This is a genomic window from Sphaerisporangium melleum (assembly GCF_014646695.1).
GTDB lineage: Bacteria > Actinomycetota > Actinomycetes > Streptosporangiales > Streptosporangiaceae > Sphaerisporangium > Sphaerisporangium melleum.
Genome location: NZ_BMNT01000018.1, coordinates 10,584 through 68,254, shown reverse-complemented (window position 1 = coordinate 68,254; position 57,671 = coordinate 10,584). Strand labels below are relative to the sequence as shown.

Genomic DNA, 57,671 nt, shown 5'->3' with positions numbered 1-57,671 from the left:
CCACTGGGCGAGGATGTTGCCGACGGCCAGCACCTGCCCGGTGTCGGGCACCACCAGCCTGACCAGGCCCGCGCGCATCTCCTGGCCGACGTTGCCCGGGGGCACCCGCACGCTGATGTGGTACTCGCGGGTCTCCCCGCCCCACGAGCCGGTGGGGTAGTCGCCGGTGAGCGCGTCGACGTCGGTGCGCCGCCCGGTGAGGTCCTCCAGCGACGGGGACACCTGCTTGACGAAGTTCAGCGTGGCCGCGCGCGGCGTCCACAGCCGCAGCGCGACGTCGGCCACGGTCTTGCCCATGGCGGCCTCGGTCATGGCGCGGAAGTCGGCCTCCAGCTCCTCGGGCCTTCGCACGTCCATGACGCTGCCGAGCAGGGTGGACCCGATGCGGCGCACCTCGGCGACCACCCAGTCGGTGCCGACGCCGCGGCAGTCGCAGACGAACTTCCCGGCGCAGTAGGCGAGGTTGGCGTCGAACTCGGGAGCGGGCTCGTGCTCGTTCTTACCGTCGGTGAGCAGGATGGCGTGCCTGATCGCGCCGGGGTGGCTCACCTGGTGGGCGCTGAACAGGTCGGCGGCCCGGCGCAGCCACCGGCCCATCGCCGTGCCGCCGTCGGCGCGCAGCCGGGCGACGGCGTCCTTGGCGGCCTCCCGGCTGCGCGGGTCGGCCGGGGCGAGCCGCCCGTCGCCGGGGAAGACGACCTCCGCCTGGTGGTCGCCCGCGATCACGGCGAAGTACACCCCGTCGCGCAGCGTGTCGATCGCGGCCTGCGCGGCCTTGCGCGCCTCGGCGATCTTGCCGTACGCCATGGACCCCGAAGTGTCGACGATGATCACCTCGGCCGCCTCCGTGGCGGTCGCCCGTTCCACCGGGCCGCTCGCCTCGACCGTGACGATCGCGTGGACCTCCTGGCTCCCCGCGGGCAGGTACTTGTTCTGGTCCACACGAATGGCGAAGTCAGTCACTTCTCTCCTTCGGGAATGCCACCGTCGTCTCCGCCCGCTCCCCCTGTCCGAACGGGATCACCGCGACGGTGATGTTGTCGTGTCCCCCCGCCTCGATGGCCAGCCGGACGAGCCGGCGCGCCGCCGCCAGTGGCGGGGCGCCCAGCGTCGTGGCGGCCAGCGCCTCGGGCTCGGGGTAGTAGTTCCACAGGCCGTCACTGCACAGCAGGACGGCGCCGGGGCCGTCGGTGGTGAAGCTGCGCACGTGCGGGACGACCTCTCCGGCGTCGGCGCCGAGCCAGGCGGTGAGCATGTGCGTGCCCGGGGTGGCGTCGTCGATGGTGAGCAGCGATGAGTGGTCGCCCAGCCAGTACGCGCGGCTGTCGCCCACCCAGCCGACCGTCACCCGCCGCCGCTCGACGACCGCCGACACCAGGGTGCAGGCGGGTGAGTCCTCGCCGGGGCGGGCGGCGGAGGCGACGGTGCTGGCCGCCAGCCGCACCGCGTCGCGGGTGGCGCTCTCGGGGCCCTCCCCCTCGGCGAGCCGCTTGGCGATGGTGGCCGCGGCGACGTCGGCCGCCGCCTGGGAGGCCTCGTCGGGACGGGGCGAGGTGGACACTCCGTCGCAGACGACGGCCACGATGGCGTCCTCACCGGCGGTGATCAGCGCCATGGCGTCCTCGTTGCGGCTGTGCCGCAGGCCGCGGTCGCTGACCCCGGCCATCGGGCCGAGCTCGATCTCCATGTGGTCGCGGCCGGTGGGCTGCAGCATGCCGCAGTTCTCGCAGTAGCCCTCGGAGCCGACGCTGTCGGACCCGCACGCCGTGCACGGGCTGGAGCGGCCGGCCGCCGCCGCGACGGCGAAGGCGGAGGGCGGGGCGGGGGCGGGCTCGACGAACGACATGTCGTGCCCGCACTGCTCGCAGAACGCCTCGCCGGCCAGGACGGTGGTCCCGCACACCGGGCAGGGGCGGCTCACCACAGCGTCCTCGGCCGCACGGCGTTGGCCCGGCCGATGAGCACGTGACGCTCCTCGGTGGAGCGGGCCGACCGGGCCAGGGAACGGTAGACCCGTTCCAGCTCGCCCCGCACGCCCTGCTCATCCAGCCGGACGCCGAGCAGCGTGCCGCCGCCCGCGCGGGCCTGGCCGGTGGCGAACCGGGCGAGCGCGCTCTCGAGCACCTCCGAGGCCAGGCCGTCGCGGTCACGGGCGTCCAGCCTCAGGCCGCCCAGCCGCTCGCCGGCGGCGACCAGCTCGGGCTCGGCCGGCGCCTGCCCGCGCACCCCCACGGCGACCGCGGCGACCTGCGCGGCCGTCCGGTGGATCGAGGTGGGCGGCACTTCGTCCAGCACCCGGATCGCCCCCTGCGGGTCGCCGGCGGCGAGCCGGATGCGGGCCAGGCCGAAACAGGCGCTGACGTAGGAGCGGTCGGTGCGCCAGATGGCGGCGTAGTGCCGTTCGGCGTCGGCGAGCGCGCCCAGGATCTCCAGGGCGAACGCGAAGGCCAGCCGCGGCGCCGCCTCGCCGGGCAGCCAGGCGTACATCCCGTCGAAGAACTGCGCGGCCGTGCCGGCGTCCCCGGCGGCCAGCGCGGCGACGCCGCGGTACCACCACAGCCGCCAGTCGCCGGGCAGCTCCTCGGCCACGGCCTTGTACAGGTCGTCGGGGACGGGCCTGGCCCGCTCGCTCAGCACCCGGATCAGGGCGAGCCCGGTCTCGGGGGTGGGCGGCATGCTCTCCAGCATCCCGGCGAGCTCGTCGGGGTCGCCCGCGGTGAGGCCGGCGAGCCGGCCCGCGGCCGGGTCGAGCGGGTCGACCAGCGGCGCGGGGAGCGACGAGGCGGCCTCGACCGGGTCGAGCGGGGCGAACGCCCGGCCGGTGGTGGCCGGGGCCAGATCGGTGCCCACGGCGCCGCGCTCGGGTCCGAAGACCTCCGACTGCGCCGGGTGCGGCCTGCCCTCCTCGGCGGCCCGCACCTCGCGCAGCACGCCGACGAGCTGGTCGGACATCTCGGCGGCGCTCAGGAAGCGGCGGCCGGGATCGGGGTCGGTCGCCCGGCGCAGCAGCCGCTGGAAGGACTCGTTGACCGACCCCATGTCGGGCAGCGGGGCGGCCGTGCCGCCGCTTGCCGGGCTGAACGGGAAGGCCAGCACGGCCAGGGTGCGGCCGACGGTGTACAGGTCCGAGGGGATGGAGGGGCCCCTGGCGGCGATCTCGGGCGCCTGGTAGCCGATGGTGCCGTAGATGGCGCTGTCGGGGTCGTCGACGCGCCGCACCGCGCCGAGGTCGATGAGCTTGAGCTGCTCCTCGACCTGGATGACGTTGGCGGGCTTGAGGTCGCAGTAGAGCATGCCGCGGTCGTGCAGGTAGCCGAACGCGCGCAGGATCTCCAGGCCGTAGGCGATGACCTGGGCCGGGGGGAGCGCCTCGCGGTTGCCGGTCTCGCGCAGCCGGCGGCGCAGCATGTCCTGCAGGGGCTCGCCGCCGACGTACTCCATGACGATGTAGCCGACCATCGTCCCGGTGCCCGGGTCGGGGTGGTTGACGAAGTTGAAGATCTTGACGATGTTCGGGTGGTCCATCGCCGTCAGGTAGCGCCGCTCGGCCTCCGCGGCGGCCAGCGCCTCCAGGTCGCCGGTGTCGAGCAGGCCCTTCATGACCACCCAGCGGCCGTCGAGGTTGCGGTCGGCGGCCAGGTAGATCCAGCCGAGCCCGCCGTGGGCCAGGCATCCCTTGACCTCGTACTGGCCGGCGACCAGGTCTCCGGGGTGCAGCTTGGGGGTGAAGGAGAAGCGCTGGCCGCAGTGCGGGCAGAACCCCTCGGGGCGGCCGGGGCGGCCGTCGCGCTGCCGGCCCACCGGCTTGCCGCAGTCGGGGTTGCCGCAGAACCGGCGGTCCTCCGGCACGACGGGGTCGGCGAGCACGACGGCGGACGGGTCGCGGTAGGGAACGGGGGGCACCTCGACCAGCCCCATGCCGAGCATGCCGCGGCGGGCCCGGCTGCTGCGGCGCGAGCCGCCGGTGGCCCCGGTGACGCCGGCCGACCCGGTGGGCATGGTGGCGGGTGGCATGCCGGCCGACGGGGCGCTCGCGCCGGACGGCGGCACCGCGCCGGAGGCCGGGGCGGCGGAGCCGGTGGCCGACGGCCAGGCGGTGCCGGAGCGGCCGGCGGCCGGGTGCGGCGCCGAGGGCCAGGCGGTGGCGGGGTGGCCGGAGGTGCCGAGGCCGGGCGGGCCGGGCGGAGCACCGTGCGGCGTCCAGTGCCCGCCGGGCGGAGGCGGCGCCCCGTTGGGTGGCGGTACGCCGGGGGCCGCAGGGCCCGCCGGGGGCGGCGCGGTGTACGGGCCGGCGGCCCCGGAGGGGGCGGCGTGCCGGCCGGACGGCGGGGAGTGCCCCTGGCCGGGGGCGGCGGCCGGCGGATGGGCCGCGGCGGGCGCGGGCGCCATGCCGCAGGTGTCGCAGTACCCCTCGACGATCGTCCCGGCACAGCCGGGTTGGGTGCATCCGGTCATCCGGCCGCTCCGATCCGCGTGATGGCCCGCTGGTATTCGGCGACCGCGACAGTGGCCCGCCGCAGGTCGCACGGCGCCGACCACAGCAGGTCGCGGGCCGTGCCGTACAGGTCGGCGAGGGCGATGTCCTCGGCGTGCCCGAGGCGCACCGCCTTGGCCTGGTAGGCCGACAGCCGGCCGCGCAGCTCGTCGCGGCGGCCGATCAGGCCGGTCATCGACTCGGTGACCCGCTGGGCGTGCGCCAGCGCCTCCTCCACGCCGCGCTCGAGCGAGGTGAGCCGTTCCACCAGCTCCAGCCAGCGGCCCCCGGCGGTGCCGAGCGCGGCCAGCCGGTCGCGCAGCGCGGGCGCCTGGCCGGGCATCTCGGGCAGCGCCGGGGAGTCGATCTTGGCGAGGACGAGGTCGCGGACGCGCAGCGCCTCCCGCTCGGCCTCGGCCACCGCCTCGATGCGCCCGGCGAGGCGGGCGGCCCGGTCGGCGTACTCCTCGCGTACCCGCGCCGCCTGCTCCAGGGCGGCGCGGCGGGCCTCGGCGGCGCGGGCCAGGGCCGCGATCTCTCCCGCCAGGCCGGCGGAGCCGAGGGGGTCGGTGGCGACCTGGGCGCGCAGGCGGCGCGCCTCGGCGTCGAGCCGGTCGAGCTCGGTGTCGGCGGCGCCCAGCGACTCGCGCAGCTCACCGGCCGCGCGGCGGGCCGCGTCGGCGCGGTCCAGGTCGGGGAGCAGCGCCGTCCACGCGGCGTCGACGGCTCCGGCGGTCTCGGCGATCTCCCGGTAGGTGCGGTCCATGCGGGCGAGGACGGTGTCGAGGGTGACCCACTCCCCGGCCGCCCGGAGCAGGGAGCGCTTCTCGACCGGCACGTCGTCCGGCTTGAGCTCGACCGAGGCGCCGGTGAGCAGGGCGGTGAGCAGGCCGAGGTCAGGGCGGGAGGCGGCCCTGGCCTCCGCCGCGAGGTCGAGCACGCGGCGGTAGGCGTCGAACAACCACCACAGGGTGACCAGGGAGGCCTGGGCCTGCTCCCAGCGGCGCCCGGTCTCGCCGGTGGGGGTCATGCCGGACAGCAGCCGGTTGCCGGGGTGGGCGTCGAGATCGAGCAGGTCACCGGCGATGCGGTCGCGTTCTTCCACGCGGCGCCGTAAGGCGTGGTCGACGCCCTCCAGGCTCATCGGCGGGCCGGTGGCCCCAGGCATGCCCAACGCTCCGCGCCTCCCCCGGTGCTGGGACGTTCTCGTCCGTCTCCATAGACATTCTTTCCATAATTCGCAGGACCGCGTGCGTTCGGCAGGGGACGTGGCGGCTCGTATTCGATCACATACCGGTTACACCAGGGTCACGGCAGCGTGGCACGGCCCGGACGGGATGGCGGTCGGCGGCCGTGCGGACCGGTCCGGCACGCCCCTGACCACGCCGAACCCGGCCTTCCGTGCGCTATGCCGACCCGGGCGGAGCCGGCGGGTGCCGGGGCGGCCGCTCCCGGCAGATGGTGCGGCCTCCCAGTGGCCACCGGCCGTGGTCACCGCTCCTGGCAGGAGGCCGGGTGGAAGGCGTAGCCGGTGGCGATGAGGGCGACGCAGACGGCGACGCCGAGCAGGATCCACCCGGGCGCCAGGTAGCGCAGCAGCACCGCGCCCGCGCAGGCGCCCACGAAGATCGCCAGTACCGAGGACAGGCGGCGCAGCGCGCGGGGATTGGCTCCGCCGCCCAGGGTGGACTCGGCGGCCAGGCCGGTGAGCGTCCTGGTCAGCACGGTGGTCGTCAGGTCGGGGACGGCGAGCATGCGCACGATGGCGTTCTGCAGTCCCATGCCGATGGCCACCACGGCGATGACCAGCGGGCGCCGTCCCTCGGCGTCCGGCGGGATCAGGGCCGCCACGCCCGCGGCCGCGGCGGCCGCAGCCGACTCGGCGGCCAGGGTCACAAGGACGCGGGAGCGGCGGGTGCGCGCGTGGACGGCGATCCGGCCGCCCATGACCGCCCCGGCCAGGAACGCCAGCAGCGAGGTGAGCGAGGCGGTGGCCGAGAAGCCGTCCGCGCCCGCGGTCGCGAGCCCGAGGATCACCACGTTGCCGGTCATGTTGGCGGTGAAGACGTGCCCGAGGGCCAGCAGGCTGACCGCGTCGACGCAGCCGCTGACCAGCGTGAGCGCCGCGAGTGCCACCGGCAGCGGGTCGGCCCCGCCCGTCACCGCCCGCCGCACCGATCCCCCTCCTCCGCACGCGCGCCTTTGGTGCTGTGACGGTAACCCGGCGTGGCGCCCCGGCCGGGGACGCGCACCGTCCATCCCCTCAGATCGGGGGATGAGGACCGGCCGGAGCGGGCGAAGGATGAGAAAGGTGGCGGGCCCGTGCCCGCCGGGAGACGGCGCGGAAAGGAGCACGATGATCGGCATCGACGTCCCGCTGTGGGCCGCGCGGCTTTGGGCCTGGCGGCACGGCCGGCTGTGGAACCGGCAGGAGTTGGCCGGCCGGCTCTTCGTGGCCGCCGGCGAGGAGGACCGCGAGCGCCTGCCCCGCGCGGCGGACCTCACCGCCGCGATCGGCGCCTTCGAGGCCGGCGAGCGGCGGCCGGGGCCGCTGGAGGGCGAGCTGCTGTGCCGGGTGTTCGGCGTCCAGGAAGCCGAGCTGTTCGGCCAGGAGAGCGGGGAGCCGGCCGGGACGGCGCTGTGGCATCGTCTCACCGGCGTCCCGTGGCTGCCGGGCCGGTTCACGCCCGAGGAGGAGGAGCGCACCGGCCGGGCGATCGAGGACCCGCGCCGGGCGGACGCGGCGACGGTGGCCTACCTGTCGGCCGTCGTCGGCGAGTGCGAGCGGCCCGACCGGCGCCCGGCCGAGCCGGCGGGGGCGCTCGCCGCCATGTTCGCCGTGGTCCAGCGGTTCCGCGGTGAGGCGGGGCGGAGCGCGCGCGCCGCGCTGCCGGCGCTGGCGGCGCGGGACGCCGAGGCGACCGGGCGCCTGCGGTACGAGGCCGGGGACCTGGCGGGGGCGCTGCGATGGTCCGAGCGGGCCCGCCGCGAGGCCGCGGAGGCCGGGGACGAGCTGCTGGTGGCGTGCGCCCTGGCCGGACGGGCGGGGCTGATCTGGCCGGGCAGCGACCCGCGCGAGGTGGTGGAGACGGCCCTGGCGGCGCGTGAGCACGCCGTCCCCTCGCCGCGGCTGGCGGCGGTGTCCCGGCTGCATGAGGCGCTCGGCCACGCGATGGCCGGGGAGGAGGACCTGTGCCACCGCCGGCTGGAGGAGTCGGCCGAGCCGCCCGGCGAGGAGCCCGAGGAGACCACGGGATTCGGGCCGGGCTACTCGCCGGCGCTGCACCAGCTGCTGGCCGCCGACTGCCTGCTCGACCTCGGCCACCCGGACGCCGCCATCGAGATCCTGGAACGTGAGCTTGGCGGACCGGGCGAACCAGGCGAAATCGGTGAAATCGGCACGTTCCCCGGGATCGGCGAAGTCCCGGCCGCGGGGGGCGGCCGGGACACGGCGTACGAACTGGCCCGGCTGGCGCATGCCTACGCCGAGGCCCACGAGGCCGAACGCTGCGCACGGGCGGCGCGCACCGCGCTGGACCTCGCCAGGAGGACCGGCGCGGCACGCGCCCTGCGGGAGCTTCGGGTCACGCGGGCAGTGACGTCCCGAGTTCCAGTGTCGAGGGCAGCTCCGCCCGGCTGGTGATGTCGAGCTTGCGGTAGGTACGGGTCAGGTGCTGCTCGACGGTGCTCACCGTGACGTACAGCTTGTCGGCGATCTCCCGGTTGGTGTACCCGGCCGCGGCCAGCACCGCGACCCGCCGCTCGGCGTCACTGAGGATCGCGGTGACGTCGGCCTGCTCGGCGGCTCCGTTCTGCGCCGGCGCGGCGCCGGCGTCGCCCTCCCGGCTGAGCGACCGGGTGAGCGGTTCGGCGTGGCATTCCTGGGCGACGGCGCGTGCCCGGCCGCCGATCATGCCGGCCCGGCGGTACTCGCCGAGCCCGTGGAACGCCTCGGTCAGGTCGGCCAGCACGCGGGCCAGCTCGTAGCGGTCACCGCCGGACTGCAGCAGGTCGCCCGCCTGGCGCAGCAGCATGGGACGGTGCCGCGGCTCGCTGGTCGCGGCCAGCAGCCGCATGGCGATGCCGTGGACGCGCGGGGCCGCGGTGCCGCACCGCCTGATCTGCTCCTCGGCGAGCCGGCGGGCCTGGTCGGGCCGTCCGAGGCGCAGGCACGCCTCGGCGGCCTCGGCCCGCCACGGGATGAGCCAGGGGACGTCCAGGTCCCAGCGGCCCATCAGCTCGCCGCACCGCTGGAAGTCCCTGAGCGCGAGCTGGGGATGGTCGGTGGCCAGGCTGTAGCGGCCGCGGGCGTGCAGGTAGTGCAGGCCCCATCGGGTCTGGAACATCGCCTCGGGCACCGGCTGGTCGAGCAGGTCGTTGACGACGTCGTACTTGCCCATCGCGGTGGAGGCGATCATCAGGCTGGACAGCGGCCCGCCGACGGCGACGCCCCAGCCGCTCATCGGGATGATGTCCAGGGCGAGCCGCCCGTGGAACTCCGCGCCCAGCATGTCGCCCTGGCGCAGGGCGACCTCGGCGCGGATCGCCGACAGCCGCGCCTGCCTGCTCGGGGCGTGGCGGGAGGACGCCTCGTCGATGAACATGTCACACCAGGGGGCGGCCTTGTCGGGCCGGCCGCCGTAGGTGAGGGCGAGCAGGGCGCTCTCCACGGTGTCCATGGACATCTCGTCCAGGCGGGACCCGCGCAGGATGCGCTCGACCACGGCGACGATCTCCTCGCGCGGGCCGCGGGTGAGCACGGCCGCCAGGGTGATCGCCGACTCCAGCCGGCGGTAGGCCGCGACCGACAGGATGGCGGCGCGGGACTGCTCACCGCTCACCTGCGGCAGGTGGGCGAGGAACGGGGTGTAGGAGCAGCGCAGCCAGGGCCGGGTGACGACCAGTTCGGTGATGGTGTCGGCGTCGAGCTTCTCGCCCGACTCCGCCGCCTCGGCGAGGTGTTTGAGCACCTCCTCGGCGTCGTCGAACCTGCCGTGCCACAGCAGGGCCTTGGCCAGGATCACCGCGTCGGCGCCCCGCAGCTGCCCGCGGTGCATGGCGTCGGTGAGCTCGGGGAAGTGGCCGGTGGGCGTACTGGGGTTGATCCGCCACTCGGCGCGCATCAGCGCGGTGGTGATGCGCACTCGCTGCTGCTCGTCGGTGCAGATGCGGCAGGCCAGCCGCAGGTAGGCGACCGCGGGTTCGACCCGGCCCTCGCGCAGGGCGTGGCGGGCGGCGTCCTCCAGGACGTCGACGGCCCAGGGCTCCTCCACCCGGACGGCGTGCAGGATATGGTCGGCGATCATGGTGGTGGAGCCGCCGGCGTCGTAGGCGAGCACGGCGGCGCGGTGGTGCAGCTCGGCCCGCTCCTTGGGGTCGAGCTCGGCCAGGACGGCCGAGCGGGCCACCTCGTGGCGGAACCGGCCCAGCGACAGCAGGCCGGCGGCCGACAGGGACTGCAGCTCCCGGCTGACGTACTCCTGCCCGGTGCCGAGGAGACGGTCGAGGGCGTCGGGCTGGCCGAGGACGGCGAGGGCGGATGCCACCTGGAGCATCTTGGGGTCGGCGCGGTGCAGGCAGGAGACCACGGCCTGGCCGTACCCCTCGCCGGGGACCAGCTCGGCCGGGGGACGCCCGGCGTTCCTGGCCTCGACCTGGTAGTCCTCGATCAGCCCGGAGACCAGCAGCGGGTTGCCGCCGCTGAGGCCGTACCACTCCGCGGCGAACCGCTCGGCGGCCTCCGTGCCGGCCTGCTCGGCGACCATGCTCATGACGCCGGCCTGCGACAGCGGGGACAGCTGGATACGACGGCAGTGCGGCTGGCGGAGCAGCTCGGTGGGGAAGGAGCTCTCGGCGTACCGGCCGTGGGTCGAGTGGCTGAAGACGGCGACGATGGACGCGAACCGCACCCGGCGCGACAGGTAGGCCAGGCACAGCAGAGATGCGCGGTCGGCGTGGTGGACGTCGTCCACCACGATCATCAGCGGGTAGCGTTCGGACAGTTCGAGCAGAACGGTGCACAGTGCGTGGACGATCTGGGCGTCGACCTGGTTGAGCGACTCGTTTCCGGTGGCCGAGGACGCGACGGTGCGCGCGCCCTCCTCAAGGAGTGCCATGGCGCGGTCGCGCTCCTCCATGACCAGTGGAGCGTCGTGGATGAGCTGGCCGATCACGCCGAGGGGAAGGTCCCGCTCGGCGAGCGAACCGGTCGCGGTGATCGGCAGCGCGCCGAGCTCGGCCGCCTGCTCGGCGAAGGAGTGCAGCAGACCGCTCTTTCCGGTCGCGACCGTCCCGCTGACCAGGGCGACCCGGCCTTTACCCATGATGGCGCTGGCCAGCAGTCCCTCCAAGGAGACCACGGCGTCCTGCCGTTCGATCAGGCTCATCGTGAGCCTCCCTCTCCGACGTCAACACATGTCGCCGCGTGGCGCCCTTCATTTGTCAGGACTTGTCCGAATTCGGTGTCATTTGCCACGCTAAGTCGGAGCGCCTTTCGCCTGTTATCGAGTCGCTATCGCGGCGACGTGGCCGCTTTACGGGCAGCGCGAGGTGCGGGAATCGCCGCGGGCGCGAGCGGACGCGCCCGCTCCTCCCGGCCGGGCACAAGAGCCGGCTCCGGCGTCACTCCGGCAACGGGCTCCTGCGGCGCCGCGGCCGTGACGGGCCGCCGGATCGGCGCGGCGGCCGGGTCCAGGCGGGCACGGCTCATCGCCGCGCGCACGGCGGCCAGGGCCGCCGCCTCCGGCTCCGCGGCGAGCCCCGCGCCCCACCTCGGCCCGCCGCCGGAGGTCCAGCACTCGGCGTACACCGCCACCTCGGCGCCGGCCTCCCGGGCCACCGGCACGTCCCGTGCGGTGTGGTGCACGGCGCGCACCTCGACCCCCCACCGGGCGAGCGCGTCGCGCACCGCCTGTACGCGGGCGGACCGGCCGCCGCCGAGGTCGAACCCGTCGCCGTCGAAGTGCAGTTCGGCGACCACCGGGTCACCGGCGAACACCAGTGGGAGGGGCAGGGCGGCGTACTCCAGGTACTCGCGCTCGAACAGCTCCATGACCCGTCCGGGCGCGATCTCGCCGCCCTCGGCGTCGGCGCGTGCCTGTACCACCCGCGCGAAGTCGGCCTGCAGCGGGCGTGGCAGGTTCATGCCGTGCCAGGCGCTCATGACGTAGGCCACGCCGCCCTTGCCGGACTGGCTGTTGATGCGGACCACCGCCTCATAGGTTCGGCCGACGTCGCGCGGGTCGATCGGCAGGTAGGGCATCTCCCACGGCAGGTCCCGCGGCGCGGCGCCGGTCTCGGCGGCGGCGCGCTCCAGCGCGTCGAAGCCCTTCTTGACGGCGTCCTGGTGTGACCCGGAGAACGAGGTGTAGACCAGGTCGCCGCCATAGGGGTGCCGCGGATGGACGGGCAGCCCGTTGCAGTGCTCCACGGTGCGCCGCACGTCGTCCAGGCCGGAGAAGTCGATGCCGGGGTCCACGCCCTGGGTGACCATGTTGAGTCCCAGCGTGACCAGGCAGACGTTGCCGGCCCGCTCCCCGTTGCCGAACAGGCATCCCTCGACGCGCTCGGCCCCGGCCAGCAGGGCCAGCTCGGCGGAGGCGACCCCGGTGCCGCGGTCGTTGTGCGGGTGCACCGACAGGCACACGTGCCGGCGGCGGCTCAGGTGGCGGTCCAGCCACTCGATCTGGTCGGCGAAGACGTTGGGCGTCGAGCGCTCGACGGTCGTGGGGAAGTTGAGAATGATCTCCCGCCCCTCCCCCGGGCCCCACACGTCCATCACCGCCTCGCAGACCTCCAGCGAGAAGTCGAGCTCGGTGTCGTTGAACAGCTCGGGCGAGTACTGCAAGCCGAGGTCGCAGTCGCCCAGCAGCTTGTCGGCGTACTTCACGACCAGCCGGGTGCCCTGCACGGCGAGGTCCTTGCACTCGTCGCGGTCCATCCCGAACACCACCCGGCGGAACAGCGGCGAGGTGGCGTTGTACAGGTGCACGGTGGCGCTCCGCGCGCCCTCCAGGCTCTCGACGGTGCGCCTGATCAGCTCGTCGCGCGCCTGCACCAGCACCGAGATGCGCACGTCGTCGGGGATCCGGTCGCCCTCGATGAGCGCGCGCACGAACGCGTGGTCGTCCTGGCTGGCGACCGGGAACCCGACCTCGATCTCCCGGTATCCCATGCGGACCAGCAGGTCGAACATCGCCATCTTGCGCTCGGGCGTCATCGGGGCGGCGAGCGACTGGTTGCCGTCGCGCAGGTCGGTGGACAGCCAGCGCGGCGCGGAGGTGATGGCGTTGCCGGGCCAGCGCCGGCCGGGCAGGTCCACGGCCGGGAACGGGCGGTAGCGGCCGGCCCGCGCGGCGCCCCCGCCGCCGGGTGCGGACGCCGTGTTCGCTGTGGTCATCTTCGTGACTCCCATCTCCCCCCTGGCCGCTGTTGCCACCGCGCGCCGCTCTGCAGGGAGGAGACCGTGAACGGGCACGGCCGGAATGCGCTCGTTCACGCGATCCGGAAATGGGTGGAGTACGAGTACGGCGACAGCATCACCTGGATCTGGTAGGAGTCCGTCTCGTCCTGCATACGAAAAGTCACGATGATTTCCGGATATGCGGCGCTGACTCCGAGACCGACGAAGTAGTAATCGCTGTCGAAGACGATGCGATAAAGCCCGCGCTCGAGCTTCTTGTCGCGCCACTCGCTTATCCGGCCCTCGCTGTCGGTCTCGGCGTCGGCCAGGTCATGCCATCCGCCGAGGCCGTCGCGCTCCAGGCGGGCACGTACACCGGCGGCCGATCGGCCGTAGACGCTGTCCAACGCCTGCGCGGTAATACTCATCTCCAGCACACCCATCTGCCGTGCCCGCCGCAACGGACAGCTCCCAGCACCGTGTGGCGCGCCGGTCATGCCTGCCGTCCCGCCGGCCCGCACGGGCCCGGGCTCGCTGCCCGGAAGGGGGTGTCGTCACCGGCCCGGCGTGCACGGCGGGACGGCGGACGCCGACGGCACCGGCCAGTCCCCTGCCTTGACGGTAAGAATGCCGAAGGGTGCTATCGGTGGGCTTTCCACCCGCTATCGACCGCCGGTCCCCGGACGCTCCGCGAGCGCGTCCGCCCAGCTCAGCCCGCTATTCGCGGCGGCTCGATCGGGCCTTGCGAGCCCGCGCGGCGCGGGCCGGCCAAGCCGGGAACGCCGCGCCCGCCCATCTGTGACCTGCCCGGATGGCGGATGAGAAGCGAGCCGATAAGGAGTGGATGGCGAAGATTCCTACGTTGACGGTGCTCAGGCGGTGATCCGCCGGTGAACACCGCATCCGCGACACGCAGCAGAGGTCACACCCATGCCGATGGCACCGGCTCGGGAGCGGCCGACGCGGTGGTGCGGGGCGACCCGCCGTGGGGCCGAGCGGCCGCAAGCCCGTGACCGCTCCCCGGCGGCGATGAAACGCGTGCGTCCACATCCGGTCACGCCTCGCGTTGAGACGTTCATATTACCGCCCTGTAAAAGACCCCATAGCGGGACAGACGACCACTTACCGTATCACCAAGGCCCCCCAGTCGGGTTGCACAGACGAACGAACACCGTGCGTGCGAGAAGTATGCGTAGCCGCTCTATAGCTCCGAATCACTTATAGTTGTACGATCCAGACATAAGTGACATTGCTATTAGTAACCAATCTGCGGCCGAACGTACATGCCAGGCCCGGCCATAAGCCGCTCGGGGGCGATGTCCACGCAAGAGCGGAACTCCTGGCGTCACGCGTCTGTATACCTCTCGCATCGGAGGGTGATCGAGCTTCCGGATGGGCCGCGAGTCTTGTTGCGAGGAGATGCAGTGCAATTCGGGATTCTTGGGGCGCTCGAGGCGACCGCCGCCGACCGGCGACTCGATCTGGGCGGCATCCGGCAGCAGATCGTGCTGGCCACCCTGCTCCTCGACGCCAACCGCGTGGTCACGATCGGCCGGCTCATGGAGGCCATCTACGGCGACGAGCCGCCGACCACCGCCCGATCCCAGGTCCAGATCTGCATATCCGCCCTGCGGCGGCTGTTCGCGGCCAACGGCAGCCCCGACATCATCTCCACCCAGTCGCTGGGGTACTGCATCAGGGTCGCCGCCGACCAGATCGACGTCCAGCGCTTCGACAGCCTGGTCCAGCGCGCCCGCCGCGCCCGCGAGTCCCGCAACCTCAACGAGGCGATCCGGTACTACCGCGAGGCTCTGGCGCTGTGGCGGGGGCCCGCCCTGGACGGCATCGAGAGCACCCTCGTGCAGACCTCGGCCAGCCGGCTGGCCGAGGACCGCATCAGCGCCAACGAGGACTGCATCCAGCTGGAGCTCGACCTCGGCCGCCACCACGAACTGGTGGGCGAGCTGACCGAGCTCACCGAGGAGCACCCGCTGCGCGAGCGGCTGCGCGGCCTGCTGATGACCGCCCTCTACCGCTCCGGACGCCAGGCGGAGGCGTTGCAGGTCTACCGCAACGCCCGCCGGACGATGATCGAGGAGCTGGGCATCGAGCCCAACGAGCGCCTGCAGCAGCTCGAACACGCGATCCTCACCTCCGACGAGAGCCTCGCCGCGCCGCCTCCGCCGCCCGCGCGCGCCGAGGTGCGCCCGCCCCCGGTCTCGGCCGCGCCGCCCGCCGCCGGGATGCTGCCGACCGACATCGCCGACTTCACCGGCCGCACCGCGCAGATCGAGGACATCCGCCGGCGCCTGGTGCTCGCCGCGGAGGACCGCTCGCGGTTCGCCGTCCCGATCATCGTGATCGTCGGCAAGCCGGGCGTGGGCAAGACGACCATCGCGGTGCACGCCTCGCACGCCGTCGGAGAGCGCTTCCCGCACGGGCAGCTCTTCGCCGACCTGCACGGCGCTGCCTCCCGTCCCACCAGCCCCATGCAGGTGCTGGAACGCTTCCTGCGCGTGCTCGGCGTGGCGGGCACCGCCATCCCGGACGGCATGGAGGAGCGGGCCGAGATGTACCGCGCGCTGCTCGCCGACCGCAAGATGCTGATCGTGCTCGACGACGCGGGCAGCGAGAGCCAGGTGCTGCCGCTGCTCCCCGGCAGCCCCTCGTCCGCGGTGATCATGACCGCGCGCACCCGGCTCGCCGGCCTCGCGGGCGCCGTCCACGTCGACGTGAACACCTTCGACTCCGGCCAGTCGGTCGACCTGCTCTCCCACATCGCCGGCACCGAGCGGGTGCAGTCGGAGATCGAGGCCGCCGAGGCGCTGGCCGACATGTGCGGGCACCTGCCGCTCGCGCTGCGGATCGCCGGCGCCCGCCTGTCGGCCCGCCCGCACTGGAGCATCGAGCAGCTGGTCAGCCGCCTGGCCGACGAGACCCGCCGCCTCGACGAGCTCAAGCACGGCGACATGGCGATCAGGGCCAGCATCTCGCTGACCTACGACAGCGTCAGCGAGGACGCCCGGCGGCTGTTCCGCCGGCTGACCATCCTGGACTCGCAGATCTTCTCGGCCTGGGTGAGCGCCGCCCTGCTGGACCAGCCGCTCCCCGTGGCGCAGGACCTGCTGGACGACCTGGCCGACGCCCAGCTCATCGAGACCACCGGCATCGGGTACGGCGTGCACAGCCAGTACCGCTTCCACGACCTGATCAGGGTGTTCGCCCGCGAGCGCCTGGCCGCCGAGGAGACCCCCGCCGAGCGCAACGCGGCGCTGGAACGGGTGCTCGGCGGGCTGCTGTTCCTCGCCGAGGCGGCCCACCGCCGCGAGTACGGCGGCGACTACGTGCAGATCCACAGCGACGCCCGGCGCTATCCGCTGCCGGACCCGCTGGTCACCCAGCTCGTCGCCTCGCCGCTGCAGTGGTACGAGCGCGAGCGCTCGATGCTGGTGTCCGGCATCCGGCAGGCGGCCCAGGCCGGCCTTGTGCCGCTGTGCTGGGACCTCGCGATCAGCTCGGTGACGTTGTTCGAGTCGCGCGTCTACCTCGACGACTGGCGGGAGACCCACCAGGTGGCGCTGGCGGCGGCCCGGCAGGCGATCGACATGCGCGGGCAGGCCGCGATGCTGTACTCGCGCGGCTCGCTCTACATCACCGAGCAGCGGTTCGGCGACGCGCGCTGTGACTTCGAGGCGGCGTTGCAGCTGTTCGAGGACGTCGGCGACCACCAGGGCACGGCGCTGGTCATCAGGAACATCGGCTTCCTGGACCGGCTGAGCGGGCGCTTCGCCGACGCCGAGGCGCACTACCGGCGCGCACTGGAGATCTTCCACGCCAACGGCGACCAGGTCGCCTCGGCGTACGTGCTGCACAACCTGGCCCAGCTGCGGCTGGAGTTCGACGACCTGCCCGGCGCCCAGCGGATGCTGTCGGAGGCACTGGAGCTCAGCCGCAGGAGCGGCAGCAGGCGGGTGGAGGCGCAGGTCCTGCACCGCATCGGCCACACCTACCTGCAGTCGGACCGGCCGGCGCGCGCGGTGGAGGTGTTCGAGGAGGCGCTGGCCGCGGTGCGCAACATCGGCGACCCCACCGGCGAGGCGTACGCCCTGCACGGTCTCGGGGTGGCGCGCATGCGGCGCGGTGAACTGGCGGAGTGCGAGAGCGCGCTCACCCGGGCGCTGATGCTGGCGAGCACCTCCAGCGAGCACCTGGTCGAGGCGCGGGTGCAACTCGGGCTCGGCGAACTGGCCATGACCCGCCACGACGCCACCCAGGCGGTCGTCTACCTGGAGCAGGCCCTGTCACTGTTCCGCCAGATGAACATGCCGCTGCAGGAGGCCCGCACGCTGATGCGGCTGAGCGACGCCCAGCAGGCGGCCGGCGACGAGGACGCCGCCCACGACTCACTGCACCAGGCGCTCATCCTGACCGACAAGATGGACGCCCCCGTCGCCGAGCAGATGCGCGCCCAGCTCAACCAGCGCCTCAGCGACTCCCGCTGACCGCACGAGGCGCCGGGCGCGCCGGCGGTCAGGGCCGTCACCACGGTTGGAGGTCGTGGCCGGTCACAGGACGCAGGCGGTGGAGGCGGAGGGCGAGCTGGATCTCCAGGGCACGCTCGGGGGACTGCCAGCCGTCGCCGAGGAGCCGGCCGACCCGGTCCAGGCGCTGGGTGACGGTGTTGACGTGGATGTGCAGCCGTTCGGCGGTGCGCGCGAGGCTGGATCCGGTGCCGAAATAGGTCTCCAGCGTCTTGACCAGGGCGGTACCGCGGCGCCGGTCGTAGGCCAGCACCGGCCCGATGGCCGTCTCCAGGAAGGCGCCGACGTCGCGGTCGCGGCCGATCAGCAGGCCGACGAAACCGAGCTCGTCGCAGCCGGCGCCCTCTCCTGCCCTGCCGAGGGCGAGCAGCGCCTCGGCGCAGCGCCGGGCCTCGCGGTAGGCGCCGGCGACGGCGGCCGGGCCGCGCACCGGGCCCGCCCCGCCGGCGGTGACCGCGGTGCCGAGCGAGGCGCCGAGCTCCTTGGCGACGCGCCGGGCGGCGGCCGAGGGGTCCAGCCCGGGCAGCAGCAGGATGGTCTCCTCGCCGCGGACGGCGACCAGCCCGTGCCGGGAGGCGGCGTCGGAGGACGCCCAGAAGGCCGTGCGCTGCGCCGTCAGCGGCTCCTGCTCGCGGTGGCGGGCGGCCACCAGCACGTGCGGGGCGTCCAGGTCGACGCCGAGCAGCCTCGCCCGGCCGTGCAGGGCGTCGGAGTGCACGGCGCGGCCGGTGAGCAGGTCGTCCAGCAGCTCGCCGCGCACCCTGCCCTCGGCCGCGGCGGCGGTGCGGCGGAACAGCAGCAGCAGCGCGGTGACCAGGGCGGCCCGTTCGAGGATGCGCTGGTCGGCGTCGGAGACCGCCTCGGGGGCGCGCAGCACGAGCGTGCCGAGGTTCTCGGCGCCGGAGGCCACCGAGGTGACCCACAGGTCGCCGCGCCGGACGGTGCGGGCGAGCCGGCGGGAGGCGGCGGCCGCGGCGCCCACCTCGGTCTCGTCCAGGTCGCCGGCCGAGCCGACCTCGGCCAGGCGCCGCCCGTCGGAGTCGAGCACGACGATGGCGCCGCCGAGGATGTCGGTGACCACGGCGGCGACGTCCTCCACCCCGCCGCCGCGGACGACGAGCCCGGTCATGCGGTCATGGGCCTGGGCGGCCCGTTCGACCGAGGCGCTGCGGGCCTGCAGCAGCCGGTTGGCGGCGCTCAGCTCGCCGAGCGCGGTGCGGGTCTCCTCCAGCAGGCGGGCGTTGTCCAGGGCGACGGCGGCGTGCGCGGCGAGCGAGGCGAGCAGCGCCACCTCCTCCTGGGCGAAGGGCCGGGCGCTGCGGTTGGCGGCGAACAGCACGCCGATGATCTGGGCGCCGAGCCGCATCGGGACGCCGAGGATGGCGACCAGCGCCTCCTCCTTGACGGCGGCGTCGATGTGGCCCGCGTGCCGGAACCGCCCGTCGGAGAAGTAGTCGGCGCTGGCGTACGGAGTGCCGGTCTGGGCGACCAGCCCGCCGAGCCCGGCCCCCATGGGCAGGCGCAGCGCCCGGAACGCCGCCGAGACCGAGCCGTCGGTGACCCGCATGTAGGTGTCACCGCGGTCGGGGTCGTGCAGGGTCATGTAGGAGATGTCGGCGTGCAGCAGCCTGCGGGCGCGGCGCACGATGGCCTCCAGCACCGCGCCGACGTCGCGCAGCCCTGCCAGGTCGCCGGCCGTCTCGAACAGCGCCGACAGCTCGGCCTCGCGGCGGGCCCGGTGCTCCAGCAGCGCCCGTACGCGCAGCGCGGCGAGCTTGGCCTGGTCGAGCTCGGCGAGCAGTTCGGGGGCGGCGCCGGCGGCGCGCGCCTCGACCAGGGGCGCCTCGAACTCCACCGGAGAGGCCTCCCGGGCGAGCAGGTCGAGGAAGACGGTGCGGCTCATGGGGCCAATTGAACCCCTTTCGCGCGGCACTGCCGGGTCAGCGGCCATGCGGGCGAACCTTCGCGTGCCGGACGGCCGGGACGCGCACCGCCGTGGCCTGCCCGTGAATCGTCAACGTGTTCTTCATAGTTCGTCCCCCGATGTGGCGGCCGGGCGGGTCCCTAGTGCGCCGTCCAGCCGCCGTCGATGGCCAGGGACGCCCCAGTGATCATGGACGCCTGCGGCGAGCACAGGTAGGCGACGGCCTCGGCCACCTCCCCCGGCTCGATCAGGCGCCGGATCGCCGCCGGGGCGAGCATGACCTGCTCGACGACCTCCTCGGGCGCCAGGCCGTGGACGCGCGCCTGGCCGGCGATCTGCTCCTCCACCAGCGGGGTGCGCACGTAGGCGGGGTTGACGCAGTTGGAGGTCACCCCGTGCTCCGCGCCCTCCAGGGCGATCACCTTGGACATGCCCTCCAGGGCGTGCTTGGCGGTGACGTAGGCGACCTTGTACGGCGAGGCGCGCAGCCCGTGCACCGAGGAGATGTTGACGACCCGGCCCCACCCCCGGGCGTACATGCCGGGCAGGGCCCTTCTGACCAGGCGGAACGGCGCCTCCACCATGATCTTCATGATGGCGGAGAACGTCTCGGGCGGGAACTCGGCGATCGGGGCGACGTGCTGGAACCCGGCGTTGTTCACCAGGATGTCCACCTCGCCGCAGTCGAGCGCGTCCACCGCGGCCAGGTCGGTCAGGTCGGCGGTGATCGCCTCCCCGCCGACCTCGCCGGCGGCCTCGCGCGCCTCGCGCTCACGGACGTCCAGGATGAGGACCCGGGCGCCGGCCCCGGCCAGTCGCCGGGCGCAGGCCCGGCCGATGCCACTGGCCCCGCCGGTCACCACGGCCCGGCGGCCGCTCAGATCCACCCCGGCTACCTGCCCGGCGGTCACGCTCGTTGAAACCACAGCGAATGCTCCTCGGAGTACGGAGTGTGCGAGGCGCGTGCCATCGGCCTCGGACGATAGGTGGCGGGCCGGTCAGACCGGCGAGCCGACGCCCTGCGGCCGGGCGGGCGTGCCGTCGGCCTCCCCGGGCGGCCGGTCGCGCCGCCCACCGCCGGAGCGGGGGCGGACCAGGTCGCGGGCCGTGCCCCAGACGCCCCTCCGGAAGACCAGCACGATGATCACGAAGATGGCGCCGGTGACGATGCCGATGCCCTCGAAGCCGGAGGTGACCAGGTAGTCGTTGAGCAGGACCACCAGGGCGGCCCCGAGCACCCCGCCCCACAGCGTGCCGATTCCGCCGAGGACGACCATCATCACGACCTGGCCGGAGGTGGTCCAGTAGACGTTCTCCAGCGAGGCGAACCCGTGGCCGACGGCGAACAGCCCGCCGGCCAGCCCCGACAGCGCCGCCGACAGCACGAAGGCCAGCAGGCGGTAGCGGTCGACCGGGTAGCCGAGGGCCTGAGCCCGCGCCGGGTTGTCCCTGATCGAGGCGAGCACCCTGCCGAACGGCGAGCGGACGATGCGCCAGACGGCGAGGAAGCCGAGCAGCACCAGGGGCAGGCCCGCGTAGTAGAACAGGAAGGAGTCCGACAGGTCCAGCCCGAACAGCTCCCGCGGCACGCCCTGCAGGCCGTTCTCGCCGCCGGTCAGGCCGCGCCACTGGTTGACCACGAAGTACACCATCTGCGCGAAGGCCAGGGTGACCATCGCGAAGTAGATGCCGCGCAACCGCACCGACAGGTAGCCGATGGGCAGCGCGAGCAGGGCTGCGGACGCCGCGCCGCCGAGCACCGCGACCGGGAAGGGCAGGCCGCTGCGCAGCGCGATGAGGCCGGCGACGTAGGCGGAGGTCCCCCAGAAGGCCGCATGCCCGAACGACAGCAGCCCGGTGAAGCCGAGCAGCAGGTCCAGCGCCGCGGCGAACAGCGCCCAGCAGGCGATGTCCAGCGCGACCGGCGGGTACACCATCCAGGGCAGCGCCAGGGCGAGCAGCAGGCCGGTGGCGAGCAGCAGGGGCCGGGCGGCCGGCCGGGAAGCGATCACGACGGCGACTCCTCGCGTCCGAACAGGCCGGCCGGGCGCCACAGCAGCACGGCCGCCATCAGGATGAACACCAGCGTCTGCGACAGAGCGGGCACGTAGAGGTTGCCCAGCGCCGAGACCAGGCCGATGGCGAACCCCGCCGCCACCGAGCCGAAGATGGAGCCGAGGCCGCCGATGACCACGACCGCGAAGACCGTGATGATCAGGTCGGCGCCCATCAGCGGGTTGACCGCGCGCATGGGGGCGGCGAGCACTCCGGCGAGCCCGGCCAGCGCGATGCCGAAGCCGAAGACCGGCGTCACCCAGCGCCCGACGTCGATGCCGAGCGCGCGGGTCAGCTCGGGCCGCTCGGTGGCCGCGCGGACGATCATGCCGACCCGGGTGCGGGTGAGCACGACCCACACCGCCCCGCAGACCACCAGCGAGACGGCCAGGACGAACACCTGGTAGGCCGGGTAGGTGAACAGCCCGAGGTCGACGGTGCCGGCGAGCGCCTCCGGCCGCGGGTAGGGCTGCGACTGCACGCCGTACTCGCGTTTGACCAGGTCCTGCAGGATCAGCGCGAGCCCGAAGGTGAACAGGAAGTTGTACAGCGGGTCGAGCGGGGCGAGCCTGCGGACGAACAGCCGTTCCAGCAGGGCGCCGGCCAGGCCGAGCACGAGCGGCACGGTCACCAGCGCGGCCCAGAAGCCGACGCCGAAGTGGTCGAGCAGGATGTAGGAGCCGAACGCGCCGAGCATGTAGAAGGCACCGTGGGCGAAGTTGACCACGCCCAGCATGCCGAAGATGACGGCGAGGCCCAGGGCGAGCAGGGCGTAGAAGGCGCCTCCCACCAGGCCGTTGAACGCCTGTTGGAGCACGGTGACCTCCAGGGGACGAGGGGGCGGGCGTGCCCGCCGGCCGGCCGGCGGGCACGCGGCGGATCAGAGCTTGCAGGCGGGGCTGGCGGGCTGGAAAGCCTTGTCCGCCGGGATGGGCTTGAGCACCTTCTCGTAGTCCCAGGGCTCGGTGACCTCGCTGGACGGCTTCACCTGGGCCAGTGAGACGTCGTGCGTCAGCAGGTGGTCCTGGGCGCGGATGGTGGCGTTCTTGGCGAAGACGTCCTCGAACGTGTGGCCCTCGAGCTGCCCGACCACCGCGTCGGCGCCGTCGGTGCCGGCCCGCTGCACCGCCTCCAGGTACTGCGTGGCGGCCGAGTAGTTGGCGGCGTTGGGGAAGCTCGGCCGCTTGCCGGCCTTGGCCTGGAACTTGTCGGCCCAGGCGCGGTTCTCCGGGGTGGCGTTCCAGTACCAGGCGTCGGTGAACTTGGTGCCGGCCAGCGCGTCCGGGCCCAGGGAGTGGATGTCGGTGATGAACATCAGCCCGACGGCCAGGCCGATGCCCTTGTCGCGCAGCTTGTACTCGTTGTACTGCTTGACGAGGTTGACCAGGTCACCGCCGGCCTGCATGGTGCCGAGCACCTGCGGCTTGGGGTCGAGGCCGGGCGCCTTGAGCAGGAAGGTGGAGAAGTTGTCGTTGGGGAACGGCGCCGGGTCGGCCTGGATGACGGTCCCGCCCGCGTCCTTGACCGCCGCGGTGAAGTTCTTCTGCATGTCCTGCCCGAACGCGTAGTCCGGGTAGACGATGTACCAGTTCTTCGAGCCGTCCTCGGTCACCGTGGCGCCGGTGCCGTGTGCCAGCATCCACGTGTTATAGCCGTAGTGGAAGGTGTACTTGTTGCACTGGGCGCCCTCCAGCTCGGTGGTGGCGGCGCCGATGTCCATGAAGATCTTCTTCTTGCCCTTGGCGACGCCGGCCACCGCGAGCGCCGCCGCCGAGGAGGGCACGTCGAGGATCACGTCGGCCTTCTGCCGGTCGTAGAGCTCCTGCGCCTTGGAGTTGGCGACCTCCGGCTTGTTCTGGTGGTCGGCGGACACCACCTCGATGTCCTTCACGACCGCCTTGCCGCCGTACCTGGCCTTGTAGTCGTCGACCGCCATCTGCACGGCCGTGACGCTGCTCTTGCCCGACAGGTCGGCGTAGATCGCCGACTGGTCGTTGAGCACGGCCAGCACGACCTTGCCGTCGCTGATCTTCTCCCCGCTCCCGCCGCCGCCGGGGCCGCCCGCGCAGCCGGCGATCGTGGCACCCGCCGCCACCAGGGCGGCCGCTCGGCCCAGAGCTCTCATGTACGTGTCTCCTTGCATGTGTGTTCGGGCCTCGCTGCGCGCGGCCGGGGGGTGCGAAGGAGGGGCGCGTCCCCGGCCGCGCTCCGCTTCGGGGGATCGGCGTCAGATGCCGAGGTGGTCCAGCAGTTCGTGCTCGCGGGTGCGCATCTGGTCGTTGTCCAGCGACTCGACGACCCGTCCCTCGGCGAGCAGGTAGTGGCGGTCGGCGACGGTGGCGGCGAAGTGCACGTTCTGCTCGATCAGCAGGACGGTGGTCCCCTGCCGCTTCACCTCGCGCAGGATCTCGCCGATCTGCCGGACGATCAGCGGGGACAGCCCCTCGGTCGGCTCGTCGCACAGCAGCAGCCGCGCCCCCATGCGCAGCACCCGCGCCAGGGCGAGCATCTGCTGCTCGCCGCCGGACAGCTTGGTGCCGGGGAACGCGCGCCGCTCGGCCAGCCGGGGGAAGGTCTGGTAGACCTGCGGCAGCGTCCAGGGGTCGGGCCCGACCCGGGGTGGCAGCGTCAGGTTCTCCTCGACGGTGAGCGTGGAGTACACCCCGCGGTCGTCGGGCACGTACCCCAGGCCCTGCCGGGCCCGCCGGTGCGCCGGCAGGCGGGCGATGTCGGTCCCGCGGAAGCGGATGCTCCCGCTGTAGCGGCCCTGCAGGCCCATCAGGCAGCGCAGCAGGGTGGTCTTGCCCGCGCCGTTGCGGCCGACGAGGGTGACGATCTCCCCTTCGCCCACCCGCAGCGACACCTCGCGCAGCACCTGCGCCTCGCCGTACCAGGCGGACAGGCCGCCCACCTCCAGCAGCGGTGCGAGATCAGTCCTCGGCATGAGGGTCTCCCAGGTAGGCGCTGATGACGCGCGGGTCGTGGCGGATCTCGGCGTAGGGGCCCTCGACGAGCACCTTGCCGCTCTGCAGGACGGTCACCCGGTCGGCCAGGCTGGACACCACGCTCATGTTGTGCTCGACCATGACGACGGTGCGCCCCGCGCGGACCTTCCTGACCAGTTCCACGGTGCGGTCGATGTCCTCCGCGCCCATGCCGGCGGTGGGCTCGTCCAGCAGCAGCACGCGCGGGTCCAGCGCCAGCGCGAGGGCCAGCTCCAGCGCCCGCTTGTGTCCGTAGGCGAGGGTGCCGGCCGGGGTGGCGGCGTGCGCGGTCAGGCCGACCTGGTCCAGCAGCTCGGCCGCCCGTCCGGCGTACCGGCCGAGCAGGCGGTCGGAGCGCCAGAACCGCCAGGTGAGCCGGGTCGCACCCGCCAGGGCCAGCTCCAGGTGCTCGCGCGGGGTCAGCTGCGGGAACAGGCTGGTGATCTGGAACGACCGGGCGACGCCGAGGCGGGCCACCTGCTCGGGACGCCGGCCGGTGAGGTCGCGGTCGCCGAGCAGGATGCGGCCCGCGCTGGGCTTCAGGAAGCCGGTCAGCAGGTTGAACAGCGTGGTCTTGCCCGCGCCGTTCGGCCCGACCAGCGCGTGGACGCTGCCCTCGGCGACGTCCAGGTCCACCCCGTCGACGGCGCGGAAGCCGCGGAACTCCTTGGCCAGGCCCTGCGCCCGCAGGACGGGACCGTCCATGTGGCCTTCCTCCTCGTCTCGATCGGGTCGTGTGATCCGGCCGCACCGCCTCCGCCGGCGGCACGCGCGGTGTTTCCCGCGGATGGCCCAGCCGTTAACGGACGAAGTCGGTGTGACGGGGACACTAGGTGAGCCGCGCGAGCCGTTCCATGTGGGCGCCGCACATAATCACCGGCGACAGGCCGGAGCCCGACCACATGTTCCGCAGGTCAGCGGGCACCCCACACCTCGGCGCTCCGTCCATGGCTTCGCGAGCGCGGGCGCCCTTGCAGCGCGGACATCGATCCCGCTCTGCCCGGCCGCCGCACGTACGCCGCCGCCTCTCAAGGACCCGCCCGCCGCCGGGCGGGGCACGCGACCCCGCACTCCGGCATAGGGGCGGCCGACATGAGCGGGGCACCGTTCATGGCCGCGGCGGACGTGGCCGCGCTCACCTCGGACGACCGCCATGCGGACGGCACGGGCGACCGTGCCGCCGATCGATTGGGGCACCAGCTCGGCGCGCCGGGCGCGCCGCGCGGACGGACGCGCTTCGTGACCGGAAACTCTTCGTGGTCATTTCATTACCCTCCGTTTCCGATCTCCTTAAGGGAGCACACATCCGATGACGACCATCGACCGCCGCGGCTTCGCCCGTCTGGCCGGGCTCGGCGCCGCCGGGTCCCTCGTGGGCGCCGCCGCGGCGCCCGCCCGGGCCGCCGCGGCTCCACTCCCGCTCGCGGCGCCCTCCCCTGCCGCCGCCGCGCCGAGCTGGGACACCTGCCTGAGCGTGGCGCGCGACCTGCTGCTCGTCGGCGAGGACGGCTCCGACCTCAAGCTGAAGTACCTGCGGGTGCTCATCGACCAGGGCCTGCCGCGCACCCGTACGCCCAAGAAGGTGCTGGTCATCGGGGCGGGCATCGCCGGGCTGGCCGCCGCGGCGCTGCTGGAGCGGGCGGGCCACCACGTCACGGTGATCGAGGCGAACGGCAACCGCGTCGGCGGCCGGATCAAGACCTTCCAGACCGGCTTCGCCGACCCGCGCCAGTACGCCGAGGCCGGCGCGATGCGCATCCCCGACTTCCACCCGCTCACCCTCGCGCTGATCGACAAGCTCGGCATCCCGCGCCGCCCTTTCTACAACGTCGACGTGCGGCCGGGCGCGGTGCCGCGCGGCCCGGTCCCCCCGGTCGTCTACACCTCGCGCGGCGGCCGGGTGTGGCGCTCGGGGCCCGGCAGGGGCGCCTTCACCCCGCCCGAGCGCCTCGACCACACCTGGATCCACGTCAACGGCATCTCCCAGCGGCGCGCGCAGTACGCCGCCGACCCGCGCAGGATCAACGCCTCCTTCGGCCTGCGCGACCGTAGGACCGCCGGGCGCATCCTGGACGAGGCGCTCGACCCGGTCCGCGACCACTTCTCGGTGGTGCGCGGTGGCCGCCGCGTCGACAAGCCGCTGCCCGAGCTGGTCAAGGGGTGGGCGCGGGTGCTGCGCGAGTTCGACGGCTACTCGATGCGCCGCTTCCTGAGCGAGCACGCCGGGCTGGGTGAGGCGGCGATCGACGCGGTCGGCACGCTGGAGAACCTCACCTCGCGGCTGCCGCTGGCGTTCATGCACACGTTCCTGACCCGGAGCCTGGTCAACCCGTCCGCCACCTACTGGGAGCTCGCCGGGGGCAGCCACCTGCTGCCGGAGCGGCTGGCGGCGAGCCTGCGCGAGAAGGTCCGCCTGGACCGCCGGGCCGTGCGCATCTCGTCCTCCGGCGGCGGCGTGCGCGTCGAGACCGTCAGCGAGAAGGGGAGCGACGAGTCCTCCTCCGCGCCGCAGCGCACCGCCGAGACCTTCCACGGCGACGTCGCCATCGTCACCATCCCCTTCCCCGCGCTGCGGCACGTCGAGATCACCCCGGCGCCGTCGTACGCCAAGCGGCGGGCGATCATGGAGTTGCACTACGACTCGGCGACCAAGGTGCTGCTGGAGTTCCGCAGGCGCTGGTGGGAGTTCGACGAGGACGACTGGCGGCGCGAGCTGGGCCCGCGCTACCGGCCGGGGCCGGTCACCCACGTGACCGGGGGCGGCTCGGTGGCCGACAACGCCAACCGGTTCACCTACTACCCCTCCCACCCGGTGCCGGGCAGCCAGGGCGGCGTGGTGCTGGCCAGCTACGTCTGGGCCGACGACGCCGCCCGCTGGGACTCGATGGACGACGACGAGCGGTACGCCTACGCCCTGCGCGGCCTGCGGGAGGTGCACGGCGACCGCGTCGCCGAGTTCTACACCGGCCACGGCCGGACCCAGAGCTGGCTGCGCAACCGGTACGCCTTCGGCGAGGCCGCGGTCTTCCTGCCCGGGCAGATGACCGAGATCCACCCGGCGATCCCGGTGCCCGAGGGGCCGTTGCACTTCGCCGGTGAGCACACCTCGCTCAAGCACGCCTGGATCGAGGGCTCGCTGGAGTCCGCCGTCCGCGCCGCCCTGGAGGTCAACGCCTGAGCGGCGCGCCGGCTCCGGCGGGCCCGTCCCCCTTCCGGGCCCGCCGGAGCCGCGCGCGGTCCACACCCCGCGCATGACGGAAATCACGGAAAGTCAAGCCGACGTCAATCGGGAGCCGGGATATGGCAATTCACAAGCCGCGAAAGGAGCATATTCTCCAAAACCCGAGCAGACGACCTTACAAAGCACGAGCGTGGTGCTAATTTGAGTGCTTCCAGATAACTCGGAAACCCGCGTCGCCCGTGGCGACGGACACGGACGCGGGAGGGCCGAGGGCGAACGCCCTGGTGAGGCGCCGTGAGCGGCGCCCGTCTCCGCGTGTCCCCGACTCAAGCGTCCCGGCAGATCCGGCCAAGTGGAAGAGTCTTCGGCGAAGGGGGCCAGTACCATGGAAAGCGCTATCCGCCTGGTGTACGCCCGCAGTGGACCCGCAGTGGGACGCCGCGCGGACGCCCGCTTTCCGGACACCTGCTCATCCGGTCGTCCCCGGCCGCGCGACTCCTCACGTCGTCCCTGGTCGCGGATCTCGGCGCGCGTCCGGCCGCACGCGTGGCCGCGCCCGCGATCCATCCGCGGCCGGGTCACGGCTCTGGTCACCCTCGTCGCCACACTCCTGCTCATCCCCTCCGGTGTGCTCGCGGGCCTGGTCGCCCACCACTCGGTACGCGGCTCCATCTGGCCCACCGCCCGGGAGGCGTCGGCACTCGTCGCGGACGCCTACCGCCTCGGCCGCCTGAGCCGCCCCATAAGGCCAGAGGTGCCCGGTGTCACACTCATCCAGATCGTCGCGCCGGACCGCAGCGTGCTCGCCGCCTCCCCCATGGCCGAGGGGCTGCCGCCGTTGACCGACGTATGGCCCTCCACGCACGATCCGCAGCGGGACGTGCACACCTGCGCCGACCACCACCTGGGCTGCGTGAGCCTGACCGCGCTGCGGATCTCGCCGGCCCCCGGCTCCCCGGTGGTCTACGCGGGCGGCCAGGTCCCGGCGCCCGGGGCCGCCGGGATCATCGACTCCATCTTCGTCATCCAGGGGGTGTGCCTGATCCTGCTGGCCGCCGCGATGACCTGGAAGGTCACCGGACGGACGCTGCGGCCGGTCGACGCCATCCGCGCCGAACTGGCCGCGATCAACGTGAACGACCTGAGCACCCGGGTGCCCGAACCGGCCGGCGAGGACGAGATCAGCCGCCTGGCGCACACCATCAACGGCACGCTCTCGCGCCTGGAGCGCGCCCAGGCGCGCACGGAGCAGGCGCTGGAGCACCAGCGCCGGTTCGCCGCCGACGCCTCACACGAACTGCGCACTCCCGTCGCCGGCCTGCGCGCCCAGCTCGAAGAGGCTCAGCTTCATCCGGACGACACCGACCTGCGGGAGTTGCTGGACCGCTCGCTCAGAGACCTCGACCGGCTGCAGTCGATCATCCTCGACCTGCTGCTGCTGGATCGGGTGGGCGCCGCCACCTGCCCGCCGCGCGCCTGCGTCGACCTGGCCGAGCTGGTGCGCGCCGAGACCGCGCGGCGGCCATCGGGCGCGCCACGCCTGGACCTGCTGCTGACTCCGGGCGTGCGGGTGCACGCCGTGCGCACGCAGCTCGACCGCGTTCTGGTCAACCTCCTGGACAACGCGGTGCGGCACGCCCGTACGGCGGTGACCGTGACGGTGCGCCGGGCGGAGCGGTCCGCCGAGCTGGTCGTGGACGACGACGGGGAGGGCATCGCGGTGGCGGATCGCGAGCGCATCTTCCAGCGGTTCACCCGGCTGGACGCCGCGCGCAGCCGGGACAAGGGCGGCACGGGGCTCGGCCTGGCCATCGCCGATGGAGTGGTGCGCGGTCACGGCGGCGAGATCGTCGTGGACGCCTCCCCGGATGGCGGGGCGCGCTTCGTGGTCCGTCTGCCACTGTCCCGGTGCGACTGTGCGGGAGCGCCCGAGGAGGAGGCATGAGACGGGCCCCTTGCGCCGGCACAGATGGCGTTTTGACCCGCCGCTGACGCTGCCCGCCACAGAGTTTTGTCCGATTTGTACTCTCTTGAGACTTCTGATATGGTTAACGAGAACCGGGATCCACCTTCGTACACCGCATCCGCCGTCCCCGGACGCTCGGCGGACCGCCACGGGCACGGCGCACATTCGCCCCCTTCGCCCCCTCCCCGGATCTCCGCCCAGATCGGCGCACCCCCCGCTGGCACCGTGATCAGCCTTGTGATCACCGTGAGGAGGAGTCGCGTACCCATGAGATCGTCCTTGTTCCGGCACCCGCGCAGCCTCCGCGCGTTTCACTGGGCTCCGCGCTCCATACGCGGCCGGGTCACGGCCCTGGTCGCCCTGCTCTCGATGCTCCTGCTGATCCCCTCGGGGGTGCTGGCGGGCATGGTCACGCGCCAGGAACTGGCCGACGCCGGATGGCTGGACGCCCGGCGGGCGGCCGACCTGATGGCCGCCGCCGACCGGGCCGGGCGGCTGACCGACCCGGTGGTGACCAGCAGTGTGCCGATGGTCAACGTGATCCAGGTCGTCGGCCCGGACGGGCGGGTCCGCGCCGCCTCCCCCGACGCGGCCGGCCTGCCGGCGCTGTCCACCGTCCGGCCGACGGCCGCCGACCCGCAGCGTGACCTGCAGGTCTGCCGGGCCCCGCTGGGCTGTGTGCGTCTTTCGGCCGTGCGGGTCACTCCCGCGGCCGGCTCGAACGTGATCTACGCGGGCGGCCCGGTCCACCCGGGGATCAAGACCGGGGTGTTCGACGCCCTGTTCGCCGTCCAGGTCCTGGCGCTGATCGCACTGGCCGCGTGGGCCGCCTGGAAGATCACCGGACGGACCCTGCGACCGGTCGAGGCGATCCGCGCCGAACTGGCCGCGACCAACGTCAACGACCTGAGCAGCCGCGTTCCCGAACCGCAGGGCGACGACGAGATCGCCCGGCTGGCCCGCACGATCAACGGCACGCTGGAGCGCCTGGAGAACGCCAAGGGCCGCATGGAGCGGGCGCTCGCCGCCCAGCGGCAGTTCGCCTCGGACGCCTCCCACGAGCTGCGCACCCCGGTCGCGGGGTTGCGCGCCCAGCTCGAGGAGGCCAGGCTGCACCCGGCCGACACCGACCTGCCCGCGCTGCTGGACCGCACGCTGAGCGACGTCGACCGGCTGCAGGACATCATGGCCGACCTGCTGCTCCTCGCCAAGATCGGCGGGGACACCCCGCTGGAGGTGTGCGAGGTGGACCTGGCCGAGACGGTCCGCATGGAGGTCGGCCGGCGGACCGCCACCGACCGGGTCCCCGTCGAGCTCAGGCTCGCCCGGGGAACGGTGGTCATGGGCGTCGGCACCCAGATCACCCGCGTCCTCACCAACCTGCTCAACAACGCCCAGCGGCACGCCGCGCGCGGCGTCCAGGTCGAAGTGCGCCACAACGGCCGCTACGCGGAACTGCTGGTCAGCGACGACGGCGACGGCATCGCCGAGGCCGACCGCGAGCGCATCTTCGAGCGCTTCACCCGGCTGGACGCCTCCCGCTGCCGCGACAGCGGCGGCAGCGGCCTGGGCCTGGCGATCGTCCGTGACATCGTGCGCGCCCACGGCGGCAGCATCGAGGCGGGCGCCGCCGACACCGGCGGCGCCCGCTTCACCGTCCGCCTCCCCCTCTACCACCGCCCACCCGGCGCCTCCCCCTGCGCCCCCGCCACCACCCACCGGCCAATGGCCCCCGCCTTCGCCGCCCACTGACGGCCCGCCGAAGGCCGGCGGACTGGGCGGAGCAGTCAACCGGCGAAGCGCGGCGTTCCGGGTTCGGACCTTGTCGCCCACCGGCCATTCAGCCGAGCGCGGTCTTGGTGCCGCCGCCGTGGCGGGTGGCCCTGGGACGCAGCCGAACCTTGACGGCACCACGGGTGAAGGCGGCGTCCGTCGCCTTGCTGGACCAGACATAAGCCTCACCCGGCGTGAGTGCCGCCATCCGGGCTGAGGTGAGTTCGGCCAGTGACGCGTTCGCCTTCTGCAGATGCTTGAGCCATGCGGGCGAGGTGAACTTGTGCAGGATCACATGGTTGGACAGCTCGATCAACGAGATCGGGACCGACGGAGGGTCCTGGCTCGCAACCAGGACGCTCATCCCCTTGTGCCGCATCTCGCGGACGCTCTCGACGAGCCCCGCCACCAGATCGGGGCTTTCGATGTACTTGTGAGCCTCGTCGAAGACGACGAGCTTGTTGAACCGCTCGCCATCGCTCCGGGCCTCGGCGAACAGTTGCATGAGGACCACGAAGAGACCGAGCGCCTCGTCCTTCTCGATGTACTCGTCTCTCAGATCGACGATGATCATCCGTCCTGGCCGGACGAGATCCTTCACCCGCGCGGTGTCGTCGATGTACTCGGCGGCCAGGTTCAGCCGTTCGAGGGCGAGCTGCTTGAGGTTGTCGGAGAGCGACGACCGCTCCACGCCGTCCCGGATGACCTCGAGCCGCAGATCCTTACGGTTGGCCTTCATGATGCGCTGGAGCTGGCGGATGTAGGTGGACTGATTACCGATGGCGCCCATGAGAAAGCGCCAGTGCTCGGCGCGCAGCTCGGCGGAGCCGAACTTCAGCGGGACGACATCGATCGCGGGATACTCCACGCGCCGCTGCTCCAGATGGTCTTCGGGGACCAGCATCACCACATCGGTCAGCGCGGCCGGGTCGGCGCCGTAGCGGTCTCGCAGCGCCTCGATCTGGCCGGCATCATCGTTGGGCAGCACCATGCTGGTGAACTCCGGCGCGTAGTCCAGCGTGGGGCTGTAGTGGAAGACGATGGTGGCGAGCGGGTGCGACAGTTCGCCGCTGGCCGGCATCGCCAGTGACGCGGCCTCGATGATCGTGCCTAGTGTGTAGCTCTTTCCTCCGCCCTGTACGCCGAAGAGGCTGATCGTGTGCGTCTCGTTGAGGTCGAGTGCGACCTTCCGCCCTGCCACCTCGCCGAGAACTCCGTACTGCGGAGAGGGACCAGCCGACCCAAGATAGACGTCGGGAGGCGGGCTCGAACCGGCGGAAGCGGGTCTGACCGGTTCGGCGGTGAACGGCGGTTTCTCGGCATCTGAGTAGGTTTCGGGAAGATCTCCGATCTCGGCCGGAGGTAGGGAGGACGCCTCTTTTTCCTCAGGTCCCTGCTCCTCGGAACCGTCGTCCGGGGTGTCGCCGAAGGCCTCCGTCGCGGGCACTTCGTGTGCGCGGGCCGGCGCCCGGAAGGCGGCGCCGGAGAGCCGGGGAAGAGTGAGATCGAGCCGTTCAAGGGACTCCGAGGTCGGGCTCGCTGCGGTCCCGTCCGCGGCCAGGACCGCATCGGTGGGGATGGCTTCGATCAGTTCTTCGGCGAGGTCGCGGCCGACGCGGTGGAACTCGATCCCTCCCTCGCATTCGCTGGAGGCGCCTTTGCCGGCGAGATCGAAGATGAGCCCCGTACGGGTGAATTCCAGCCGGTAACCGCGGTCGAGTTGCGTCAGCAGCCATTCGGCCTCAGTGGCGGCGTCCGCTTTCATCGTCCGGTAGCGGACGGCTCTGCCGAGGTAGAAGCGCAGCAAGGCGGCGAACTCGGCGTTCCGCACCACTCGATCGGGGCGGTCGGGGCTGCGGCGATGCGGGTCGAAGTGGTCCGCCAGCACCTTGGCGCTCTGGTCGAGCTGGACCGTCATGCGGTTCTTCAGCTCTTCGTGGGCCGATAGTCCACCCAGAGAGCTGTAGCACTTGACCTCGACCAACCGGCAGGTGATCGTCCGCCGCCGGGCGTTCAGGCTGAACAGCGCCAGATCCGTGCGTTGCAGGCCAACGGCCTCGCCCACCTCGTCGGCGCGTTTGCGCGCCTCGCGGTACAGCTCCAGGTGCGCGTCGAGCGGGACCAGGATCTGGTCGGCCAGCGCCCCCTGATAGTCGAGGTACAGACGGGCGAGCGCCAGGCCCAGGACCTCGGTTCGTTGTGTGGGCACCGCGGAGGCGAGTTTGAACGCCAGGCGCCCGGACAACAGGCGCAATTGGTCGAAGAAGGTGGCCGTGTGCCGGGGGTCGATGGCGAATCCGTGCTGCGCGATGACCGGGGACAGCAGAGATCGCAGCTCGTCGGCGGATCGCGAACTGATCACCACGTGGTGGCCCAGACCGTCGGAACCGTCGGTGTCGAAGTCGATGATGTAGTCCGGCCGCCGCTCGCTGTCCGGGCTGTCGAAATACTCCACCCCCAGCGTCCGGTCCGCCGTGATCACCCAGTCGCTGGAACGGTGCGCCTGATGGAGCAACGTGCCGTCGTCCACGTCGAGACTGAGCGTGATCCTCGGCGCGAGCCGGGTGCCCACCTGCCCTGTGGTCACGGCCGAGGCGGCGGCGGAGAGGATCGGTGGCAAGGAGGTGAGCAGATCGGTCAGCTCTTCGGCGCCGGTGATCGGCAGGGCAGGCCCGTGGTGGGGCTGTTTGTGCCAGGCGATGAGATCCTCATCCTCGACGTAGCTGACGACCATGCCCTGTTGGAGTCCGTGGACGTGCGCCGGCCCATGGCGCTCGGCGGGAGCGGCGTCGAACCGCTCGCCGCTGAACGCGTCGAGGAGAAGCGTGATGTGGGCGGAGTGTTCGCCGCTGGCGGAGCGGAACTCCGCCAGCGGCCGCACGGCCACCGAAAGCTTCGGCGTGATCCCGGCCGCGGTGCGTGTGTGGAACGGCTCGGCGTCCGTGGCCGAACTCCACTCCCCCCTGAGTAGCCGGGCGAGCGCGTCCCCGTTTCCGGGGTCCTCCGGGTCTCTGGCGAAGAGCCGGACGTCGTAGGTCATCTCCTTGAACCCCTTGCGGCGCTGGAGTTCCACCAGCATGTCCGCGACCTGCTCGGCCCGCCCGGCATTGACCACGGCGATCACCAATGTGGAGACGTAAGGGTGCAGGCGCAGATAGCGCTCGACCCGGTCGGCGAGCCGCTTCCCGGAGATCGCCCGGTCACTCGTCCACCGTTCGGGCAGGCGAAGCGCGGCGGCCAGCGCTCCGAGCACCCCTTGCGGGTCTTCTATGTCGGTGGGCAGGCAGACACCCCAGTACGGATTGAGATCAGCACCGGCCACGGCCAGCCGGCCGCCGGGGCGCGGCACGACCAGGGGGAAGCCGAGCGGAGTCATCCCGGCGAGCGTCCGCCCCGCGGCCGCGATGACCGCGGATTCGTTGCCGGTGGCGTCGGCGAGCCACTGGTGACCGAGCTCGGCCCAGGTGACGAGCCAGAGCAGGCGAAGCGGATGGGTCGGTGCCACGAGGGTCAGCTCGCTCACCGTGCCGCGTGCGTCGGTGTGGTCCACCGTGACGCAGTCCACCTGCAGCATTTCGGTGAGATCACGGAGTAGCCCGGCCGCGTGATCGTCGCCGGCGCGTTCGGCACGGCGAAGCTGCCGGCTGAGCAGTTCGCCGTAGGTCTCCGCGTAGTGCTGAACCAGATGCCGGATCTCGATGAGATCGCGGCCCTCCACCACCATCGCGTCGGTGCCCCTGATCGCGGCGAAGACCGCCCGGCGCGCTTCGATGAACGCTTCGGCGGCCTCGCCTCCGTCGCCGGGCCATGCGGGCTCTTCTCGTGTGGCGGCGCCGGCTTGGTCGGCGTGGACCGGCATCCGTAGGCGTCCGACCTGATCGGCTTCTGTGAGGATCCGCCGCTCCAGCTCGGCGAGCATGGGCGCGAGGGGGATCTCGATCTGCGCGTGCCCTCCGAACGCCGCGTGGACGACGTGGCTGGAGGAGCCGTGGGCGGCTTTCCAGCCGGCCGAGCGGCACGCTACCTCCCGCCAATCGCGCCCCTCCGCAAGAGCCGCGAACTGCAGACGCCGGAGGGCGTGGGTGAGGCCGATCTCCTTGTTCACCCGCTGCTGAGGCGGCGGTTCGTCGATGTCGTCGTCGGTGACGACCAGAAAACGGTCGCTCTCGTTGAGATCGCCCCCGCCCTCTCGCGCGAGCTCCACCGGGAGGGGGATGCCCTCGTCGTCCTGCGGAAGCACGCGGATGTAGTGCCACCCCTGCTCCAGATCGGCGCCGCGCAGCTTCTTGATGGCCGTCTTGAACGTCGTTTTCGCGGTCTTGCCGACGCGCACAGTGACGGCCACGCCGGTGGGACCGGCCTCCTCGGAGAGGAGTTGGACGGTGAACTTGGTCAGGCCGGCGATTCGGCGGGGGTCGGGCGTGACCTCGAAGGTGACCGGAAGCTGCGACGGCCCCTGTTTCCCGGTGGGGAGGAACATCTGCCCGGCGATGTTGGCCAGGGTCGGGTTCCCGGCATGCTCTGGCCGGTCGCCGGCGCGGGGCAGGTCGAGGTCGCCGACGGTGATGCGCAGCGTCTCGGCCGGGCGTTCCTCGCGCAGCGGCCAGTGCTGGAAGGCGAGCTTCCAGTTGGCGCGGTCGACCACGATCCGGCGCGTCCAGGTTCTGGGACTCTCCAGGCCGGTCTGGACCACGAAGGCGGCGAGACGGGCGCGGAACGCCGGGTCGGCCAGATGGAGCTCGACGACGCGTTGCCGCTCCGGGACCTCCGCCCTGGACAGGACCCGCATCTGTTGCAGGTTGCGCGCCGCGCGGGTGCGGATCCGCGCCGGCTCGGCGAAGAGGTCGAAGTCGGGCACCATTCCGAGCTCGAACACGGCGGCCCCGGCGGCGTGCGGGTCGAAGTCGTTGAGCTGCACGGCGAGCAGGTATCGAGCTCGTGCCGCGGAATCGCCGTACGCCCAGCGCTCCTCGTTCAGCACATCGAACAGGTCCGTCGCGCCGCGGCGCAGCGCTTCGGGAAGCTCGGCGAGCAACCGCCCGACCAGGGCGGAGTAGACGTCGCCCAGCACGATCTCTTCGAAGGTGGCCACGTCGAAGGAGTCCTCGGCGCTGGCCCGGGTGCCGGGAGGAACGAAGACGAGCAGAGGCGGTCGCTGGCGTCCGCCGTCCGGGTTGCGCAGTTCGATCAGCTTCGTGCTGCTGATCGCCACGTCCGCAGACACCTCGGGCGGGCCGCCGAGGACGTGGACCTGGGCGTCGTTGCGCACGGCCGTGCGCAGTCTGCGGCAGAGCCGTTCGGCGAGAGCCGCGCCGATGTCGATGATCCGGGCGCAGTGTCCCGGTTCACGAGCGTCCAGGAAAGTGGACAGCCGGGGGGTGAGCACCCGTTCGAGCGCCTCGTCGAGGTCCTGATCGAGTAGTTCGCGAAGTCCTGTGCTCATCGGGGTCCTGTCAGGCCGGTACGACATAACGTGGCGTGATGGTCTGCGTGAGATAGGCATCCGACATGTCCGAGTAGAAACCGATCTCGCGAAGGCGTGCCGTGAAGGCCCGCGTGTTCTCCCTGAGCGCGCCCTGGTCGGTGATGCCCGCTCGGGTGAAGCCGTCCCCCGCGGGCAGCGCGTCGATGTGGAGCCCGTAGCGCTCGCGCAGGATGGCCAGGAACCGGTCGACGCGAAGGGGGCCGGTGTGGAAACCTTGCGAGCCGCCCGGGCGAAGCAGCGCGATCTGCAACAGCACCTCCAGCAGGCGGCTGTCCAGAATGAAACGCCTTTCGCCTTGACGTGGCTGGGCGATCATCGCGCCGGGGCGGTTCTTCAGGAGCAGCGAGTCGAGGCATTCGGTGATGTACTGGCGGTGGAAGCCGACCCTGAAGGCCGTGATGACGTCGATGTAGGTGCTGAACTGGTCCAGCCCCAGTTCCAGTATCCGGGCGATCGTGGTGTCCGGCTCGTCACCGGGGTCGCCGGAGTCGCGGGAACTCTCCAGAACGCGGATCAGCCGGGCCCCGGCGAACTGCTCGCGCTCACGCGAATAGGCGGAGCCGAGCAGCGTCACCAGTTCCGCCACCTTGAAGGCACCGTTCGGCGGCTTGTGCAGCTTGTTCAACCGCACCAGGTGCTGCGCGAAGTCGTCGAGCTTCTTCACCGCGAAGGTGGCGCGGACGAACTCCGGGATGCGTCCATACCAGACGGACGCGCAGCGTTCGGCGAGCCGGGCGGCCGGCGTGCCGGGGATTCCCTCGACGTCGAGGAAGAAGCCTCCCTCCGCTTTCGGCTGCTCTCCCTTCAGCATCGCGGGAAGCACCTTCATGACGCGCAGATGGTAGAGCGCCAGATGGAAGGCGAAAAGGATCTTCAGGTAGTCGACCAGCACCGATCGGGGGATCAGGTGCTGGTGGAAGAGCAACCGGACGACGTCCTCCACCAGCAGATCGGAGGCGTCAGGATACAGCGGCGGGTAGGACCTGCGGTCCTTGACGGCCGCGGCCCGATCGGTGATGTCCCTCCGGACGGCCTCGGACAGGTTGATGAGCGCCTGGGTCTCCACGTCGATCTCGCTACCGAGCTCGGGAGCCTCGGTGCTGGGGTCCACCCCCGCGAAGAAGAAGGTCTTCAGGTACTGGAGCGCCTGGCTCCCCCGCCCGCCGGACGCGTGCTGGATCATCGCGTACAGCTGCTCGTCCACCCCGGCGGGGCGTGAACGGCGGGAGTTGCGGAACCGGTAGGTGAACCCGTGCAGCGGCCGCAGACCGGCGACCATCTGACCGGGCTTGCCGCGGTTGACGAGATCCAGCAGGTGGGTCTCCATCCACCGGCGGGTGACGTCCCGGTCGAACCCGTCGAACAGCGCGGGATACTCGAGCACGGTGTCGACGAAGTCGTCGACCGACAGGTCGGCAGATCTCGCCAGCACGCTCGGCGATCCTCCCCACCACAGCCGCGGGAGGAACGCGGTGAGCACCCGGTCCATCTCCACCTGCTTGTAGTCGACATGGGTCACACCGGGATGCCGGAATTCCCGGTCACCTTTGTGCAGGGTCACCGTTCACCTTCCTCGGTGAGGGACCGCATCCGCAGTCGCCCGCTCGGCGCGCGATGGATGCGGTACAGGTCCCGGCCGCCCATGGTGAGCAGCACCTCCTGGTACGGCGCCGCGGACAGCTCGTTCTTGAAGATCGTCAAGGCGAGGTAGAGCCCCTGGCGCTCGGCGACTCCGGGCAGATGGCCTTCTCGCAGCCGGAAGAGCAACTCGTAGAGGTCGAGCCGGATGCGCAATCTCGCCCGATGTCCCGCTTCGCCGTGGTATCCCAGGACCAGTGCTTCGGGGTGTTCCTCAAGGTAGGGGGACGACCTGTCCGGCGTGGTCGCCAGCGACAGGGTCTCGGCGGGGAAAAGGCGATAACTGCGGATGCCGCCGCCGGGGACCTGGCGGATCTGCAGGGCCAGCACGTCTCCCAGCCCGCCCGGGTCGGGAAGACCCTCCCCCCGGTTGATCGCGCCGATGATCTCGGGCAGGTGCTCGGTGACCCGTTCCGGGTGGTTCAGCGCCTCGAGGAACCGATGGGCCGACCGGTACGGCAGCAGCCGCCGCGCACGCCGGTCGTCGACGCATTCGAAGTAGAACCGCCGCCGTGCGGAGGCGACGTACCCGCGATGTTCCCGCACCTGCTGAGATGATGGAGCGGCGCTGCGGGGAAGCCGGGTGAACAGCTCGTCCAGCAGGTGGACGTCGTAGGCTCCGCGCTGGTCGACGGTCATCACCGCCTGCCCGGCGTCCGGCCCGACGTAGTCGATCTGCCGGTCCAGGGCCGGGTCGGGTACGGCCGCGACGTCCACCTCGCGTAAGAAGGCCAGCAGCCGGTCCTTGGTGCCGGCGGCACCCGCCCAGCTGTTGAAGTAGAAGCCGTCCAGGATGGCCCGGGCGTCGCCCTCGCGGTACAGCTCGCGGATCTGCTCGCAGCCGCGCCCGGAGGTGAGCATGAAGGCCAGGCCCGAGCGCAGATCGCGCAGCGTCATGTGCAGGTGGCCGCGGAGGTGCGCCAGCGTGTAGAGGTCCCTCAGCCTCGCGGTCACCTTCGGGCCGGCGCTGGGGTGGGCGAAGGTCCGCGCGTTGTGCGGGGCGTAGCAGATCTTCACCAGCTCGCAGGAGTCACACGCCTCCCAGAAGCCCTCATGGGTCATGCGGCCGAGGACGCGGTCGAAGATGGACTCATCGTCACCGGCGACCACGCTGCGCCGGTTGAGGTTGACCACCGCCACGCCGTCCGCCGCCGGCTCGCCGCTCAGTCCGGCACGGATCGTCGCGGCCAGCCAGGGGAACCGCTCCTCGTGGGTGGCGAGGAAGTCGATGAGGCGGCCCTCGTTGATCGCGATGAGCCGCGTCTCCCCCGTGTCCGCGGCGGGAACGGTCCCGGCGTACGGCGCGAAGAATTCGAGCAGGACGTCGTCGTTGGCCTTGTCGCCCTCGTCCTGGCTGCCGTCGTGGTTGGTGCGCAGCCACCTGCCGCCGGGCAGCCGGACGTCCGCCCCGTTGTCCCTCGGCTCGCCGGCCACGGCTCCGCGCCTCTTCTCGCGGGAGATCAAGTGCTCTAGGAACGCGGTCTTGCCGTCTCCCGCGTTGCCGGTGATCACGACCAGGGTGTGCCGCCCGTTGACCACGTCCGGGATCAGGCGCTCGTCGAGCGCCGTCGGCACGTAGAGCTTGAACGGGTCGTGACCGCGGGTGCCCGCGTTGCTGATCGTGCTCTGGCTGTACAGGGTCTGGAGATGGGCCACGAACGGGTTGCCGCCGGCCGCCTCGCCCCTGGGCGACGGCTCGGGTGGGAGCGCCAGCCGTGGCCGGTGCACCTGGTCGCCGATCGCCGTCAGCGCCGCGAGTAGTTCGGCGGCGCTCGCGTATCGATCGCCCCGGAGCGGCGCGATGGCCTTCATCAGCGTCGCGACCAGGGCGTCGGACAGGTCACCGAGACCCGTGAGCGAGGTGGGGTCGATCGGCTGCTCGCCGAAGGCGCGCTGCGGCGAGCGGAAGGGCCACTGCCCGGTGACCAGCTCGTAGATGGTCAGGCCCAGCCCGTACACGTCGCGGTCGGCCAGGTCGGCCACCGTGGGCGGCCCCACACCGGTGTCCGGGGGCGCGTACTTGCCGGTCCCGCCCGCCCGGGACAGGCTGGAGTCGGCGGTGACCGAGACGTTGAAGTCGATGATCTTGCAGCCGGTGTCGGTCCGCAGCAGGTTCCTCGGCTTGATGTCGCAGTGGTAGATCCCGTTGGCGTGCAGGTAGACCAGGCCTTCCGCGACGTCGCGGCCGAGCTTGACCGCGTCGGCCGGGCCGAGCGGCCTGCCTTTGATCAGGTCGTGGACGTCTTGGCCGTCCACGTACTCGAACACCAGGTAGGGGATGTCGGTGTTGGGCAGGTAGTCGGCGTGCTCCACCTTCACCACGTTGGGATGGGACAGGCCGCGCAGCACCTGGTACTCCTGCTTGAGCCGCTCGGTGAGTGATTCGCGGTCCTTGAGCACGAGCTTGACGACCCGGTCGGTGGAGGCCAGGTGGTCGTACACCTGGTAGACCACGCCGAACGTGCCCGACCCCAGCTTGCGCCGCACGGTGTGCGCCCGGGTGAGCGGATATCCCTCGGGAAGGTGCTTGTAGTCCGGCCCTTCCTCACCGCTCGCCGGCGACGCGGAGCCGCCGCCACGCCCGCCGTCGCCGCCCATCGCCTTCTGCAGCATCCGCAGCGCCTCGGCCGCCTCCGGACGGGCGGAGGGGGCGAGCGCGCACAACCGCCGGAGCAGCTCGATGATCTCCTCCGGCACGCCGGCGGCCGTCATCACGTGCTCCGGCAGGACGCTGCCCTTCTCGAACTGGTCCGCGGAGGTGGCGAACGGCAACTCGCCGGTGAGGAGCTGGAAGGCGATCACCCCGGCGGCGTACACGTCGGAGGCGCGGCTCATCGCCTGGGCCCGCGTCTGGCATTCGGGTGCCACGTAGGCGGGGTCGAGCGCCTCGGCGAGCCGGTGCACGACCGTGTGGGAGCGCGGGTCTTCCGGCCGGGCGTAGTCGAAGCCGGTCAGGAGGGCGCGTCCTCCCCCGGTGACCAGGACGGCCGCCGGGGTCAGCGCCCGGTGGATCACCCTGAACCGGTGGGCGTGCGCGAGGCCGCGCAGGATGTCGCGGATCACTCCCAGTTTGGCGTCGGCGGTGAGCGGCTGCCGGGGGTCGTTCAGCCGCAGGTGGAGCGCCTGCCCGCGCACGTCGTCCAGCACCAGCACGAACCGGCTCTCGTCCTCTTCGGGGAAGAAGTCACGGCGGCCGACGATGTACTCGCTCGGCGGCATCTTCGTCAGCACCTCGTAGGCGTTGGCGATCGCGACGCGTTCGGCGGCTCGCAGTTCCTCCGGCTGGAAGGGGTCGGCCTGGTAGACCCGGAGCAGCACCGTCTCAGAGGACGCCACGGTGGCGTTGACCGCGCGGTACTCGGTGACCTCGTCGGTGCCCCCGAGCCGCTCTCGCACGACCCAGTTGCCGAACCGCAGCGGCCCCGCCGGCTCGCGCACGGCGCCGTCGAGCGCCTCTATGATGTCCCGCCGGTACGGCGTCACGTCCCGCGCCAGACCGGTCCGGACCCGGGAGACGTCACTCAGCGTCTCGATGAGGCGCGAGAGGGTCGTGACGTCGTTGGCCTCCGCCTCCGGCCGGTCGTCAGGGTCGATCAGCCGGGCGTCGTCGGCGGTGAGGACCACGAGCGCGTCCACGTAGACACGGCTCAGCGCGGGCCGCGCCTCGGCGAGTTTCCCCTTGAGGGCACGGGCGTGGCCACGCAGCTTGGCCACCGGGGACCCGAACGGCGCCCGGCGCTCCGTATACCACCTGCGGCCGGCGACCTTGATGCGCCCCCGCGTGCCCTTCACGTCGATCAGGCATACCGAGTGGCCAGTCACCACGACGAGGTCGACCTCGTACTTGCTCCCGTGCACCGGGATCTCGATGTTGTGCAGCACCCGCCAGTCGTCGGGAGCGTGATCGCGTAGATGCGCGATCACCTTGCGCTCCGCGTCGTTGACCGGGGGGCCGCCACCGACGAGCTGGGCCATGGGCTACCGCGCCGCCTCTCTTATCGCCTCATCGAGAAGAGCAAGAGCCCGATCCTCCTTCAAATCGGCCTCATCCCGCCACCGATACGCCTGCCGCACCGTCCCCGCGATCCGCTCCCGATCGGCGAGCGTGCACTCGGGCACGGGAATCTGGGCCCGCAAGCCTACGTGCAGATCCTGCTGCTTCCCGCCAACGCTCATCGAGCGCATCACCCTAAAGGCCGCCTCCGAACGCAGGAAGGCAAAAAGATAAGCACCCGGAAAATCCACGGCTCCAGAAACGACCCGAAGGAAGTGTTGCGTGTAAGCGTTCTTCAGCCATTCACCGGTAACGTATATCGCTCGACAAAATACTTCACTATCGCCAAGGGTGCCCTGGGCCGCGATCAGAACGGACTCATCGGCGGCAAATATCCCTAGAGGGGAATGGTTAGGATTGATCCACCGCCCCTCGGGGCGCAACCAGAATCCCTGCCTCTGACCGACCAGCTTCACTCCATATCTGGAATCACTGTCGATCCTCTTGAACCGGGTTCCCGAACCGAGGTAGCCGCCACCGCAAACTTCCCCAAGAGTTCTGTGTGGAACTGAGCGGAGAGCATCGATGAGACGCTGAGCCCGGGGAGAGTAGTTGAGTGCTCGTAGCGATGTAGAGGTGAGGCCGGAGACGGAGAAGTCCAGGTCGCGGGGCTCGTTGTGCCAGTTGAAGTCGATGAGCTCGGAGAGGCCGGCACTCTTGAGCAGGTCGTTGGTGGCGTCAGTGATCCCGGCCTGGAACCGGGACCGCAGCAGCATCGCCTCCTGTATCAGCACATCGATCTGTTGCTCGATCTGGGAGTCGATCCGGGGAACAGGAAGGTCCACGATATGCGAGGGCTCAATATGCTTGACGCTCGTCCCGTAGATCCCTCCCTTGATCATCGAGACGCCGAACGGGCTGGCAAGAAACGTGTATAGATATCCTGCAGGAATCTTCTCCACGTCGGGAACCACTCTGAGCACGTCCTGGCTGCACGCATACCCATCCATGTCGAGGCGCGCATAGGTGACGCGACCTGCCGTCATTCCCGAACACGTGATCAGCGTCCAGCCAGGCTTGAGCGCGAGATTGGGCATTGCCTGGAACGACTTCTTGGTGATCATCGCGAGAGAGGACAGGTCGGCTTGGAAGATATCCGCACTGGAGAGGAACGGAACACCGTGACCGGGGTCGGTGGTGTAGTGCCTCTTGAACCTGCCGGCGTTGAAGATTCCCTCGGTGACCTCCCCCAGGGGCTCCGTCCGTGGCACTCGTTTCAAGAACATGCGAGCCGCGTAGGAGTCGGAGATGTAAGGACCGGGGTCGAGGCGGAAGCTCTGGTCGGCCAGCCAGCTGGCGCGGACGGGGTTGTCGAGGTCGGTCAGCTTCACGAGTTCTCCGGGAACCAGGCGCGCAGGTGCTGGCACAGGTGGTTGAAGGCGGGGTCCTGACAGTGGCGCACCGACACCTTCTCGGCGAGACGGCGGAAGGCGGCCTTGGAGCCGTCGGCCTTGTGGCGGCGCCGCAGGTGTTCGAGCGCCGCCTTGGGGTCGGGCGGCTTCAGCCGGTCGTGCGGCCAGTGCCCGCTGTCGGCGAGGACGCGGCGGAAGTCGGGGGTGCACTTGAGCGCTTGAGCGACGTTGACGTTGTCCTGCCACACCCAGGCTTCCAGCTCCGGGTCGATCACCACGACGGCGAACTGCTCCCACGCGCCTTCCAGGCACTGCTCGATGTGCTTGTGGATGGCCTCCGCGCCGGGGCTGCCGTCCCAGGCGGCGTCCAGCATCACGACCGCGCGCCGGTGCAGTGTCTCGAAGGGCCTTAACAGCTCACGCGCGGTGTTGTACACCCCCGGGTCCTTGGTGGGGGCCACGAAGAGGTCTTCGCGAGGGTCGAACGCGAAGGGACCGCACCGCACGCTCCGGTGCACCTGGGGGCGGCCGAGGAAGCCGCGCAGCATCTGCTCCATTCCGGCGTCGGCGACCAGGAAGACGACGTCTCGTTTGGTCACGACAGCACTCCGGCGGCGAACAGCGTTCCGATGTCGATCGAGCCCTGCCAGTCGCGGAGCCGGGGATGCCGATCGCCGGGGATCACCTCCACGCCGCCGTCCCCGTCGAGCCGGGCGGCGAGCACGTCGGTGAGCTCCGTGTGCGCGAGCACGATGGGCGAGTGGGTCGAAACCCAGACCTGCGACTCGTAGAGCGCGCCGAGCGACTCGACGACGGTCTCGATGGCCCGGGGATGGATGCCGTTCTCCGGCTCCTCGGTGACCAGCAGCGTGGGGAGCGTCTCGTCCTCCAGGTAAGGGAGCAGGGTCAGCACGAGGATGCGCAGGGTCCCCTCGGACAACCCTGATGAGGTGACCCGGTAACCGCCGGCGTACTCGACGGCGAAGTAGGCGTGGTGGTCCTCGTCGCGCTCGATCACGTCGATGGCATTGATCTGCGGGAGCGCGGTACGAACATGGTCGACCCACGAGGCGAAGCGGCCGGGGGCCCTCTCGTGCAGGTCCATGGCCAGCCAGGGGGTGTTCATCCCGGAGGTCATCAGACGCGTGGCGTAGCCGGGCGGCGCAGGGCGGCGCAGGAGGTCCCAGTCGGGATCGAAGAACACCACGCCCTCGCGCAGCAGTTGGGCGAACCACAGCGCGGCGGGGAACAGCGTGGGATCGGCGGGAACCGTGCTCAGGGCGAGCTGCGCCGACGGGACGCGTAGTGGCGGCAGATCACTCTCCTGCGTGGTCGTCTCGTGCACGAAACGGGTCGGTGCCCGCCCCTCGCGCAAGATGACCGGCTGCCACTCCGGGTGCCGCAGTGTGGTGCCGCTAGTGGTGATGCCCTGGGGGAAGGCGCCGGGCTGCGGACGCGGGCCCTGGTCGGAGAAGAGGAAGAGGTATTCGTCTGCGACGTTGAGCGTGCGCGGGCCGACCTCCAGGCGCACCTCGTAGCGCAGATGCGTCGGCACGCGCTGGGTGAGTTCGGCGAAGGTGGTGTCGGACAGCACCTCCACGACATGATCCGGAAGCCGTGCCTCGATCGCGAACGCGATCGCCTCCCCCTTGCCCTTGTGGAGCAACTCCAGCAGGCTGCCGGCTCTGGCGGGCTTGCCCTCGCCCTGACGCTCAAGGAAGGCCCCGACCGCGCGCTGCTGGCGCAGCAGGTCGCCGAGCAGGACCGGGATGTCGAGCAGTGTCGTCTTCCCCGCCCCGTTGGCACCGGCCAGCACGTGATAGCGATCGAGGTCGATGCTCAGTCTGGGGAAGCAGCGGTACCCGTACGCCTCGATCCGGGTGATCACTTGGTGACCCCAGGCTCTCCGTGCTTCTCACGGAACCGCTTGTACGCCTTGGCGATCTCGGGGAGGTCGTTGTCGATGGCCTTGCGCTTGCGGACGAGCGTGCGCACGACGTTCTCCCCGTTGATCCGGATGCGCTCGCGCTCCTCCTGCTCTTCGAGGATGACCTCGCCGTCGGGCTGGCGCTTGTAGACCGGGTTGTTGCGGCGGTCGACACCGACCTTCTCCGCGATGGCCATGAAGACCGGGTAGTCCTGCTGTGCCCCCATGGTCGCGGCCATCCTCTCCTGCCCGGTCTTCTTCTTCAGGAAGAGCAGGGTGGTCAGGATGTTGACGTTCGCCTCGGCGACGAACGTCTCCACCGGCAGCTCGACGCTGGCCAGCACCCAGCAGTGCTCCAGGATCCACCGCCGGATGGCCTCGTCGGTGGGGCCGGGGTTGGACAGGATGCCGTTCGGCAGGACGATGCCGATGCGTCCGCCCTCGCGCACCCACTGGACCGCGCGCTGGATGAAGAGCTGCTCGGGGGCCATCGCCAGCACGGGGTTGTCGCCGGCCACCACAAGGCCGGTTTCCCGGTCACGCGACCACGACTGGGCGACGCCGTCCCGGTACTGATCGAGGATCTCCTTATCCTCGATCTTGATGTCGGTGCCGAAGGGCGGGTTGGCGAGGAGCACGTCGACGCCACCGAACGGGATGCGCTTCTTCGCCTCCGCCAGACCGGGCAGATGGCCCCCGGGAAAGGCCAGGGAGTCCATGTTGTAGACGTTTCCCTCGCCGCCGGTGAGCGTCATGATGCTCATCTTCGTGGCGCGGACCAGGAACGGATCGAAGTCGGCGCCGAACAGGTTCTTCTCCGCGTAGGCGGCCAGCCGGTCCTGGTGGTCGGCCAGTTGTTCCTCGGTGTCGGGCAGCCCGAGCGTCTTCTCCTCACCACGCCACTTGTTGAGCAGGTGCCACAGCGTCTCGCGCAGGAAGCCGCCGGTCCCGCACGCCGGGTCGAGCACCTTTTCGTGTTCCTGCGGGTCGAGGATCTCCACCATGAGGGAGACAGCGCTCCTCGGGGTGAAGTACTGACCCCGGTCGCCCCGCAGGTTGGTGCCGACCAGCTCCTGGTAGGCGATGCCCTTGACGTCCATGTCCGTGCCGGTCAGGTCGTAGGGCGCGAGCTCGCCCACGATGAACGCCAGCGCCCGCGGGGACAAGGTGATCTCGTCTCGGGCGCCGAAGAGCGGGTATTCCCGCTTCACTTCGTTGAACAGCGCGAGCACCCGGCCCTCGATGGCCTTACGGCCCTCCTCGTTGAAGGGCTCGCCCGGTAGCGCGTAGAACTCGGGCGGCCGGCGGTGCCTGCGGCTCATGCGCTCGTCGTGCATCTTCGTGAACAGCAGATAGAGGAACTGCCAGAACGCGGCGTCCTTGGGCAGCCCTTCGTTGCCGTGGATGTAGTTGTGGCACCGGCGGAACGCGGTCTTGAGCATGGCGGCCTCGCCGCGCCGAAGCCGGGCGACCGAGGCGACCGTTCCGCTGCCCACCGTCTCGTCCGCCACTGGCCAGTCGGCCCGCGGCTCGAACTTCGCGCCGAACCGGGTCGACTCCTTGTACAGGAAGAAGAAGTCGAGGCCGTTGGTCCACATTCCGTACTGGGCGAGCGGCGTGGCCTCGGTGCCGAGCAGGGTCTCCAGCTCTTCCAGATCATCTTTGGCCTGGCTGAACGTGCGGATCTTCGTGACCGCCCTGCCGGGCTTCGGCTCTGGCTTGCAGACCACGACGCGGCGCAGATTGGCCAAGACCTTCGGGGCGCCGTGCGCGAAGACGGCGATGTCGGCCCGCTTGACGGTCCGGCGCTTGCCGTCCGCCTGGACCGGGATGGGGAAGTCCCGTGCCATGTCGTCGACGGAGATGCCGTACTCGTGGAACAGCACGCGGGCGATGCGCTGCCGGACGGGCTCCCCGCCCTTCAGCTTGACCGGCTTGCCGGTGATGAAGTCGATGGTCTCGTCCTCGGCGAGCGAATCGAGCTCGCTCTCTGGGGACGACGTGGCCTCATCGGGCTCGCCGATGTCCAGGCCGACCTGCTCCATATGTGACGCCCCTCGCTCCTGTGCCCGTGTATGCCGCGCCCCGTGCCGTCAGCACGTCCGCGACCTCGAATCCTATGACTCGGCAGGCACTCGGAGGACGCGGACGCGAGACTCCACCAGAGATCGCGACCATAGCGATCGCCACCGACATTCCCGTCCCACGCGCGTCTGCGCCCCAGGCGCACCGCGGTCGCCTCGCGTACCGATGCAGCACGGCGCCGCACACCGGCTGCGGGGATACCGCGTCGGGGACGGCAAGCGCTCACTCACCAGCGACCACCGGGCACCGAGTCCACCGTAGGGCGCACTCGGTGACTCCCCGGTCAGGAGGTGAGTTCGGCGTTCAGGTGGGCGCGGAACTCCTTGACCTGGATGGTGGCGGCGTAGGGCTCAAGGCGGTCGGAGAACGTGCGGATGCGTTCGACGGAGCGTACGGAGGTCAGGGAACTCGCCAGCGGGATGGCGGCCCGCGCCGAATCGACGGCCTGTTCCACCTCGCCCATGCTGAGATACGCCTCGGCGGCGTTGATCCGGTTGAGCTGTGCCGACCGTGGACGCTTCTCCGCGAAATCGCGTACGGCCGACTCCGCGCACTCGGCCGCCCGCTCATGCTCGCCGAGGAGTTCCCAGCACACGCCCATTCTGGCGATGAGTTCCGGCTCGTCGTTCCAGGTGGCCCAAGCCGGGTCACGGTCGGTGCTGCCCTGCGCGTGCAGCCGCTCCGCCTGAGCGAGCTGCCGCTGGATCCGCTTGGCGCTGTGCGTATCACCGGTTTCAGCCGGCCTCGTGTGCAGGGCCGTGGCCCATGCTCCGTCCACCAATGACATCGCGATGACCCGAGGCGGGGCATCGGCGCGCTCGACCGCGTCCACCGCCGCCTGGGTCAACCAGACAGCCTGAGCAGACCACCCCAAGTGGAGCGCTTGATGCGTCATGCTCTCCAGCACCAGCACACCCGTCAGCGCGTCACCTCCCGCCTTGGCGAGCCTGAGCGCCTGACCGAAGTAATGCTGCGCTTGACCGTGCAAGTTCAGGTCGAAGGCCGTCCAGCCCGCCATCTCCGCCATCTCAGCCGCCGCCGACATCAGTCCGGCACCGACCTTGTCGTCATAACGGCCGCGCAGCAACGGCGCGACAGTGGTGTTCAGGTAGTCCACCACCGCCGGGCGCACCAACCCCGCGCCGAACTGGTGGTCCATCTGTCCGAACACCTGCCGCGCCTCGACGATCCGCCGCACATCCGCGAGTCCGACCGCCACCCCCGACCCCTCATGCGCCGCCGACGCGGCCGGAGCGCCATAGCTCCACGCCGAGAGCCAGCTCCCCAGAGCCGCCGGGACGAACGGCAGCGCGGCCAGTACATGACGGCGGTCGGGGTCCACGTCACACCTCCAGAGTCGTCCGGCGGCCTCGACGGTAGCCGGAAGCGACAGGTCACTGAAGTCCGGAACGAGCCAGGCTTGCGTATCGACCGGCTCGGCGCCCTCGATCCAGCGTTCGACCTCGGCCGGATCCACACCGAACACCTCGGCCATCCGCGCCCGGTACACCGGCCGGATCTCCTGACGACCCCGCTCCCACCGGCCCCACGTCGTCGGCGACACCCACAACGCCTCCGCGACCTCGTCCTGACTCAACCCCAGCCGCTTACGCGCCCGCGCCAACTCCGGCCGCCCCGCCCCACGCCGCGCACCACCCATACCCACACCACCTCCGACACAAGGAGTCACCATGTGATGACCCATTGTCAAGGCGAGTGGTCCGCCCGGCCCTCCCATCGTCACGAACGCCAGGAAAACGACCACCCGGCGTCCCGGAACGGCGCAGGAACGCCGGGTCACAACCGAGGTTCGCCGGGCACGCTCGGTCGCGCCCAGGGTCCGAACGGCCTCTTCCCCCGTCGCCACGCTGACCTGACACAGACACCCGAGGGGACACGTGAAGGCCGCTCGTGATCGTGCGGTAGAACAGACCCATGACTGACGATCAGCGGCATGGCCGTCGACGTGAAACGCGTTCATAAATGGCCCGGCCCATGAAGATCGTTGTGACCTCTCTGTTAGTGGGCGCCGGATTCGGTGCGGTGACCTCCCTGGCCAACGGCATCGCCCTCGGCTTCGCCGACCTGGAAAGCCGTGCGTACACCACCAGCGGATGGACACTCGCGGAGATCATGAGCGTCCTGCTCGACTCCGGCTGGGCTTGGGCAGGCCTGGGCGTGGCCGTGGGGTGGCTGGTCACACGTGCCGAGGATCGGCGGCCTGTCGCACTGGCGCAAGGCGCAGCCGCCGGAGCGTTGGCACTGCTCGCGGCCGTGGCCGCCTACAGCATCGTGGACGTCATCCGCAGCGGTGCCTCCTCCCCCTGGTACGAGTCCGAACCCCTCGTGTGGTGGGTCGCCGCCATCGTCCTCGGAGTGCCGCTGGGAGCCATCGGAGCATGCGCCAGGCGGCCCGGTGCGGTCGGTCTGCTGGCGAGATTGACCGTACCGGTCGGTGCCGCCGTCCAGATGGTCGTGCTTCCGCCTGGCAAGAACGAGGTGATCAGGGACATCGGACAGGCGGTCGTATGGACGGCCGCCGCCGCGACTGTTTGCTTCGTCATGATCCGCTTCCTTCTCGTGGAGCGCCGTCCGCGCCCTGCGACAGCCGCGAAATCTCCGTGAGCGGAGCGGAGACCATCTTCCGGACTCGCGGAATGGCAGGCGCACCAGAGCGCGAGCGACATGTCGCTGAAGTCCGTGAGAAGCCAGGCTTGCCTATCGACCGGCTCGGTGCCCGAACGCCAGGAAAACGACCACCCGGCGTCCCGGACCGGCGCAGGAACGCGCGGTCACGACCGAGGTTCAACCGACCGACGGCCCCGGCTGCACCAAGCTCCGCGCCCGCGTCGCCGACCGCGCCAGGGCGTTCGGCAAGCCGGTGTCCCCGGCCCGCTCGGTCGTGTTCCGGGGGCGCCCGTCCACCGGATCGCGCCGAGGCCCAGGCGCCTCTGTTCATGGAGTCGTACCGGGGAACTCGCGGCGGGCACGGCCCGCGTTCTGGCGGGTCAGATCACGACTTCCGGGCGCGGTGGCGGGCTATGGCGCCTATGGTGAGCAGCGCGACGACGGCGATGACCTGGCCGCCCAGAATGATCCGGTTGTAGTCGATCGCCGGGTGCCAGCGGACGGTGCCGTCCTTGATGACGAACACGCCGGTCGGCGTGATGCCCACACCGAAGCCGCCGCCGGAGCCCTCGCTGCCCGCGCCCTCGCCGTCCGGGTGGCCGTCGAGGTGACCGCCGCCGCCTCCGCCTCCCCCGCCGACCCGGGCCGCGGGAATGACCGTCACCCCGTCACAGACGATCGGATCACCGTAGGCCCGCCGGACGGTGGTGGCGTCCCGCACTTTGTCGAGTATCTCCGCGACGTTCATGTTCGCCCTCCTGGTGCGGCGGTCGCCGGCCGTACCGCCGGCACTGTCCTAGTATCCGGTCGCGGCATCGGCGAGGTGATCGGCGAAGTGCCGTCTTGGGTGGCCTCTCCCGGCCGCGTCAGTCCGCCGCGAGCGCCGCGTGGACGGACGACACCGCGCTCGCGCCGTCGCCGACGGCCGTGGCCACGCGTTTGGTCGAGCCCGAGCGCAGGTCGCCGACCGCGAAGACCCGGGCGGCGCTCGTCTGGAACGGCAGGGCCGCGCCGGACGAGCCGGCGGGCAGCCGGACATCGGTGAGGACGAAGCCGTCGCCGGCCTTGGCCACGCCGTCCAGCCAGCCCGACACCGGGTCGGCGCCGACGAAGCAGAACAGCGCACGGCTGTCCAGCCGCTGCGGCCGCTCCCCCGGCCGTTCGACGACGATCGACGTGAGGGTGTCGTCGCCGGCCAGTTCGCGGACCGTGCTGCCGGTGCGCACCCGGATCCGGGAATGGGCGCGGATCCGGTCGGCCAGGTAGGACGACATGCCGGCGTCGAGGTCGTCGCCGCGGAGGACCACGTCCACCGTCGCGCCGTGGGCGGCGAGGGACAGCGCCGCCTGCCCGGCCGAGTTGGCGCCGCCGATGACGGTCACCGGCTGCCGCTCGTAGCCTCGGACGTCCGACTCGGTGGCCGCGTACCGGATGCAGCCGGACCGCTCGAACCTCGCCCAGCCGGGAATGTCCAGCCGCCGGTACTGGGCCCCGGTGGCGGCGATCACCGCGCGGCACTCGATGCGGGCTCCGTCCTCCAGCAGCACGGCCGGCCGCCGCCCGTCGGACAGATCGAGGCCCGCCACCGTGCACGGGGCGTGGATCCGCACGCCGAACTTGAGCGCCTGGACCATGGCCAGCCGGGTCAGGTCGACGCCGCTGACCCCGTCGGGAAAGCCGAGGTAGTTTTCGATGCGGGCGCTCTTGGCGGCCTGGCCGCCGATCCCGCCGCGGTCCAGCAGCACGGTGACCAGCCCTTCGGACGCCCCGTACACGGCGGCGGCCAGGCCCGCCGGACCGGCGCCGACGACGACGAGGTCCACCGGGTCCGCGCCGGATCGGTAGGTGAGGCCGAGTGCCTCCGCGAGCGTCACCGGGGTCACGCGCCGCAGCACCGCACCGCCGGCGACCGCGGCCGGAAGGTCGTCCGCCGTCAGCCCGGCCGATTCCATCAGCGAGCGCCCGGGAGGCGAGCTCGCGCTTCGCCAGGTGTGCGGCAGGAGCAACTGCGTCACGTAGCCGCGCAGTTCCAGGCTCTCGGCGGTGTCCGGCCGGGCGACGATCTCCAGAGCTCCGCCGGCGGCCGAGCGGATGACCTCGCGCCGTTCCTGGAACGCCGCGACGAGCACGGCGGCGATGTCGTCCTGCTCGGCGAGGGCCCGCCGCAACGCGGCCGCTCCGATGCGCACGACCGTCCCGGCGGACACCACCCGGGCGGTCAGGTAGACGTGCTGACCGGTGAGCAGGTTGAGCTCGCCCAGGAAGTCCCCCGGGCCGCCCTGGTAGATCAGCCGCTCCGGCTCGATCGCCGTCGCGTCCCGGACGATGTTTACCGTCGCCGTCTGGAGCAGGAAGAAGTCGTAGGAGTCGTCGCCCGAGGTGAACAGGTCCCGCCCGGCCTCGGCGTACTCCGCCTCTCCGTAGCCGGCGAGCCGGCGGAACTGCTCCTCGTCCAGGACCGGCCCCCGCCGCGCTCCGCCACGGGCGGCGGGATCGGGCTCATGCGTCATGTCATCCCCTGGAAGACCGAATCAGGATCGGGCGCGCCGGGCGCCGACGACGGCGCTCACCGGGCCCGAGTGCCAGGCGTACGGCGGCCGGCGGGACGGCGATGGGCGTCGCCGTCCCGCCGGGCGGCGTCAGCGCGCGGCGCGCTTGATGAGGTCGGCCGCCGCGGCGGGCTGGGAGATCATCGCGACGTGCGAGGCGGCGACCTCGCACACCTGTGCCCCGGCCCGCTTCGCCATGAACCGCTGCGCCGCGGCGGGAAGCACCTGGTCGTTCTTGGCGACGAGGTAATAGGACGGAATGGTCTTCCACGCCGGGGCGCCGGACGGCTCGCCGAGCGTGCGCGTGTCGGCGGGTCGCTGGCCGGCCTGCATCAGGCCGGTGACCGTCTTCGGCACGTCGCCGGCGAAGACGTCGTGGAAGAACTCCTTCTTGATGTATCCGTCGACGAGGCCCTCTCCGTAGGGACGGAAGTCCAGCGCCGCCTCGCTCAGCTTGCTCCCCGGGAACTTCGTCTGCAGTTGCAGCAGCGACTCGCCCTCGTCGGGGGCGAACGCGGCCACGTACACCAGTGCCTTCACGTTCGGGTTGCCGGCCGCGGCGTTGGTGACGACGATCCCGCCGTAGGAGTGCGCGGCGAGGACGATCGGGCCGCTGAGGGTGGCGAGGACGGAGGCCAGGTAGGCGGAGTCGGTGGTCACGCTGCGCAACGGGTTCGCCGGGGCGATGACCGGGTAGCCGTCGCGGATGAGCCGGGCGGCGACGTCGTTCCAGCCGGAGGCGTCGGCGAAGGCGCCGTGTACGAGCACCACGGTGGGCTTGGACTTGGTCTCCGGCCGGGACTGGGCCTGCGCCTCGGACGTTCCCAGCAGGGCGCCGGCCGTGACCGCGGCGGATCCGGCCAGCACCGCACGGCGAGTCGTCGTCATATGTGAGCCTTTCAATGCGTGATGAGCAAGCACCTCGTTCGCGGCTCAATGTAGGTCCCGGGCACTTGACGGCCACTGAACCGGCGGTTCCGTCGTCATCCAGTACGCCGAATTAGCGTGCGGGCATGAACAAGGCGATCAGCGAAAGCGCCAAGATATGGGGCCTGCGGCTCCACCTGCTCTTTTATGTCCTGGCCAATCTGGCCCAGATCGTGGTGTGGTGGGCCGTCGACCAGGAACACTTCTTCTGGCCCCTGTGGTCGATCGTCTTCTGGGGCATCGGGCTGGTCTTCCACTACTGGGGTGTGCGCACGGCGCCCAGGTCGAACACCGGCCACCGAACCTACTGATCGGCCGGCACCTGCGGCGCCGGCTCAGGAGGCGAGTTCGGCGTTCAGGTAGGCGCGGAACTCCTTGACCTGGACGGTGGCGGCGTAAGGCTCAAGGCGATCGGAGAACTTCCGGATGCGCTCGACCGAGCGTACGGACGTCAGCGAACTCGCCAGCGGGATGGCGGCCCGCGCCGAATCGACGGCCTGTTCCACCTCACCCATGCCGAGATACGCCTCAGCGGCGCTCATCTTGTTGAGCTGCGCGGCCCTCGGACGCTTGCCGATGAACTCGCGCACCGCCGACTCCGCGCAGTCCGCCGCCCGCTTGTGGTCCCCGAGCAGCTTCCAGCACTTGCTCATCCTCGCCGTGAGTTCCGGCGCGTCCTGCCACGCGATCCAGACCGGGTCCCGATCCGTGCTCCCCCGGGCGTACTCGCGTTCCGCCTCGCCCAGCAACCGTTCGACTCGCTTGGCATTGTGCGCGTCTCCGGTCTCGCCGGGCTTGGCCTGGGAGGCCACGGCCCGTGCTTCGTCGACGAGCAACATGGCCATCACCCGGGGTGGTGCCTGCACCCGCCGGGCACTGTCCACCGCCGCTCTGGCCAGCCAGACCGCTTGCTCGGGCTGCTCCAAGTGGAGTGCTTGATGCGTCATGGTGGCAAGGATCCGGGCGCCCGTCAGAGCGTCGTTGCCCATCTTCGCCAGCTTGAGCGCCTGACCGAAGTACTGCTGCGCTTGTCCGTGAAGGTCCAGGTCGAACGCGGTCCAGCCGGCCAGTTGAGTCATCGCCGCGGCGGCCGTCATCAAATCGGCCCCCACCTTGTCGTCGTAGCGACCGCGAAGGAGCGGCGCAACGGTGGTGTCCAGGTAGTCCACCACTGCGGGCCGTACCAATCCCGCACCGAACTGGCGGTCCATCTGCCCGAACGCCTCCCGGGCCTCCGTGATCCGCCGTACGTCGGGCATACCGACGGACGGCCCAGGGCCCCGGTGCGCCACTGATTCGACCGGAGCGCCGTAACTCCATGCCGACAGCCAACTTCCCAGGGCAGCGGGCACGAATGGAAGTGCCGCCAGCAGATGACGTCGTTCCGGATTCATGTCGCACCTCCACAATCGTCCGGCCCGATCGACGGTAGCCGCGAGGGAGAGGTCGCTGAAGTCCGTGAGAAGCCAGGCTTGCGTATCGACCGGTTCGGCGCCCTCGATCCAGCGTTCGACCTCGGCCGGGTCCACACCGAACACTTCGGCCATCCGCGCCCGGTACACCGGCCGGATCTCCTGACGGCCCCGCTCCCACCGGCCCCACGTCGTCGGCGACACCCACAACGCCTCCGCGATCTCGTCCTGGCTCAACCCCAGCCGCTTACGCGCCCGCGCCAGCTCCGGCCGCCCCGCCCCACGCCGCGCACCGCCCATGCCCCGCACCACCTCCGACACAATGAGTCATCGACCGATCACCGATTGTCAAGAGGGTTGACGCCGTTGTCGGGGCGACCGCACGAAACGACGGGAAAACGACCGGCCGGCGGCGTGCACCGCCCGGCCGGTACGGGAAGGCGTCCAGAGCCGGGTGATCGGCGAAGTGGGCCGTCATGCCGGGCTCGGGACCTGTCCTGACGGCGTCCGGCGTCGTCTCCTGCTCATCACGTTCATCGAGAGCAAGGAGACACGCGCATGCGGCCGACCCCCCACCGTCCGGCGAGCACACCCGGCGACCCCTCCGGGCACCCGCCGCTGCCCCGCCAGGGTGGCGCCACCGAAGCGGGAACGCCGCAGGAGTCCTACGCCGATGTCAGCATGCTGGCCGCGGCGCTGGTGCCCGGCTCGGCGTCGCGCCGCGCCCGTGCCCTGGTGCGCGAGGTCCTGCGGGACGCGGCGGTGTCCGCCGACGCGGTGACCGACGCCGAGCTGGCCGTGGCCGAACTGGCCTCCAACTGTGAGCGGCACGGCCGGCCGCCGTTCGAGGTGCGGATCTTCAGCCTGAGTGGCGTGCCCACCTGGTGCGAGGTCGTGGACGGCGACCCGGACCTGCGGTGGATCCCGGCGATCCTCAACCGTCCGCGCGAGCAGACCGTCCTCGACCTGTTCGCCGAGAACGGCCGGGGCCTGCTTCTGGTGCGCGAGCTCTCCGGCGGCCACTGCCACGCCTACCGGACGACGGCCTTCACCACCGGCGTACCGGCCAAGGCCGTCGCCTTCGCCCTGCCCACGCCCTCAGGCCTGCGCGTCACCTGCCCGCCGCTCCTCCACCTGGCCCGCCACCGGGCCCGGCTTCTGCTGTGATCCGGGTCCGGCGGAGCCGAACCGCTGGGATGATCGCCGGGTGCGGAACGACTCTGACGCCGGGCGGCGACGGCGGTGGCGCTGGGTGAGCGTGCTCTTATGGGTGCTGCTCCTGCCGTTCGCGGGGTGGGCCGGGCTCCGGCTGACGGGGTGGGACCTCGGCCTGTACTGGATCCAGCTCGTGGCCTTCACCCCGCTTGTCGCCGCCGCTTCGCCGGTGGTGCCGGTGGCCGCCCTGCTGATGCGGCGGTGGCCGGTGGCGGCGGCGGGCGCGCTGGTGGTGGCGGTACTCGCGGCGGGCGTGCTGCCCAGGGCGCTCGCCGAGGGCAACCCTGCGGCGGCCGGGCCGGAGCTGCGGGTCATGTCCACCAACCTGGCGGTGGGCGCGGCCCCGGCAGGAGAGATCGCCGGCCTCGTCCGGCGGTTGAACCCGGACGTGCTGACGATTCAGGAGCTGACCCCCGATGCGGTCGCGAGCCTGAAGAAGGCGGGGCTGGACGAGCTGCTGCCCCACCGGGCGACGAAGCCGGCGAAGGGGCCGTGGGGGTCGGGCATCTACGCGCGGTTCCCGCTGCGCGCCGGGTCCGTCATCGAGTACGGCAACTTCCGGCAGGCCGAGGCCGTCGTCGAGGTGCCCGGCGGGCCGGAGGTGTACGTGGCGTCGGTGCATCCGTGCGCGCCGCGCTTCGACTACAAGGTCTGGTGCTGGGCGCAGGGCCTGCGCGCGCTGCCGGCCGCCGAACCCCGGGGCGTGCTGCGCGTCCTCGCCGGTGACTTCAACGCCACGCTGGACCACGGGGCGTTGCGGCGCCTGCTCGGCACGGGGTACCGCGACGCCGCCGACGTCACCGGGCAGGGGCTGGCGCCGACCTGGCCGGCCAAGGGGTGGAAGCCGATCCCTGGGGTGACGCTGGATCATGTGCTGGCCGATCCGCGCATCGCGGTCCGCGCCTACAGCACCCATCTGGTCTCCATGACCGACCACCGCACGCTCTTCGCCCATCTGGTGCTGCCGTGACGCGCTGCCGGGGCATCGTGGACCGCATCCGGTCGCGGCGCCCGGCCGGAACGGGCGCCGCGACCGGTGGTCAGCGGGTGAGGGTGAAGGTGTCGATGTCGAACAGCGAGCCTGATCCGCCGGTGAAGGC

General features: G+C 71.6%; 36 protein-coding genes (1 of these 36 only partly in view). 9 read left to right on the top strand and 27 right to left on the bottom strand.

Annotated elements, in window-relative coordinates; genetic code table 11:
- The 5 genes from IEY93_RS17280 to IEY93_RS17260 form a co-directional block, all read right to left on the bottom strand.
- Positions 1-963 carry the 5' portion of a vWA domain-containing protein gene (locus tag IEY93_RS17280; protein WP_189164101.1) on the bottom strand. Its footprint begins 327 nt before the window's first position, so 963 of the gene's 1,290 nt are visible here — the first part of the coding sequence; it begins with the start codon at positions 961-963; the stop codon falls past the left edge of the window.
- The gene (locus tag IEY93_RS17275) at positions 956-1,921 is read right to left on the bottom strand and encodes a PP2C family protein-serine/threonine phosphatase (protein ID WP_229691223.1); all 966 of its coding nucleotides are present in this window, start codon (positions 1,919-1,921) and stop codon (positions 956-958) included. Before IEY93_RS17275 ends, IEY93_RS17280 begins: the two co-directional genes overlap by 8 nt.
- Positions 1,918-4,455 carry a serine/threonine-protein kinase gene (locus tag IEY93_RS17270; protein WP_268241561.1) on the bottom strand — a complete coding sequence of 846 codons (2,538 nt, stop codon included), beginning with the start codon at positions 4,453-4,455 and terminating at the stop codon, positions 1,918-1,920. Before IEY93_RS17270 ends, IEY93_RS17275 begins: the two co-directional genes overlap by 4 nt.
- Entirely contained in the window at positions 4,452-5,642 is a 1,191-nt protein-coding gene (locus IEY93_RS17265; RefSeq protein WP_229691221.1) for a hypothetical protein, read from the bottom strand. Before IEY93_RS17265 ends, IEY93_RS17270 begins: the two co-directional genes overlap by 4 nt.
- Positions 5,643-5,965: 323 nt before the next feature.
- On the bottom strand, positions 5,966-6,649 hold the full coding sequence (locus IEY93_RS17260; RefSeq protein ID WP_189164100.1) for a YoaK family protein: 684 nt from the start codon (positions 6,647-6,649) through the stop codon (positions 5,966-5,968).
- A gap of 181 nt (positions 6,650-6,830) precedes the next feature.
- On the opposite strand from IEY93_RS17260, the gene IEY93_RS17255 reads away from it, so the two are divergent.
- Positions 6,831-8,117, top strand: a complete 1,287-nt coding sequence (locus IEY93_RS17255; RefSeq protein WP_189164099.1) for a hypothetical protein — start codon at positions 6,831-6,833, stop codon at positions 8,115-8,117.
- Here IEY93_RS17255 and IEY93_RS17250 read toward each other — a convergent pair.
- The 3 genes from IEY93_RS17250 to IEY93_RS17240 all read right to left on the bottom strand — a co-directional run bounded on the left by IEY93_RS17250 (position 8,059) and on the right by IEY93_RS17240 (position 13,318).
- Positions 8,059-10,860, bottom strand: coding sequence for a helix-turn-helix transcriptional regulator (locus IEY93_RS17250; RefSeq protein ID WP_189164098.1), 2,802 nt, complete (start codon positions 10,858-10,860; stop codon positions 8,059-8,061). The two genes, IEY93_RS17255 and IEY93_RS17250, sit on opposite strands and share 59 nt — an antisense overlap.
- A 125-nt stretch (positions 10,861-10,985) precedes the next feature.
- The gene (locus IEY93_RS17245; protein WP_203968632.1) at positions 10,986-12,872 is read right to left on the bottom strand and encodes a 2-isopropylmalate synthase; all 1,887 of its coding nucleotides are present in this window, start codon (positions 12,870-12,872) and stop codon (positions 10,986-10,988) included.
- Positions 12,873-12,967: 95 nt separating this feature from the next.
- Entirely contained in the window at positions 12,968-13,318 is a 351-nt protein-coding gene (locus IEY93_RS17240; protein ID WP_189164096.1) for a hydroxyisourate hydrolase, read from the bottom strand.
- 981 nt (positions 13,319-14,299) lie between these two features.
- Here IEY93_RS17240 and IEY93_RS17235 point away from each other — a divergent pair.
- Positions 14,300-17,377, top strand: coding sequence for an AfsR/SARP family transcriptional regulator (locus IEY93_RS17235; protein WP_189164095.1), 3,078 nt, complete (start codon positions 14,300-14,302; stop codon positions 17,375-17,377).
- Positions 17,378-17,414: 37 nt separating this feature from the next.
- On the opposite strand, the gene IEY93_RS17230 is transcribed toward IEY93_RS17235, so the two are convergent.
- From IEY93_RS17230 to IEY93_RS17200, 7 genes are all read right to left on the bottom strand, one after another.
- A complete protein-coding gene (locus IEY93_RS17230; protein WP_189164094.1) occupies positions 17,415-19,319 on the bottom strand; it encodes a helix-turn-helix domain-containing protein in 1,905 nt (634 codons plus the stop codon).
- Between the two features lie 161 nt (positions 19,320-19,480).
- On the bottom strand, positions 19,481-20,266 hold the full coding sequence (locus IEY93_RS17225) for a 3-hydroxybutyrate dehydrogenase (RefSeq protein ID WP_189164093.1): 786 nt from the start codon (positions 20,264-20,266) through the stop codon (positions 19,481-19,483).
- Between the two features lie 72 nt (positions 20,267-20,338).
- The gene (locus IEY93_RS17220) at positions 20,339-21,352 is read right to left on the bottom strand and encodes a branched-chain amino acid ABC transporter permease (RefSeq protein ID WP_203968630.1); all 1,014 of its coding nucleotides are present in this window, start codon (positions 21,350-21,352) and stop codon (positions 20,339-20,341) included.
- Positions 21,349-22,212: a branched-chain amino acid ABC transporter permease gene (locus IEY93_RS17215; protein WP_189164092.1), complete on the bottom strand. Its 864-nt coding sequence runs from the start codon at positions 22,210-22,212 to the stop codon at positions 21,349-21,351. Before IEY93_RS17215 ends, IEY93_RS17220 begins: the two co-directional genes overlap by 4 nt.
- Before the next feature lie 63 nt (positions 22,213-22,275).
- Positions 22,276-23,520, bottom strand: coding sequence for an ABC transporter substrate-binding protein (locus tag IEY93_RS17210; protein WP_189164091.1), 1,245 nt, complete (start codon positions 23,518-23,520; stop codon positions 22,276-22,278).
- 102 nt (positions 23,521-23,622) lie between these two features.
- Entirely contained in the window at positions 23,623-24,339 is a 717-nt protein-coding gene (locus IEY93_RS17205) for an ABC transporter ATP-binding protein (RefSeq protein ID WP_203968629.1), read from the bottom strand.
- Positions 24,326-25,084, bottom strand: coding sequence for an ABC transporter ATP-binding protein (locus IEY93_RS17200; protein WP_189164090.1), 759 nt, complete (start codon positions 25,082-25,084; stop codon positions 24,326-24,328). The genes IEY93_RS17205 and IEY93_RS17200 overlap by 14 nt, the downstream gene beginning before the upstream one ends.
- A 604-nt stretch (positions 25,085-25,688) precedes the next feature.
- Between IEY93_RS17200 and IEY93_RS17195 the strand changes: the two genes are divergently transcribed.
- From IEY93_RS17195 to IEY93_RS17185, 3 genes are all read left to right on the top strand, one after another.
- Complete coding sequence (locus tag IEY93_RS17195; RefSeq protein WP_189164089.1) at positions 25,689-27,557, top strand: flavin monoamine oxidase family protein; 1,869 nt, start codon at positions 25,689-25,691, stop codon at positions 27,555-27,557.
- Positions 27,558-27,945: 388 nt separating this feature from the next.
- Complete coding sequence (locus IEY93_RS17190; RefSeq protein WP_189164088.1) at positions 27,946-29,505, top strand: sensor histidine kinase; 1,560 nt, start codon at positions 27,946-27,948, stop codon at positions 29,503-29,505.
- A gap of 288 nt (positions 29,506-29,793) precedes the next feature.
- On the top strand, positions 29,794-31,278 hold the full coding sequence (locus IEY93_RS17185) for a sensor histidine kinase (RefSeq protein ID WP_189164087.1): 1,485 nt from the start codon (positions 29,794-29,796) through the stop codon (positions 31,276-31,278).
- Positions 31,279-31,366: 88 nt separating this feature from the next.
- Here IEY93_RS17185 and mads8 read toward each other — a convergent pair whose 3' ends face one another.
- From mads8 to IEY93_RS17145, 8 genes are all read right to left on the bottom strand, one after another.
- A complete protein-coding gene (gene mads8, locus IEY93_RS17180; protein WP_189164086.1) occupies positions 31,367-36,742 on the bottom strand; it encodes a methylation-associated defense system ATP-binding protein MAD8 in 5,376 nt (1,791 codons plus the stop codon).
- Positions 36,743-36,752: 10 nt separating this feature from the next.
- The gene (gene mads7, locus IEY93_RS17175; protein WP_189164085.1) at positions 36,753-38,345 is read right to left on the bottom strand and encodes a methylation-associated defense system protein MAD7; all 1,593 of its coding nucleotides are present in this window, start codon (positions 38,343-38,345) and stop codon (positions 36,753-36,755) included.
- Positions 38,342-42,397 carry a methylation-associated defense system protein kinase MAD6 gene (gene mads6 / locus IEY93_RS17170; protein WP_189164084.1) on the bottom strand — a complete coding sequence of 1,352 codons (4,056 nt, stop codon included), beginning with the start codon at positions 42,395-42,397 and terminating at the stop codon, positions 38,342-38,344. The genes mads7 and mads6 overlap by 4 nt, the downstream gene beginning before the upstream one ends.
- 3 nt (positions 42,398-42,400) lie before the next feature.
- Entirely contained in the window at positions 42,401-43,807 is a 1,407-nt protein-coding gene (gene mads5 / locus IEY93_RS17165) for a methylation-associated defense system restriction endonuclease subunit S MAD5 (protein WP_189164083.1), read from the bottom strand.
- A complete protein-coding gene (gene mads4, locus IEY93_RS17160) occupies positions 43,804-44,427 on the bottom strand; it encodes a methylation-associated defense system protein MAD4 (RefSeq protein WP_189164082.1) in 624 nt (207 codons plus the stop codon). The genes mads5 and mads4 overlap by 4 nt, the downstream gene beginning before the upstream one ends.
- Positions 44,424-45,716, bottom strand: a complete 1,293-nt coding sequence (mads3, locus tag IEY93_RS17155) for a methylation-associated defense system AAA family ATPase MAD3 (RefSeq protein WP_189164081.1) — start codon at positions 45,714-45,716, stop codon at positions 44,424-44,426. Before mads3 ends, mads4 begins: the two co-directional genes overlap by 4 nt.
- On the bottom strand, positions 45,713-47,800 hold the full coding sequence (gene mads2 / locus IEY93_RS17150; protein WP_189164080.1) for a methylation-associated defense system DNA methyltransferase MAD2: 2,088 nt from the start codon (positions 47,798-47,800) through the stop codon (positions 45,713-45,715). The genes mads3 and mads2 overlap by 4 nt, the downstream gene beginning before the upstream one ends.
- 323 nt (positions 47,801-48,123) lie before the next feature.
- The gene (locus IEY93_RS17145; RefSeq protein ID WP_268241560.1) at positions 48,124-49,500 is read right to left on the bottom strand and encodes a helix-turn-helix domain-containing protein; all 1,377 of its coding nucleotides are present in this window, start codon (positions 49,498-49,500) and stop codon (positions 48,124-48,126) included.
- Between the two features lie 347 nt (positions 49,501-49,847).
- Here IEY93_RS17145 and IEY93_RS17140 point away from each other — a divergent pair, with 347 nt between their 5' ends.
- Complete coding sequence (locus tag IEY93_RS17140; RefSeq protein ID WP_189164078.1) at positions 49,848-50,465, top strand: hypothetical protein; 618 nt, start codon at positions 49,848-49,850, stop codon at positions 50,463-50,465.
- A gap of 388 nt (positions 50,466-50,853) precedes the next feature.
- Here the strand turns inward: IEY93_RS17140 and IEY93_RS17135 are convergent, their stop codons facing one another.
- The 3 genes from IEY93_RS17135 to IEY93_RS17125 form a co-directional block, all read right to left on the bottom strand.
- A complete protein-coding gene (locus tag IEY93_RS17135) occupies positions 50,854-51,216 on the bottom strand; it encodes a spore germination protein GerW family protein (protein WP_189164077.1) in 363 nt (120 codons plus the stop codon).
- A gap of 118 nt (positions 51,217-51,334) precedes the next feature.
- Positions 51,335-52,978: an FAD-dependent oxidoreductase gene (locus tag IEY93_RS17130; RefSeq protein WP_189164076.1), complete on the bottom strand. Its 1,644-nt coding sequence runs from the start codon at positions 52,976-52,978 to the stop codon at positions 51,335-51,337.
- A gap of 129 nt (positions 52,979-53,107) precedes the next feature.
- The gene (locus IEY93_RS17125; protein WP_189164075.1) at positions 53,108-53,905 is read right to left on the bottom strand and encodes an alpha/beta fold hydrolase; all 798 of its coding nucleotides are present in this window, start codon (positions 53,903-53,905) and stop codon (positions 53,108-53,110) included.
- Between the two features lie 125 nt (positions 53,906-54,030).
- Between IEY93_RS17125 and IEY93_RS17120 the strand changes: the two genes are divergently transcribed.
- A complete protein-coding gene (locus tag IEY93_RS17120; RefSeq protein ID WP_189164074.1) occupies positions 54,031-54,255 on the top strand; it encodes a 2TM domain-containing protein in 225 nt (74 codons plus the stop codon).
- 24 nt (positions 54,256-54,279) lie between these two features.
- Here the strand turns inward: IEY93_RS17120 and IEY93_RS17115 are convergent, their stop codons facing one another.
- Positions 54,280-55,656 carry a helix-turn-helix domain-containing protein gene (locus IEY93_RS17115; RefSeq protein ID WP_268241562.1) on the bottom strand — a complete coding sequence of 459 codons (1,377 nt, stop codon included), beginning with the start codon at positions 55,654-55,656 and terminating at the stop codon, positions 54,280-54,282.
- Positions 55,657-55,914: 258 nt separating this feature from the next.
- Here IEY93_RS17115 and IEY93_RS17110 point away from each other — a divergent pair, with 258 nt between their 5' ends.
- Together IEY93_RS17110 and IEY93_RS17105 are read left to right on the top strand one after the other, a co-directional pair.
- Positions 55,915-56,523 (top strand): ATP-binding protein, encoded by a 609-nt coding sequence (locus IEY93_RS17110; RefSeq protein WP_189164072.1) that lies wholly within the window; start codon positions 55,915-55,917, stop codon positions 56,521-56,523.
- 40 nt (positions 56,524-56,563) lie between these two features.
- Positions 56,564-57,541, top strand: a complete 978-nt coding sequence (locus IEY93_RS17105) for an endonuclease/exonuclease/phosphatase family protein (protein WP_203968628.1) — start codon at positions 56,564-56,566, stop codon at positions 57,539-57,541.
- Positions 57,542-57,671: the final 130 nt, after the last annotated feature.

Excerpts from the sequence above, each read along its gene's own strand:
- IEY93_RS17145 (WP_268241560.1), bottom strand. The coding sequence starts at position 49,500 with ATGGGTGGTGCGCGGCGTGGGGCGGGGCGGCCGGAGTTGGCGCGGGCG.
- IEY93_RS17250 (WP_189164098.1), bottom strand. The coding sequence starts at position 10,860 with ATGAGCCTGATCGAACGGCAGGACGCCGTGGTCTCCTTGGAGGGACTG.
- IEY93_RS17255 (WP_189164099.1), top strand. The coding sequence starts at position 6,831 with ATGATCGGCATCGACGTCCCGCTGTGGGCCGCGCGGCTTTGGGCCTGG.
- IEY93_RS17130 (WP_189164076.1), bottom strand. The coding sequence starts at position 52,978 with ATGACGCATGAGCCCGATCCCGCCGCCCGTGGCGGAGCGCGGCGGGGG.
- mads8 (WP_189164086.1), bottom strand. The coding sequence starts at position 36,742 with ATGAGCACAGGACTTCGCGAACTACTCGATCAGGACCTCGACGAGGCG.
- IEY93_RS17200 (WP_189164090.1), bottom strand. The coding sequence starts at position 25,084 with ATGGACGGTCCCGTCCTGCGGGCGCAGGGCCTGGCCAAGGAGTTCCGC.
- IEY93_RS17265 (WP_229691221.1), bottom strand. The coding sequence starts at position 5,642 with ATGCCTGGGGCCACCGGCCCGCCGATGAGCCTGGAGGGCGTCGACCAC.
- IEY93_RS17230 (WP_189164094.1), bottom strand. The coding sequence starts at position 19,319 with ATGAGCCGCACCGTCTTCCTCGACCTGCTCGCCCGGGAGGCCTCTCCG.
- IEY93_RS17110 (WP_189164072.1), top strand. The coding sequence starts at position 55,915 with ATGCGGCCGACCCCCCACCGTCCGGCGAGCACACCCGGCGACCCCTCC.
- IEY93_RS17205 (WP_203968629.1), bottom strand. The coding sequence starts at position 24,339 with ATGCCGAGGACTGATCTCGCACCGCTGCTGGAGGTGGGCGGCCTGTCC.
- IEY93_RS17135 (WP_189164077.1), bottom strand. The coding sequence starts at position 51,216 with ATGAACGTCGCGGAGATACTCGACAAAGTGCGGGACGCCACCACCGTC.
- IEY93_RS17270 (WP_268241561.1), bottom strand. The coding sequence starts at position 4,455 with ATGACCGGATGCACCCAACCCGGCTGTGCCGGGACGATCGTCGAGGGG.
- IEY93_RS17240 (WP_189164096.1), bottom strand. The coding sequence starts at position 13,318 with ATGGGTGTGCTGGAGATGAGTATTACCGCGCAGGCGTTGGACAGCGTC.
- mads2 (WP_189164080.1), bottom strand. The coding sequence starts at position 47,800 with ATGGAGCAGGTCGGCCTGGACATCGGCGAGCCCGATGAGGCCACGTCG.
- IEY93_RS17115 (WP_268241562.1), bottom strand. The coding sequence starts at position 55,656 with ATGGGCGGTGCGCGGCGTGGGGCGGGGCGGCCGGAGCTGGCGCGGGCG.
- IEY93_RS17125 (WP_189164075.1), bottom strand. The coding sequence starts at position 53,905 with ATGACGACGACTCGCCGTGCGGTGCTGGCCGGATCCGCCGCGGTCACG.
- IEY93_RS17245 (WP_203968632.1), bottom strand. The coding sequence starts at position 12,872 with ATGACCACAGCGAACACGGCGTCCGCACCCGGCGGCGGGGGCGCCGCG.
- IEY93_RS17120 (WP_189164074.1), top strand. The coding sequence starts at position 54,031 with ATGAACAAGGCGATCAGCGAAAGCGCCAAGATATGGGGCCTGCGGCTC.
- IEY93_RS17210 (WP_189164091.1), bottom strand. The coding sequence starts at position 23,520 with ATGAGAGCTCTGGGCCGAGCGGCCGCCCTGGTGGCGGCGGGTGCCACG.
- IEY93_RS17195 (WP_189164089.1), top strand. The coding sequence starts at position 25,689 with ATGACGACCATCGACCGCCGCGGCTTCGCCCGTCTGGCCGGGCTCGGC.
- mads6 (WP_189164084.1), bottom strand. The coding sequence starts at position 42,397 with ATGGCCCAGCTCGTCGGTGGCGGCCCCCCGGTCAACGACGCGGAGCGC.
- IEY93_RS17185 (WP_189164087.1), top strand. The coding sequence starts at position 29,794 with ATGAGATCGTCCTTGTTCCGGCACCCGCGCAGCCTCCGCGCGTTTCAC.
- IEY93_RS17190 (WP_189164088.1), top strand. The coding sequence starts at position 27,946 with ATGGAAAGCGCTATCCGCCTGGTGTACGCCCGCAGTGGACCCGCAGTG.